This window comes from Megasphaera hutchinsoni (assembly GCF_001553405.1).
GTDB classification, from domain to species: domain Bacteria; phylum Bacillota; class Negativicutes; order Veillonellales; family Megasphaeraceae; genus Megasphaera; species Megasphaera hutchinsoni.
In genome coordinates this window covers 211,636-269,306 of sequence record NZ_KQ960952.1, presented here as the reverse complement: position 1 = coordinate 269,306, position 57,671 = coordinate 211,636, and the positions used below count along the sequence as shown (strand labels likewise).

Annotated in this window: 56 protein-coding genes (2 of these 56 only partly in view); 34 read left to right on the top strand and 22 right to left on the bottom strand. The window is 35.0% G+C overall.

The genetic code is table 11. The features are described 5' to 3' along the window. The 27 genes from HMPREF3182_RS05270 to HMPREF3182_RS05140 all read left to right on the top strand — a co-directional run. Positions 1-533, top strand: partial view of a DUF819 family protein gene (locus tag HMPREF3182_RS05270; RefSeq protein WP_007392792.1) — the final stretch only. 679 nt of this gene lie to the left of the window's left edge; 533 of the gene's 1,212 nt are visible here — the last part of the coding sequence; its start codon lies off the left edge, out of view; its stop codon occupies positions 531-533. A gap of 156 nt (positions 534-689) precedes the next feature. After that, on the top strand, positions 690-1,571 hold the full coding sequence (gene hslO, locus HMPREF3182_RS05265; protein WP_062485927.1) for an Hsp33 family molecular chaperone HslO: 882 nt from the start codon (positions 690-692) through the stop codon (positions 1,569-1,571). Positions 1,572-1,573: 2 nt separating this feature from the next. Beyond that, the gene (mtnP, locus tag HMPREF3182_RS05260) at positions 1,574-2,368 is read left to right on the top strand and encodes an S-methyl-5'-thioadenosine phosphorylase (protein WP_007392802.1); all 795 of its coding nucleotides are present in this window, start codon (positions 1,574-1,576) and stop codon (positions 2,366-2,368) included. Positions 2,369-2,370: 2 nt separating this feature from the next. Next, positions 2,371-3,441, top strand: coding sequence for an S-methyl-5-thioribose-1-phosphate isomerase (gene mtnA, locus HMPREF3182_RS05255; RefSeq protein ID WP_062486090.1), 1,071 nt, complete (start codon positions 2,371-2,373; stop codon positions 3,439-3,441). A gap of 6 nt (positions 3,442-3,447) precedes the next feature. Next, positions 3,448-4,689, top strand: coding sequence for an adenosylhomocysteinase (locus HMPREF3182_RS05250; protein WP_007392725.1), 1,242 nt, complete (start codon positions 3,448-3,450; stop codon positions 4,687-4,689). Positions 4,690-4,701: 12 nt separating this feature from the next. Further along, positions 4,702-5,982 carry an amidohydrolase gene (locus tag HMPREF3182_RS05245; RefSeq protein ID WP_062485925.1) on the top strand — a complete coding sequence of 427 codons (1,281 nt, stop codon included), beginning with the start codon at positions 4,702-4,704 and terminating at the stop codon, positions 5,980-5,982. 179 nt (positions 5,983-6,161) lie between these two features. Continuing rightward, on the top strand, positions 6,162-6,668 hold the full coding sequence (locus tag HMPREF3182_RS05240; protein ID WP_062485923.1) for an ECF transporter S component: 507 nt from the start codon (positions 6,162-6,164) through the stop codon (positions 6,666-6,668). After that, the gene (locus HMPREF3182_RS05235) at positions 6,665-7,483 is read left to right on the top strand and encodes a pyridoxamine kinase (RefSeq protein ID WP_062485921.1); all 819 of its coding nucleotides are present in this window, start codon (positions 6,665-6,667) and stop codon (positions 7,481-7,483) included. Before HMPREF3182_RS05240 ends, HMPREF3182_RS05235 begins: the two co-directional genes overlap by 4 nt. A 16-nt stretch (positions 7,484-7,499) precedes the next feature. Further along, entirely contained in the window at positions 7,500-8,159 is a 660-nt protein-coding gene (locus HMPREF3182_RS05230; RefSeq protein ID WP_007392754.1) for a TatD family nuclease-associated radical SAM protein, read from the top strand. 143 nt (positions 8,160-8,302) lie between these two features. After that, the gene (gene mfd / locus HMPREF3182_RS05225) at positions 8,303-11,590 is read left to right on the top strand and encodes a transcription-repair coupling factor (RefSeq protein WP_062485918.1); all 3,288 of its coding nucleotides are present in this window, start codon (positions 8,303-8,305) and stop codon (positions 11,588-11,590) included. Then, positions 11,587-13,161: a putative polysaccharide biosynthesis protein gene (locus tag HMPREF3182_RS05220; protein ID WP_072270828.1), complete on the top strand. Its 1,575-nt coding sequence runs from the start codon at positions 11,587-11,589 to the stop codon at positions 13,159-13,161. The genes mfd and HMPREF3182_RS05220 overlap by 4 nt, the downstream gene beginning before the upstream one ends. Next, the gene (mazG, locus tag HMPREF3182_RS05215; protein ID WP_007392722.1) at positions 13,158-14,180 is read left to right on the top strand and encodes a nucleoside triphosphate pyrophosphohydrolase; all 1,023 of its coding nucleotides are present in this window, start codon (positions 13,158-13,160) and stop codon (positions 14,178-14,180) included. Before HMPREF3182_RS05220 ends, mazG begins: the two co-directional genes overlap by 4 nt. Before the next feature lie 47 nt (positions 14,181-14,227). Beyond that, complete coding sequence (locus HMPREF3182_RS05210; protein ID WP_007392768.1) at positions 14,228-14,506, top strand: HU family DNA-binding protein; 279 nt, start codon at positions 14,228-14,230, stop codon at positions 14,504-14,506. 152 nt (positions 14,507-14,658) lie between these two features. Further along, a complete protein-coding gene (locus HMPREF3182_RS05205; protein WP_007392778.1) occupies positions 14,659-15,765 on the top strand; it encodes an MGDG synthase family glycosyltransferase in 1,107 nt (368 codons plus the stop codon). 112 nt (positions 15,766-15,877) lie between these two features. Then, entirely contained in the window at positions 15,878-16,660 is a 783-nt protein-coding gene (locus HMPREF3182_RS05200; protein ID WP_062485916.1) for a sulfite exporter TauE/SafE family protein, read from the top strand. 9 nt (positions 16,661-16,669) lie between these two features. Then, the gene (locus HMPREF3182_RS05195) at positions 16,670-17,419 is read left to right on the top strand and encodes an SDR family NAD(P)-dependent oxidoreductase (RefSeq protein ID WP_062485913.1); all 750 of its coding nucleotides are present in this window, start codon (positions 16,670-16,672) and stop codon (positions 17,417-17,419) included. Positions 17,420-17,483: 64 nt separating this feature from the next. Continuing rightward, entirely contained in the window at positions 17,484-18,392 is a 909-nt protein-coding gene (locus tag HMPREF3182_RS05190; protein WP_062485911.1) for a hypothetical protein, read from the top strand. 11 nt (positions 18,393-18,403) lie between these two features. Then, positions 18,404-18,742, top strand: coding sequence for a YkvA family protein (locus tag HMPREF3182_RS05185; RefSeq protein WP_062485909.1), 339 nt, complete (start codon positions 18,404-18,406; stop codon positions 18,740-18,742). A 125-nt stretch (positions 18,743-18,867) separates the two neighbouring features. Then, positions 18,868-19,281 (top strand): acyl-CoA thioesterase, encoded by a 414-nt coding sequence (locus tag HMPREF3182_RS05180; protein WP_036257637.1) that lies wholly within the window; start codon positions 18,868-18,870, stop codon positions 19,279-19,281. Between the two features lie 19 nt (positions 19,282-19,300). Continuing rightward, positions 19,301-20,095 carry a glutamate racemase gene (gene murI, locus HMPREF3182_RS05175; protein WP_156208634.1) on the top strand — a complete coding sequence of 265 codons (795 nt, stop codon included), beginning with the start codon at positions 19,301-19,303 and terminating at the stop codon, positions 20,093-20,095. A 23-nt stretch (positions 20,096-20,118) separates the two neighbouring features. After that, on the top strand, positions 20,119-20,661 hold the full coding sequence (locus tag HMPREF3182_RS05170) for a hypothetical protein (RefSeq protein WP_007392751.1): 543 nt from the start codon (positions 20,119-20,121) through the stop codon (positions 20,659-20,661). A 17-nt stretch (positions 20,662-20,678) separates the two neighbouring features. Beyond that, entirely contained in the window at positions 20,679-21,329 is a 651-nt protein-coding gene (locus HMPREF3182_RS05165; protein WP_007392737.1) for a coenzyme F420-0:L-glutamate ligase, read from the top strand. A gap of 13 nt (positions 21,330-21,342) precedes the next feature. Continuing rightward, positions 21,343-21,942, top strand: a complete 600-nt coding sequence (gene rdgB / locus HMPREF3182_RS05160) for an RdgB/HAM1 family non-canonical purine NTP pyrophosphatase (RefSeq protein WP_062485906.1) — start codon at positions 21,343-21,345, stop codon at positions 21,940-21,942. Positions 21,943-22,022: 80 nt separating this feature from the next. Further along, the gene (speD, locus tag HMPREF3182_RS05155; protein ID WP_007392744.1) at positions 22,023-22,799 is read left to right on the top strand and encodes an adenosylmethionine decarboxylase; all 777 of its coding nucleotides are present in this window, start codon (positions 22,023-22,025) and stop codon (positions 22,797-22,799) included. 27 nt (positions 22,800-22,826) lie between these two features. Next, on the top strand, positions 22,827-23,456 hold the full coding sequence (locus HMPREF3182_RS05150; protein WP_007392738.1) for a class II aldolase/adducin family protein: 630 nt from the start codon (positions 22,827-22,829) through the stop codon (positions 23,454-23,456). Positions 23,457-23,487: 31 nt separating this feature from the next. Next, a complete protein-coding gene (locus HMPREF3182_RS05145; RefSeq protein WP_007392784.1) occupies positions 23,488-23,766 on the top strand; it encodes a GNAT family N-acetyltransferase in 279 nt (92 codons plus the stop codon). Between the two features lie 305 nt (positions 23,767-24,071). Continuing rightward, on the top strand, positions 24,072-24,464 hold the full coding sequence (locus HMPREF3182_RS05140) for a helix-turn-helix domain-containing protein (RefSeq protein WP_007392787.1): 393 nt from the start codon (positions 24,072-24,074) through the stop codon (positions 24,462-24,464). A gap of 17 nt (positions 24,465-24,481) precedes the next feature. Here the strand turns inward: HMPREF3182_RS05140 and HMPREF3182_RS05135 are convergent, their stop codons facing one another. Continuing rightward, a complete protein-coding gene (locus HMPREF3182_RS05135) occupies positions 24,482-26,206 on the bottom strand; it encodes an Rqc2 family fibronectin-binding protein (protein WP_062485905.1) in 1,725 nt (574 codons plus the stop codon). 377 nt (positions 26,207-26,583) lie between these two features. Between HMPREF3182_RS05135 and HMPREF3182_RS05130 the strand changes: the two genes are divergently transcribed. From HMPREF3182_RS05130 to HMPREF3182_RS05115, 4 genes are all read left to right on the top strand, one after another. Beyond that, positions 26,584-27,819, top strand: a complete 1,236-nt coding sequence (locus HMPREF3182_RS05130) for an S-layer homology domain-containing protein (RefSeq protein ID WP_062485903.1) — start codon at positions 26,584-26,586, stop codon at positions 27,817-27,819. Positions 27,820-27,979: 160 nt separating this feature from the next. After that, positions 27,980-30,250 (top strand): type I DNA topoisomerase, encoded by a 2,271-nt coding sequence (topA, locus tag HMPREF3182_RS05125; RefSeq protein ID WP_062485902.1) that lies wholly within the window; start codon positions 27,980-27,982, stop codon positions 30,248-30,250. Continuing rightward, positions 30,240-31,553, top strand: coding sequence for a methylenetetrahydrofolate--tRNA-(uracil(54)-C(5))-methyltransferase (FADH(2)-oxidizing) TrmFO (trmFO, locus tag HMPREF3182_RS05120; protein ID WP_062485900.1), 1,314 nt, complete (start codon positions 30,240-30,242; stop codon positions 31,551-31,553). The genes topA and trmFO overlap by 11 nt, the downstream gene beginning before the upstream one ends. A gap of 191 nt (positions 31,554-31,744) precedes the next feature. Next, a complete protein-coding gene (locus HMPREF3182_RS05115) occupies positions 31,745-32,965 on the top strand; it encodes a class I SAM-dependent rRNA methyltransferase (RefSeq protein ID WP_062485898.1) in 1,221 nt (406 codons plus the stop codon). 53 nt (positions 32,966-33,018) lie between these two features. On the opposite strand, the gene HMPREF3182_RS05110 is transcribed toward HMPREF3182_RS05115, so the two are convergent. Together HMPREF3182_RS05110 and HMPREF3182_RS05105 are read right to left on the bottom strand one after the other, a co-directional pair. After that, complete coding sequence (locus tag HMPREF3182_RS05110; protein WP_062485895.1) at positions 33,019-34,263, bottom strand: NAD(P)-dependent malic enzyme; 1,245 nt, start codon at positions 34,261-34,263, stop codon at positions 33,019-33,021. A 130-nt stretch (positions 34,264-34,393) separates the two neighbouring features. Further along, positions 34,394-35,281: a DMT family transporter gene (locus tag HMPREF3182_RS05105; RefSeq protein WP_062485892.1), complete on the bottom strand. Its 888-nt coding sequence runs from the start codon at positions 35,279-35,281 to the stop codon at positions 34,394-34,396. A 268-nt stretch (positions 35,282-35,549) separates the two neighbouring features. Here HMPREF3182_RS05105 and HMPREF3182_RS05100 point away from each other — a divergent pair, with 268 nt between their 5' ends. Beyond that, positions 35,550-37,007 carry a nicotinate phosphoribosyltransferase gene (locus HMPREF3182_RS05100; protein ID WP_062485890.1) on the top strand — a complete coding sequence of 486 codons (1,458 nt, stop codon included), beginning with the start codon at positions 35,550-35,552 and terminating at the stop codon, positions 37,005-37,007. A gap of 306 nt (positions 37,008-37,313) precedes the next feature. Further along, positions 37,314-38,291 (top strand): helix-turn-helix transcriptional regulator, encoded by a 978-nt coding sequence (locus HMPREF3182_RS05095; protein ID WP_102888945.1) that lies wholly within the window; start codon positions 37,314-37,316, stop codon positions 38,289-38,291. Between the two features lie 161 nt (positions 38,292-38,452). On the opposite strand, the gene recO is transcribed toward HMPREF3182_RS05095, so the two are convergent. The 6 genes from recO to HMPREF3182_RS05065 form a co-directional block, all read right to left on the bottom strand. Next, entirely contained in the window at positions 38,453-39,187 is a 735-nt protein-coding gene (recO, locus tag HMPREF3182_RS05090; protein WP_206445554.1) for a DNA repair protein RecO, read from the bottom strand. Between the two features lie 7 nt (positions 39,188-39,194). Continuing rightward, on the bottom strand, positions 39,195-40,505 hold the full coding sequence (locus HMPREF3182_RS05085; RefSeq protein WP_062485870.1) for a hemolysin family protein: 1,311 nt from the start codon (positions 40,503-40,505) through the stop codon (positions 39,195-39,197). A 10-nt stretch (positions 40,506-40,515) separates the two neighbouring features. Next, complete coding sequence (era, locus tag HMPREF3182_RS05080; RefSeq protein ID WP_062485868.1) at positions 40,516-41,415, bottom strand: GTPase Era; 900 nt, start codon at positions 41,413-41,415, stop codon at positions 40,516-40,518. Positions 41,416-41,482: 67 nt separating this feature from the next. Then, the gene (ybeY, locus tag HMPREF3182_RS05075) at positions 41,483-41,956 is read right to left on the bottom strand and encodes an rRNA maturation RNase YbeY (RefSeq protein ID WP_007392780.1); all 474 of its coding nucleotides are present in this window, start codon (positions 41,954-41,956) and stop codon (positions 41,483-41,485) included. Positions 41,957-41,970: 14 nt separating this feature from the next. Continuing rightward, complete coding sequence (locus HMPREF3182_RS05070; protein ID WP_062485865.1) at positions 41,971-42,930, bottom strand: PhoH family protein; 960 nt, start codon at positions 42,928-42,930, stop codon at positions 41,971-41,973. A 7-nt stretch (positions 42,931-42,937) separates the two neighbouring features. Further along, entirely contained in the window at positions 42,938-43,900 is a 963-nt protein-coding gene (locus HMPREF3182_RS05065) for a tRNA modification radical SAM protein MnmL/YtqA (RefSeq protein ID WP_062485862.1), read from the bottom strand. Positions 43,901-44,212: 312 nt separating this feature from the next. Between HMPREF3182_RS05065 and nadE the strand changes: the two genes are divergently transcribed. Beyond that, complete coding sequence (gene nadE / locus HMPREF3182_RS05060) at positions 44,213-46,123, top strand: NAD(+) synthase (protein WP_062485859.1); 1,911 nt, start codon at positions 44,213-44,215, stop codon at positions 46,121-46,123. A 272-nt stretch (positions 46,124-46,395) separates the two neighbouring features. On the opposite strand, the gene HMPREF3182_RS05055 is transcribed toward nadE, so the two are convergent. The 13 genes from HMPREF3182_RS05055 to radC all read right to left on the bottom strand — a co-directional run. Beyond that, the gene (locus HMPREF3182_RS05055; RefSeq protein WP_062485856.1) at positions 46,396-46,938 is read right to left on the bottom strand and encodes a hypothetical protein; all 543 of its coding nucleotides are present in this window, start codon (positions 46,936-46,938) and stop codon (positions 46,396-46,398) included. 95 nt (positions 46,939-47,033) lie between these two features. Further along, positions 47,034-47,561 carry a dCTP deaminase gene (gene dcd, locus HMPREF3182_RS05050; RefSeq protein ID WP_007392806.1) on the bottom strand — a complete coding sequence of 176 codons (528 nt, stop codon included), beginning with the start codon at positions 47,559-47,561 and terminating at the stop codon, positions 47,034-47,036. 42 nt (positions 47,562-47,603) lie between these two features. Further along, positions 47,604-48,866 carry a hypothetical protein gene (locus tag HMPREF3182_RS05045; protein ID WP_062485853.1) on the bottom strand — a complete coding sequence of 421 codons (1,263 nt, stop codon included), beginning with the start codon at positions 48,864-48,866 and terminating at the stop codon, positions 47,604-47,606. A 58-nt stretch (positions 48,867-48,924) separates the two neighbouring features. Then, positions 48,925-50,880 (bottom strand): DNA topoisomerase 3, encoded by a 1,956-nt coding sequence (locus HMPREF3182_RS05040; protein WP_062485851.1) that lies wholly within the window; start codon positions 50,878-50,880, stop codon positions 48,925-48,927. Between the two features lie 97 nt (positions 50,881-50,977). Further along, a complete protein-coding gene (locus tag HMPREF3182_RS05035) occupies positions 50,978-51,211 on the bottom strand; it encodes a DUF4911 domain-containing protein (protein WP_007392731.1) in 234 nt (77 codons plus the stop codon). Continuing rightward, on the bottom strand, positions 51,204-52,430 hold the full coding sequence (locus HMPREF3182_RS05030; protein WP_036257630.1) for a peptidase U32 family protein: 1,227 nt from the start codon (positions 52,428-52,430) through the stop codon (positions 51,204-51,206). The genes HMPREF3182_RS05035 and HMPREF3182_RS05030 overlap by 8 nt, the downstream gene beginning before the upstream one ends. Before the next feature lie 54 nt (positions 52,431-52,484). Continuing rightward, positions 52,485-53,087, bottom strand: coding sequence for an O-methyltransferase (locus HMPREF3182_RS05025; RefSeq protein ID WP_007392804.1), 603 nt, complete (start codon positions 53,085-53,087; stop codon positions 52,485-52,487). Further along, on the bottom strand, positions 53,084-54,121 hold the full coding sequence (gene mltG, locus HMPREF3182_RS05020; RefSeq protein ID WP_206445553.1) for an endolytic transglycosylase MltG: 1,038 nt from the start codon (positions 54,119-54,121) through the stop codon (positions 53,084-53,086). The genes HMPREF3182_RS05025 and mltG overlap by 4 nt, the downstream gene beginning before the upstream one ends. Positions 54,122-54,242: 121 nt before the next feature. Beyond that, positions 54,243-54,962: an amino acid ABC transporter ATP-binding protein gene (locus HMPREF3182_RS05015; protein ID WP_062485848.1), complete on the bottom strand. Its 720-nt coding sequence runs from the start codon at positions 54,960-54,962 to the stop codon at positions 54,243-54,245. Continuing rightward, positions 54,949-55,617 (bottom strand): amino acid ABC transporter permease, encoded by a 669-nt coding sequence (locus HMPREF3182_RS05010; protein ID WP_007392782.1) that lies wholly within the window; start codon positions 55,615-55,617, stop codon positions 54,949-54,951. The genes HMPREF3182_RS05015 and HMPREF3182_RS05010 overlap by 14 nt, the downstream gene beginning before the upstream one ends. Before the next feature lie 149 nt (positions 55,618-55,766). Then, the gene (gene pfkA, locus HMPREF3182_RS05005; protein ID WP_007392761.1) at positions 55,767-56,729 is read right to left on the bottom strand and encodes a 6-phosphofructokinase; all 963 of its coding nucleotides are present in this window, start codon (positions 56,727-56,729) and stop codon (positions 55,767-55,769) included. Then, positions 56,692-57,279 carry a shikimate kinase gene (locus tag HMPREF3182_RS05000; protein WP_007392801.1) on the bottom strand — a complete coding sequence of 196 codons (588 nt, stop codon included), beginning with the start codon at positions 57,277-57,279 and terminating at the stop codon, positions 56,692-56,694. Before HMPREF3182_RS05000 ends, pfkA begins: the two co-directional genes overlap by 38 nt. A gap of 123 nt (positions 57,280-57,402) precedes the next feature. Further along, a protein-coding gene (gene radC / locus HMPREF3182_RS04995) for a RadC family protein (protein WP_062485846.1) crosses the window boundary here: on the bottom strand, positions 57,403-57,671 show its 3' portion. It continues 415 nt past the right edge of the window; the window shows 269 of its 684 coding nt (coding positions 416-684); its start codon lies beyond the right edge, outside the window; the stop codon is at positions 57,403-57,405.

The following is a 57,671-nucleotide window of genomic DNA, read 5'->3' as shown; positions in this document are numbered from 1 at the left end:
TATATGCTGTTGCCGTTGTTACTATATCAAAAGTAATTAGTGGGGGTGTATCATATCTTATTTCAGATACAACGCCATTTCTCTCTTTTTTACATACTTTTTTTTCTAGCGAATATGTATGGATTACTATTTTATCAATGCTTTTTGCTACATATGGAGAAAAACAAGTAGCGGCCTTACGAGGAGCCCAAGAAATAGGTACTTATTTTATTTATTTATTTTTCTTTGTCATTGGCGTGCCTGCATCTATTAATGCTATTTTCCAAAATGCACCCTTTTTATTTGTTTTTTGCTTTCTCATTGTTGTTGTCAATATGTTGGTATGTTTTGTTTTAGGAAAAATTTTTCATTTTACGTTAGAAGAAATTATATTAGCCTCTAATGCGAATATTGGTGGACCGACAACGGCAGCTGGCATGGCTATAGCACAAGGATGGATTCATTTAATTGGACCTTCTTTATTGGTAGGTACTTTGGGTTATGTGATAGGAACCTATTTAGGTATTTTTGTTGGTACTGTGTTAGGCGCTTAATAGAGTATCTATATGGATAAAAAAGAATGGGTTATATACCCATTCTTTTTTATCCGTTTATTAGGCTATATTATGTTACATTTTATCATTACTGCCACAGATGAGCTTTAATGTGGTATAATAAATTTACATTTCGTTGCAGAAAGGAATGAATATATGGTAACTGATCAGATTATTCATTATACATCCGATGCGTCTATTCGTGTGTCTATTGCGATTACACGCGAACTTACAGAAAAAGCCCGGCAATGTCATCAATTATCTCCAGTGGCTAGTGCTGCCCTTGGTCGTACGATGACAGGTGCACTTTTATTGGCGGGGGACTATAAAAACAAAGAAGGCGTTTCTATTTTATTTAGAGGTGATGGTCCATTAGGAACTATTCATGTAGATTCATTTGATACGGATAAAGTACGTGGATTTGTAGATCATCCGCATGTTCAACTTCCTTTAAAAGCAAATGGTAAACTTGATGTCGGAACAGCTGTTGGAAAGGGAACTCTCGCGGTCACTCGATTTACTCCTAAGCAAGATACATATAGTAGCCAGTCACAAATTGTTTCAGGTGAAATTGCAGAAGATTTAGCTTATTATTTATATACGTCCGAACAAATTTCATCAACGATTAGTTTAGGCATATTAGTTGATAGAGATTATACGATTGCGACAGCTGGGGGTTTTTTAGTACAAGCCTTGCCAGGGGCAACGGATGAGGCATTAGCAGGAGTAGAAAATAATATACAGAAAATTGGTCCAATTACAACGTACTTGCAACATGATGTACATGGTGAAGCATTAATTTCTAACATTTTAAAGGGATTTTCATATAAAGAACTTTATCGATATCCCGTATATTGGCAATGTACTTGTTCACAACAACGAATGGAAAGAGCATTATTAGCATTACGAGCCGAAGATAAATTATTATTATTGCAAGATCCACAAGTAGAAATGGTTTGCCATTATTGTGGACAACATTACGTATTACAACAAAAAGAATTAGCTGCATTATATAATAAAACGAATATGGAGGTATAACGGTGAGTGCAATTGCAATTATTGGTGGTACTGGCGTATGTGATGTACGTATGTTAGAACAAGTACAAGAAGGTTCGTTAGATACATTTTATGGAGTAATTCATTATTTACGCGGAACTTATAAGGGGAAAAATGTTGTTTTTTTACCCCGTCACGGAAAAAATCATTCAATTCCGCCGCACCTAATCAATTATCGTGCGAATATTTTAGGATTGAAACGGTTAGGCGTTTCCACTATTTTTTCTACTACCGCCGTAGGCTCGTTAAATCCAGAGATAAAACCCAATACACTGGTTATACCAGATCAATTTTTAGATTTTACGAAATCACGACACGCTTCTTTTTTTGATGGTGGTGAAAATGGGGTAGTTCATGTAGACATGACTGAACCTTATTGCCAACAATTACGTCAAGTCATTTTAGAGGCTGCGAGGAGTATTCAGGAAGAAAAAATATCGCCAAAAGGAACTTATGTATGTACGGAAGGACCTCGTTTTGAAACGCCGGCAGAAATTAACATGTTTGCAAAATGGGGTGGTGATTTAGTTGGGATGACTAATGTTCCAGAAGTATGTCTAGCAAGAGAAGCCGAAATTTGTTATATTACTATTTCTATGGTCACTAATTTTGCTGCTGGAATTTCGCCGCACCAGTTAACGCATGAAGAAGTGCTTGCATGCATGGATGAAAATGCCAAACGCATTCGTTCGTTAATTATGAAAGCCGTAGAATTATATGAAGATAAAGATTGTTCCTGTCGTCATGCTTTATCATATTATGGAGGGTTTATGGTGTAATGATGAAAACAATGGAATGGAAAGAGCAAACATTATATTTACTTGATCAGACGAAATTACCTGAACAAGTAACATATATCGCTTGTAAAACATGGCAAGAGGTTTACGATGCCATTGCTTGTTTAGTTGTACGAGGAGCTCCTGCTATTGGTATTGCCGCAGCGTATGGGGTAGTTTTAGGAGCATATACTACTTATCAAGAGCAGCAGAGTAATGAGTCAGCTGTATTTATTCAAGCCGTTTGTGATATCGGCAAGACCTTAGACCGAGCTAGACCGACAGCCGTAAATTTGCATTGGGCAATTATGCGTATGCTTGATTGTGCGGTGCATCAACAAGATCATACCGTTGATGAGATCATTAAGGAATTAGAAAAATTAGCCATACAAATACATCAAGAAGATGTATTATTAAATAAGCAATTATCGATGGTAGGTACACAAGAATTAAGCAAAATAGGTAAACCACTTACCATTTTAACACATTGTAATGCTGGTGCATTGGCTACAGCTGCTATTGGTACAGCCTTAGGGGTAATTCGCGGTTTACATCAGAAAGGGTTTATTCATATGGTATATGCCGATGAAACGCGACCTTTATTACAAGGAGCAAGACTTACCGTAACGGAATTAATGGAAGATCATATTCCAGTTACACTGATTACGGATAATATGGCTGCTTGGACTATGGCACAAAAAAAAGTAGATGCTGTTATTGTAGGAGCTGATCGGATTGCTGCTAATGGTGATACGGCAAATAAAGTTGGTACGTATGGGCTTTCACTGTTAGCACATTATCATCATATTCCTTTTTATGTAGCCGCACCGATATCCACCTTTGATCGAACGATTGCTACAGGAAAGGAAATTCCTATTGAAGAGCGAGCAGAGGATGAAGTTCGTTGTTTTAACGGAAATTATTGCACGCCCAAACAAGCGTTGGTCTTCAATCCCGCCTTTGATGTCACCCCGCATGAACATATTACAGGAATTTTTACGGAATATGGATTTATTTCTAAACCTGATATGATAACTGTTTCTAGTTTTTTCATAGAAAATAATATAAAGGAGTGAGTGTATATGGAATCAATGATTAGAAATATCGCTTTAGCAGAAAGTGGTCACAAAAAAATTCAATGGGTAGAACGCTATATGCCCGCATTAAATGCGATTGGAGAGAAATTACGTAAAGACCAAACGTTTAAAGATAAAGTGGTGTGCGTAAGTGTACATCTAGAAGCAAAAACAGCTTATTTAGCAAAAGTATTACATGAAGCAGGTGCCCGTGTGATTGTTACAGGAAGTAATCCTCTATCTACGCAAGATGATATTGCGGCAGCATTAGTAGAAGACGGGCTTACTGTATATGCTTGGTATGGGGCAACGGATGAAGAATATTTTCAGTTTTTAAATAAGTCTTTAGATCATCATCCTCATATTATTATTGATGATGGAGGAGATCAGGTGAATTTGCTGCATACGACCCGGCAAGATGCCATGGAAAATTTGTTAGGTGGCACGGAAGAAACAACAACTGGTGTAGTTCGTTTGCGTGGATTAGATAAAGACGGCCTCTTAAAATTTCCTATGGTTGCAGCTAATGATTCTTATTGCAAGTATTTATTTGATAATCGTTATGGAACAGGACAATCTACATGGGATGGCATTATGCGTACAACAAATTTAACGGTTGTTGGCAAAAAAGTTGTTATCGCTGGTTATGGTTGGTGCGGTCGTGGATGCGCTATGCGTGCTAAAGGCTTAGGGGCTCATGTCATCGTAACCGAAGTGGATCCTATTAAGGCTATTGAAGCTGTATTCGATGGTTTTGAAGTAATGCCAATGGCGGAAGCTGCTAAAATTGGAGATATTTTTGTTACCTTAACAGGTGATAAAGACATTATTCGCGGCGAACATATAAAAAACATGAAAGATGGGGTATTACTAGCCAACGCAGGCCATTTTGATGTCGAAATAAATAAGCCTGAATTAGAAGCTTTAGCTGTACGTTCTTTTGAAGCAAGGCATAATATTCAAGGATATGAATTAGCAAATGGACATATTATTAATTTATTAGCCGAAGGCCGCTTAGTTAATTTAGCCGCTGGCGATGGGCATCCAGCCGAAATTATGGACTTATCTTTTGCTATTCAAGCCTTAGCAGCAAAATATATATTGGAACATCACCAAGAATTAGAAAATCATGTTCATGTATTACCACATGAAGTTGATATAGAGGTAGCTAAGATTAAGTTACAATCAATGGGATATGCTATTGATACTTTGACGGCAGAACAAAAGGCATATTTACATTTAGATTAAGGAGTTTTAGCGATGCGAAAATTAATAACGAATATAGCCCTATATCAAAATCATAAGGTAACCGAAGCAAAGAATATTGATATTCAAGACGATCGAATTATCGGTTTTCCCGATACGTATCAACGTACGGATTATGATGAGATTATAGACGGTCAGCATATGTTAGCGTTGCCGGGCTTTGTTAATACGCATAATCATATCGCCATGACGGTGTTTCGTAGTTATGCCGATGATATGCAGTTGATGGATTGGTTAACACAAAAAATTTGGCCCGCTGAAGATAAATTAGATAGTGACATTGTGTATGCCCAAACTACACTGGGCATTGCCGAAATGATTCGTTGCGGAACGACGTCATTTGCAGATATGTATTTTTTCATGTCCGATGTAGCTAGGGCTGTAGCGGATACAGGAATTAGGGCTGCCTTAAGCAGAGGTATGACGGGTATTACTCCTAATGCTCAAGACGCGTTAAAAGAAAGTCGAACTTTTTTCTATGATTGGAATGGAAAAGCAGATGGTCGAATTACAGTTATGCTTGGTCCACATGCTCCCTATACATGCCCCCCTGCATATTTACAACAAGTCGTTGACTTAGCACATGAATTAGGCGCAGAAATTCATATGCATTTAAGTGAAACAAAGGGTGAAGTAGAAGATATCCAAAAACAATATGGTAAAACGCCTATAGCCTTAGCTGATGAATTGGGTATTTTAGATTGCGGTTGTTTAGCTGCTCATTGTGTTTGGGTGACTGATGACGATTTGACAATTATGAAGAATAAACATGTTCGAGTTGCACATAATCCCGGTAGTAATTTTAAATTGGCCAGTGGAATTGCACCACTTACTAAAATGTTACAAAAGGGTATTACGGTGGGGTTAGGAACAGATGGGGCTTCCAGTAATAATAACTTAGATATTGTGGAAGAAATGCATTTAGCATCTTTAGTACACAAAGCAAATACATTAAATCCCCTGGTTATTTCAGCTGATACGGCAGTTCAATTATTGACTATAGGTGGGGCAAAGTGTTTAGGCTACAAGGATATCGGTACATTAGATGTTAATGCTAAAGCGGACATTACATTAATTGATAGAGAAGGATTACATTGGTATCCAAAAAACGATCCGTTATCATTATTTGTATATGCGTCAAATAGTATGGATGTGGATACCGTTTTAGTCGATGGGAAAGTTTTATTACGGCATAAAGAATTCACTACGATTGATATTGAAAAAGTAAAATTTGAAGCGGAACGAACAAAAGAAAAACTATTTTCATCGTTATAATGAACTATATTATGTAAAATAGCAGATTCTGTATATGAATCTGCTATTTTTTATGTTCTCGTCTATATAGGACAGAAAAAACATAAACTGTATTATTTACGTCCGAAAAATATTCATATAAAATAATATACAGATTAATCAATTTGAGAATGGACATTCTCTCATAGGACGTGTGAAATATGACAACTAAAACACTATGCTATACAGCTATTATGATTGCTTTAGTATTTTTATTAACATTTATTCCTAAAATACCAATTCCTTTTGGCTATGCTCATTTAGGTGATTCTTTGATTTTTGCCTTACCGTTTTGTCTTTATAGTCGATCATCTGCTGTAGCCGCCGGAGTAGGTTCGGCTTTAGCGGATTTATTTGGCGGTTTTCCTATATGGATTATACCTACTATTATCATAAAAGTTATTATGGTATATGTTATCGTCTATGTTTTAAGAGAACAACGGTATTCTTTATCTATCCTTTCGTGGAAAGTATTTTTCGCTATTTTACTATCTTCTATTTGGATGGTTATAGGCTATTCTGTTTCTGGAGGATTACTTTATGGTGTACCAGCGGGTATTGCTATGATACCAGGACTTATCGGTGAAGGCATTGTAAATCTTATTATTGCATATGGAATTATCACTGCTGTACGCTCACTCTTAGCGAGTCAAAGAGGTACTATATGACGCAATTACGAATGGCATTACTTACTGATTTTACGGGGATTGGTCGCTGTTCCGCAACCGTTGATATTCCGATTTTAGCGTCTTTAAAGATTGAATCATGTTTAGCGCCTACGGCTATTTTATCGGCACATACTGGCTTTTCTACATATTATATGCAAGATTTTAGTCCTTATTTTTCAAGTTATGTAAAAGCATGGCAAGAGAACCATGAAACTTTTTCAGGTATTATGACTGGATTTATGGGTTCAGCCACACAGATTGATCTGGCTTATGATTTTATACAAGCGTTTCCTACTTCTTTTGTGATGGTGGATCCAGTTATGGGAGATAATGGCAAATTATATGACACATATAATCCGGTTATGTGTAAAAAAATGCGTTCTCTTGTATCATTATCTACTATTATTACACCTAATGTGACCGAAGCGTGTGTATTAGCTGCGTATCCGTATGATCCTTTTATCGCTTCTAATAAGGAAAAAATGAATGAGTTAATTACATGTTTAGCTAAGTTAGGTCCTAATAATATTGTAATTACGGGTATTGAAAAAGGAAATGCCATCGGTAATTGTATTTATCAAAAAGGAAACCCTTTGCAATGGGTTTGGAGAACGAAAGAAAATCCTTCTCGTAGTGGTACAGGTGATGTATTTTCAGCTGTATTAGGTGGTATGTTGTTACGAGGTACGACCATAGAAAAAGCAGTTGGTAAAGCAGCTGATTTTGTAGCAACCGCATTATGTGCAACCGATAAATTAGGCATCCATTCAAATTATGGTTTAGCGATAGAAGAAGTATTAGAAACATTATGGTAGAGGGAAGGTATATAAAATGATTATATATACAGTGGAAAAAGGGCGATATTATACCGTGTCAGATAGTATTAAGCGACATCCTAACGGTAAACGCTCATGTTATATTAACATAACTAATCGTTGTACCTGCGACTGTACATTCTGTTTGCGTACGAAAAAAAAGATGGCAAAAACATCTTCGTTATGGCTAAAACGGGAACCTTCATGGGAAGAAATAAAACATGAATTAGATCATCTTCCGTGGCCATTGGTATCAGAAATTGTGTGCTGTGGGTTTGGAGAACCGACAATGCGTTTAGATATCGTTATTTCTATTTTTCAGTATGTAAAAAGTAATCATCCGAATATACATACACGTTTAAATACCAATGGTCTATCAGATTTATATTATCAACGTTCTACTGCCGAGGATTTTTATGGTAATATTTTAGATACTATTTCCATTAGTCTAAATGCATCTAATGCCGATAAATATGTCGAGCTTACGCGGAGTCGTTTTGGAATTCAATCATATGATCATATGTTAGCTTTTGCCAAATCATGTAAAACGGTAGTAAAAGAGGTAGTTATGACTATTGTTGACGCTACTTTAGATGAGGAAGAAGTAGCAAAATGTCATCAAGTCTGTTCTTGTCATGGTCTTTTTTTGCGAATACGACCATATGAGGAAAATTAGAGAAAACAGCGTATATAAATAAGTATATACGCTGTTTTTCTTTGGGAAGCATGTAACCATATTAAATATGAAGTAAGTGTGCTATAATGACAACGTATTACATAATATAATGAAATGCGTTGATAGATGAGAGAAGAGGAACAATGAAGCAATTATTTAAATGGTTGGATCAAGAAGAAAACCTCCGGCAGATAAAAAACTTTTTTATCAATGGAGGATGTAATCATATTCATGGCGTTGGAGGCTCGGCAAAACACATTCTTGTTGCACAGGGAATCGATACGGCTCTGGGTGCAACGCTATTGATTACATCCTCGTCTGAAGAAATGGAGAAGTGGAAGTCGGATTTACAATTTTTAGTACCGACTATTCCTATTTTCACATTTCCTTTTGTTGTACAAGAATTGTTTTCAACTGCTGCCAAAAGTATGGAACGAGTCGCTCGTCAAATGGAAGTATTAGCTCAGCTACGAGAAGATAAAAAATGTATTATTCTAACTACAGTTGAAGAAGCTAGTCAATATATTATTGCACCATCACAATTAGATAATCGAGTAATTTCCTTCGAGGTGAACCAAGAATATGAACGTGCAGCATTACTAGAAAAATTAATTCAAAATGGCTATGAACGAGTCGAATTAGTGGAACGTTGTGGGCATTTTTCGATACGTGGTGATATTTTAGATATATACGCGGTAAATCAAACGAAACCAATACGCTTAGAATTTTTTGGTGATACCATAGAAAAAATTCGTTTATTTGATGTATTGTCGCAAACTTCCATTCAAACGGTAGAGCAAGTACAGGTTCTTCCTTTTTCCTTATCTTGGGACGAACATCAACCGTATGTCGCTACTATTTTGGATTATTTGCATAAAGGACAGATTATTTGGGATGAACCTAATAGGTTACGTGATAATTTAAAAAAAGCATTAACTGAGTCGGATGATTATGTATCACATCTTTGTCCATGGCGAACATGGGTTACTCGGACATATCCCTGTTCACAAGTGCTTATATCCCTTTTATCTCCAACCTTTTATGATATGAAAGTAGAATCGTCTATTCATCTTATTACTAAACGCATGTCGAGTTTTCAAAAACAATTTTCTTTATTAAAAGAAGAATTACGCCACTGGCATGATGAAGGTAAAACGGTTGTACTGGTTATTGATAATCTTAATCGCAAGGCTTCATTACAGGCATGGATGCAACAAGAAGGTTTTTCCATAGAAACCCATATTCCTGATACATTGCAAAAAGGTGTTTGTTACTTAGTAACGGGAAATTTACAAAATGGGTTTGAATTTCCGCATGCCCATTTAGTCGTTTTGTGTGAGCGGGATATTTATGGGATGCAAAAACGCCGTCTGTTTCTAAAACATACCCAAAGTCAGAAAATAAATACATTTACCGACTTAAAAAAAGGCGATTATGTAGTTCATCATTCCCATGGTATTGGTCGGTATATGGGACTAAAAACCATGGAAATTGATGATGTCCATAGAGATTATTTAGAAATTCATTATGCTGGTAATGATATTTTGTATGTTCCTATTGAACAAATGGCATTAGTTCAACGCTACATAGGGAACGAAGGCGATATTCCCAAATTGCACCGCATGGGTGGGAAAGATTGGCAAAAAGCACGTGCCAAAGCACAAAAATCAGTTGATAATTTGGCAGAGAAATTACTGTCTTTATATGCGAAAAGAGAAGTCGTATCTGGTTTTGCTTATCCACCAGATACACCTTTTCAAAGAGAATTTGAAGAGGCGTTTCCTTATGAAGAAACAGAAGATCAATTACGTGCTGTTGCAGAGATTAAAAAATATATGGAAAGACCTTTTCCTATGGATTGTTTGGTTTGTGGTGATGTAGGATTTGGTAAAACGGAAGTAGCCATGAGGGCTATTTTTAAAGCAGTAATGAGTCATAAACAGGTAGCCGTATTAGTACCGACTACGGTCTTGGCACAACAACATTTCCTTACGTTTACGGAACGGCTAGCTTCTTTTGGAGTCCAATGTGAAGTATTAAATCGTTTTCGGTCAGTAAAAGAACGAAAAGATATCTTAGCTAGAACGAAATTAGGACAAGTAGATGTACTTATTGGTACACACAGTATCTTGAATAAACAGGTTCAATTTAAACAATTGGGCTTATTAGTTGTTGATGAAGAACAACGATTTGGGGTAGCACAAAAAGAAAAATGGAAATCTTTAGCAGCACATGTTGACGTACTATCATTAAGTGCTACGCCTATTCCCCGCACATTACATATGTCGTTAGTAAAATTAAGAGAAATGTGTATTATGGAAACGCCTCCTATAGATCGCTTTCCCGTTCAAACCTATGTAACGGAGTATGATCCTACGGTTATTCGTGAAGCGATTACGCGCGAAAAACGTCGCGGGGGACAAGTCTTTTTTATTTATAACCAAGTAGAATCAATGGGTTACATGAAAAATGAATTAGAACGATTAGTTCCAGAGTTTTCTATTGCCATGGCACATGGTCAAATGTCAGGGGCCATGTTAGAAGCAGTTATGTTTGATTTTTATGAAGGCAAATATGATATATTATTATGTTCTAGTTTAGTTGAAAATGGCTTAGACGTAGCAAATGCAAATACGATTATCGTATATGATGCGGATCATTTTGGATTATCGCAGCTATATCAGATGCGTGGGCGAGTAGGGCGGAGTCATAATTTGGCCTATGCTTATTTATGTTATCGGAAAAATAAAGTGTTATCAGAAATTGCGGAAAAACGGTTATCGGCAATTAAAGAATTTACTGAATTAGGTTCAGGGTTTAAAATTGCGATGCGCGATTTAGAAATTCGCGGTGCTGGAAATTTATTAGGACGTGAACAGCATGGCAATATTGCAGGTGTTGGTTTTTCTATGTATTGTCAAATGTTAGAAGGCGCCATTAAACGGTTGCAAAATGGTATAAGCGATGAAACGGAACGTATCGAAACGGTATTAGATATACAAGTAAATGCCTATATTGATAATGAGTATATAACGAATAATGGTCAAAAAATAGACATATATCAGCGCCTTGCTATAGCAGATACATCAGATGAAATAAACGCATTAGAAAAAGAATTGACCGATCGCTATGGCACTATGACAGATCCTGTCATAGCATTGCTACAAGTGGCTATTATACGCGTGGCTGCACGTAAATTAGGGATTACCTTGATTTCACAAAAAAAGGATTATGTCGAAATAAAATGGCAACAGGTGGCACAAATGCCACATCTATCTGCCTTAGATCCAGCGTTACAAAAACGGGTTCGCTATATACGAGGATTACCAACGGTATGGCGTATTGATTGGATGCAGGAAATGGATATTATTTCCTTTATCAATTATTTGATAAAGGTATTTTGCTTACAACGAAAGGGGACTAAAAAGTGAAGGGGACCACTTTTTTAAAAGGGGCGTTAATACTCACGTTAGCGGGTATTATGGTAAAAGTATTAGGCGCAGCCAATCGTATTTTATTGTCCCGGATGTTGGGCGGTGAAGGTATTGGTTTATATCAAATGTCATATCCTATATATATCCTCTTTCTGAGCATCATCGGAGCGGGTATTCCTATTGCTGTTTCAATTATGATTGCTGATGAAGCGGCCAAAGGAACGCAGGGACATGTACAAGGTGTATTTCGTGTTATTTTAACTTTTGTAGTAGGTATAGCAATTCTTTGTGGGATTCTCTTTGCACTGAGTGCACACGTATTCATTGCTTTTTCTTTTGTACGAGATGATCGGGCATTACCTAGTTTGTTAATACTAGCACCAGCGTTAACGCTTTCTATTATTGCCTGTTCTTTTCGAGGTTATTTTCAAGGGTTACAACAAATGATTCCAACGGCAATATCCCAAATTGCGGATCAAGGAATACGCGTATTGACCATGCTTGTATTCGCAGCCATTGGTTTATCTCATGGCCTTATGTGGGGAGCCGTGGGAGCGGCAGCCGGTGCTATTCCTGGTGCGATAGCAGGTACAGTAGTGATCATAGGATGGTATTATTATCAACATCGACCTAAAGTAGAAGCGGCCGTAGCCGTATCGGTTTCTTCCGGTATGGTGATTAAACGATTAATTACGTTAGCTATTCCCGTAGCTGCAGCCAATATGTTACTTCCACTTATTGCTAGTATTGATTTATTTATCGTTCCCAAACAATTAGAAGTAGCCGGTTATACTGTACATGAAGCTACGGCGTTATTTGGATATCTCAGTGGTATGGCGAATGGGGTCATCCAAGTTCCTGCCATTTTAACGATTGCCTTAGCAACTAATTTAGTGCCCGCCGTTTCTTCCGCTTATACCCAGGGAAATATTGAGGTTATTACGTCAAGAATGAACACTTCTATACGTTTGGCCCATGTGATTACAATTCCGGCATTTTGTGGCTTAAGCGTTCTTGCTGTGCCTATTTCTATACTGTTATATAATACGCCTCTAGCAGGACCAGCGATACGGGTATTATCTATATCTATCGTATTGCTGGGCATGCAGCAATTAACTAGTGGACTACTACAAGGTATGGGACGTACAGCAATTCCTTTATGGAATATGATTATTGGAGCTATAGTAAAAGTATTTTTAAGTTGGCATTTAACGGCTATGCCCACGTTAGGTGAAGTTGGGGCAGCATGGGCAACCAATGCAGATTTAGCGATAGCAGCTGGATTGAATTTATATTTTGCTCGGAAGCTAGTTCATTATCAAGTACCATGGAAATACTTAGGTCGTGTATGTATAGCCGCGATAATTATGACTGTTGTTGTAGGGGGAATATATGTTATTTGCAACCCCTATATGGGGAATGCTATGGCTACGATTTTGGCAATTATCCTAGGCGTAATTTGTTATGGAATTAGCTTATTTGCTGTGAAAGCGGTTCGCAGAGAAGACGTGGGGCACCTTCCATGTATTCATCATCATGTAATGCCGTCAAAAAAGGAGACTGAATGAAAAATATTGAAATTATTTATTTAGGTACTAGCGAAACGGATAAAACATATCGTCCATGGGAAGATGAGGGCTTTATTGCATCATATAAACCGATTATTTCGTATTTATTAGATACAGCCCTCGTGTGCGATATTGTTCATACCGTACCAGGTGGTCCAGAAATGGCAGAAAAGATACGAATAATGCTTGTAAATGAAAGCTCGAAAAGGGACAAGACCCGTAATCATATGCCTTTTGACATTACTCCATGCATTCACGTTATTGAAACGTTACGTGGACCTAGTGGTTGTAGTTGGGATAAAGCACAAACATATCGTACCTTGCGTAGATATTTACTTGAAGAAGTGTATGAAATGTTAGATGCTGTTGATCAGGGTGATATGGATGGAATTTATGAGGAATTAGGCGATATCCTTTATCATGTTGTTTTACACGCACAAATCGCTTCAGAAGAGGGCTATTTTACACCTCAAATGGTCGTTTCTCATGTCACAAAAAAAATGATTACACGTCATCCTTATGTTTTTAGCATAAAAAGACTTGAAAATACTGCCGCTGATATGGTAAACTGGGATAGATTAAAGCAGAGAGAACGGCGACAGCAACATATTCGCTTGTTAGATGGTGTTGTAAATGGTATGCCTTCCTTATTAACCGCTTATAAGTTGCAAGAGAAGTCTGCTCAAGTGGGATTTGAATGGAAATCAATTGCATCTGTATGGGATAAAGTGAAGGAGGAATTACAAGAATTCTGTGAAGCTATACAAGAGGGTGATCCTGTTCATGCTGAAGAAGAAGCCGGTGATGTGCTGTTCATCTTTGCTAATGTATGCCGACGCTATCATATAGAGCCGGAATGCGCGTTACATCGCACTAACAGAAAATTTTATCGTCGTTTTGCACACGTAGAAGAGCGTGTACAGCAAGCCGGAAAAACTTGGCAAGATTTTTCGTTAGAAGAATTAGAATCATTTTGGCAAGAAGCAAAAATTCTGGAAAGAAAAAATGAAGATAAATGATTTGCTAGTAAAAATGACAGATGTAACTATTAAAAGGAGGATTTTTAATGAATAAGACAGAATTGATTGCTAATGTAGCAACAAAATCCGATTTAACGAAAAAAGATGCCGAAAAAGCGGTAAAAGCTGTTTTCGAATCGATCAGTGAAAGTCTTACTAAAGGCGATAAAGTACAAATTATTGGCTTTGGTACTTTTGAAGTTCGGCAACGTAAGGCACGTGAAGGCCGTAATCCACGGAACAACGAACCGATTAAAATTGCAGCATCTAAAACTCCGGCTTTTAAGGCAGGCAAACAGTTAAAAGATCTTGTAAATAATAAATAAGGTTAAATGATAGAGGAGGGCCGCGGTATATACGGCTCTTTTCTTTATCTTTTGATAAGAAAAATGATAAGAAAAAACATTTGTTTTCCGACATTTTATTTTGAAGTGGTGAGCAGTGTAGACGTGTATTTTTTCATAAAGAAGGAATCGGTATGATGAAAAAGAAGATACTTATCTTTTCCGCTTCCATAGGAACTGGACATACGCAAGCAGCCCGAGCAATAGAAGAATATATTCAACAAAAATCGGATGAATATGAAATTGAGCATATCGATTTTTTATCGAATGATGCCTTATCGATTGATAATATTGTAAAAGAAACCTATATTAAAATATTAGATTTTTTTCCGATGTTATATGATTTAATGTATTATTCTTCACAGGGATATAAAAAAGGAAGATTTATTAAAACGTTGATTGCACGTGGCTTAAAACGACGTATGTTAAGCGTGTTAACCAATAGAAAACCGGATATTTTGATATTTACACACCCTTTTCCTGCAGGAGCAGCTGCGTTATTGAAACGACAACATCGTATTTCTATGCCCCTGATGGGAGTGATTACAGATTTTGCGATCCATCAATTATGGGTGTATCCACAATTAGATCAATATTGCGTAGCGACCGATTCACTCAAGCAGTTGTTACAGCAACAAGGAATTCAAGCAGATAAAATTGCTGTTACAGGTATTCCTGTACGCTCCGTGTTTAGAAATCAAGTATGGCAATGGGGACAAGAAACCAATCATAAAAATCATATTCTTATCATGGGTGGAGGATTAGGTATGGGGTCTATTCGGCAATCTCTTGTTGCACTTGATCAAGTACCATTAATCGATTCTTTTTCTGTGGTTACTGGGCATAATACTGATTTATATGATGAAATTTGTGAATTACGGTCTACGCTGCAACATCCCGTCGAAGTGTTAGGCTATACACAAGAAATTCCCTCTTTAATGGCTCGCTCTGCCTTATTAGTCACTAAGCCTGGTGCCTTGACTTGTACGGAAGCAACGACAATACAAATTCCACTTGTTTTATATAGCCCTATACCAGGCCAAGAAGAAGCGAATGCAACTTATATGTGTAAAACAGGATGTGCTCATTGGGTAAAAAATGAAAAAGAATTGAGCAATATGGTAACTACTTTGTTAGCCAATCCAGCAGAATTAGAAAAAATGTCTAAAGCAAGTGCGTTGTGTCAAACCGATGGTATGCAAATTATGGAAGACAAAATTAAATTATTATTACAAGAATAATAAAGGGATTTTTTGTTTACTATACGGCTATTCTAAAATAGTATGTAAAAACAGTCGCAGGTGAGCTAGAAAGCGACTGTTTTTTTATATGTATGAAAAGGACGAGAACTACATGGATATATTTGGTCATATTGGCAATATACATTATGTTATATATGTTATTATCGGCGGTTTTTTTGCAGGCTTTGTAGATGCTATTGCTGGTGGTGGCGGACTTATCTCGTTACCCGTCATTTTAGCGACAGGTATGAGTCCCCACCTCGCCATTGGAACTAACAAATTTTCTGCGACTTTTGGTGCGTTAATGAGTGCGGGGCAATTTATACGTGCACGCAAAGCGGATTTACATTTACTGCCATATTTAATTCCGTTTACTCTAGTCGGTGCTATTATTGGTTGTGTTTTCATGTTACATCTATCTAGCAAATGGCTTAATCCGATTATTATTCTTACTCTTTTAGGAACAGCGGCCTTTGTTTTTTTTAAACCTCAATTAGGAGTACAAGTGACTGCTCGTGAAATAAAAGGAAGATCACTTTATAAAGCCATGGGGATTTCTTTCTTATTAGGGTTATACGATGGGTTTATCGGACCGGGGACGGGTACTTTTTTAATTGTATTTTTTGCTCTTTTAGGATATGAGTTCATTTTTGCAGCCGGCAATGCAAAGGTACTAAATTTAGTTAGTAACCTTACGTCATTTATCATTTTTATTGCGTTAGGGAATGTATATTATATTTATGGCATTAGTATGGCTATTAGTTTGTTCTTAGGTGCTTTTTTAGGTGCACGTTTAGCTATACATAAGGGAAATAATTTTATTCGATATGTTATGCTTATAGTTACATGTATCTTAATATGCAAATTAATTTTACAGTATCTTCATTTTATTTAAGGAGTTTATATGGAAAATAAAAAAACAATTGTAATTAGTGGCGGTACTTCAGGGATTGGATTAGCAACGGCAAAACTACTCATAGCGGAGGGGTATCAAGTGGTACTCATTGGACGTAATAAAGAAAAGGGAGAAGCTGTGCTTGCACAATTAGAAGTGAATTCAACTCAAGCTTACTTTATTGCTGCGGATGTAAGTAAAGATGAACAATGTTATTCTGCTATTGAAAAGGGCTTTTTGCATTTTGGACGTATTGATGGTCTGGTTACAGCAGCGGGGCAATACCGTGAACAACTTTTACAACATGAAACACCTGAACAAATTCAGCAATTATTCGCCGTTAATGTTTGGGGAACCATTTCGCTATGTCAATATGCCTTACCTTATTTACGTCGTTCGGGCGGAGCGATTGTTACGTTAGGCAGTGATGCGGGGTTACAAGGAAATGTAGCTTGTTCTATATACGGAGCAACAAAGGGTGCTATCGTATCTTTTTCTAAATCCTACGCATTAGAAGTGGCCCCCTATGGAATTCGCGTAAATTGTGTTTGTCCAGGAGATGTAGAAACCCCCTTACTAACGAAACAATTAAAAGACAATGTTCATATTACTATGGCCTCCTTGCGAGAACATTATCCTTTATATAGAATTGCAAAAGCCGAAGAAATAGGACACACCATTATTTTTCTTTTAAGTGAAAAGGCTTCTTTTATAACAGGAGCAGCAATACCCGTAGATGGTGGTTTGACAAGTTGGTAAAAACATGCGAAAATGATAATAGTATATGAAATTTGAAGATTCCTTTTTTTATGAGGTGATACAAATGAACGAAGAAAAAAAAGAGAATATTAATGATTTAACGCTAGAAAAATTAAAGGCGGAATTAGCTGCGTTGAAATCAGAAGTGCAACAATTACAACATAATCAAGAACAAGAAAATGAGAATTCTCAAGCGGAACGACTAGAAACCACAGAAGTGTTAGAAGCTATTGATGAGTCTACAGAAGAACTCGAAATTAAAGCCGAATTAATATGCCGATGGGGTGCAGCACGAGCAGGTGCTATTGTTATTGCACCTGTCGTAGGTACAGTAGCATTAATGGCCAATGAAATATATATGGTCAACCAAATTGCTAAATTATATCAAGTAAAATTAACAGAACGTGCTATTTTTAGCTTTGTTGGGGCTATTAGTAGCCGTGTGATTGGGCATATTTTAGCAACCTTAATTCCTTTTTCCGTTATTCAAGTTCCTGTTGCTATAGGTATCACGTATAGTTTAGGTCGAGTTACGCAATTATGGTTACGTGATGGTATGCCTGAAGATTTAAATCCTTATATTGATATGATGGATGATTGGAAGGAAAAAGCACGAGAACAAGCAGAAAAATTAAAAGAATATCCTTTAAAAAATATACCTCTCGGTGATGAAACGATTGATTTTATGAAACGGTGGGGGCATCTTGCTCAAGAAAAATTAAATGATGTAAAAAAACGGGGTAAAAATGTGTATAATTCCGTTCGTTATGCTGATGATTTAGTTAATGAAATCGTCAAAGAAGCAGAAAAAAGCAAGCAACAAAATAATAGTAATAAAGCAACAGAAGATGTACTGAACCCGGATACAATGGATTCAGATAAAGAGGATAAAAAAAAGGAAGAAGTGGAACCATTGACGGAAACCAAAGTTACTCAAGCCATAGAAGATGCTAAATTGTCCTTAGATGAATAGGGGATGTATATATGCAAGTATTCTTTTGGTTAGCACGATTTTATTCTGTAAAAAAATGGTTGCGCTTTATTAAGCAAGGAAAGAAAAAATTAGCACTTTTACCTAAAGGGATGGCAATATTTTATTGCATTTGTGATAAGGATACACCTGCATCGATTCGCTGGATTTTAATGGGTGCTTTAGGATATGTGTTATTACCATTTGATATTATTCCCGACTTTCTTGGTACATTGGGTTGGGTAGATGATCTTGTTGTGGTAACCATGGTCTTTCGTTATGCTGAACATTATATTAAACCCGAACACATAAAAAAAGCGAAACGTTGGTTTCCCTTTAGTTCTCTTTCATAAAGAACAATTTGGCAAGTAGTTGTGCCAAATTGTTCTTTTTTAGAAAAACTTTCTTTTTCTTTGACATCCGCATGTTCCTATCGTAAAATGATAAGAGTGCTTTATAGAATAGAGGTGTTTAAATGATTGTTATTGTTAAAGAAAAAGTACGCTATTACGAAACAGATATGATGGGAATTGCTCATCATTCGAATCACATTCGATGGTTTGAATGTGGGCGTTCTGAATACTTGCAAAGAGCAGGGGTAGATTTGAATGAATTAATGAAAAGGGGTATTATTTATCCAATCAAACATGTATCGTGTGAATATTTACATCCTATTTATTTTGGGGATATACTACGTATTGAAACAACCGTGAAAAGATTAACGCGTGCACAAATGGTATGTACATATCGCTTGGTTCGGGATATAGATGATACGTTGCTTGCGATAGGTGAAACACAAAATGTCTTTGCCCTTCAAAAAACAGGGGCGCCTACACGCTTAGATTTAGAAAATTACAATAAACTAAAAGCATTACAGAACTCAGATACGTGAGGGGGAAATAAGAGTGGATATGAGTAAACAGCCTATTGGTATTTTTGATTCCGGTATTGGCGGACTTACGGTAGTCAATAAATTACGAATGCTGTTACCCCACGAACACATCATTTATGTTGGCGATACGAAACGCAATCCTTATGGTTCACGTACACCTGAAGAAATTTTGTCTTATACACGTGATATTTTACGTTTTATGACACAACAACAGGTGAAATTAGTTGCCATTGGTTGTAATACTGTAACAGCTACTGCCTATCCCATTGTCAGAAGAGAAGTACCTTATCCACTTATTGGCATGAGTCGCGGTATGTATACTGCACAAAAAATTAGTACGACCAAAACGGTAGTTGTATTTGCCACAGAACTTACTATTGCGAATCATAGTCATCGCAAAGAAGCACTGCGAATAGATCCCCAATTGACGGTCATTGAACAATCGTGTCCGCTATTAGCAGGATTAATTGAACGTGGTCATCTACAGGATCAAGCGATTATTAATCCCATAAGAGAATATGTAAAGCCTATACTAAATACCATGGCGGATACGGCGATTTTTGGCTGTACTCATTTTCCATTTGTTCAAGAATTATTTGAAGCATTTAGTTATGACAGATTAGCATTTATTGATCCAGCTCACGAAATGGCTTTAGAAACGTTGAATGTATTAAAACAAAAAAAGTTAGTCAATACAGATGACAAACAAGGGTCATTGAGACTGTACTTTACAGCAGAAGCACAACGTGGAGGTCGCTTGGCATCGCATTTAATTCCTGCCAATGAATTTACTATCTGTCAATTATCATTATAAAAAAATGGTAGGGGAGAATAAACGTGTTTATTTATATGATTATCAATGCGGTTATGTTAATTATTGGATGCATAGCGGTAGGATATTTATTTTTTCATATATTTAGTTGGTATCAAGGAGATGCTATATTTTACATTGAAGCAAAAAAACGCACCCCTTTCCAAATAAAGCAGTCCAATCGTCAGTCTATCACAGTAGAAGCGGTTGTGCCTTTTAAAAATATAGGTAAACAACCAGGTACTATCATGGATTTTTATCCACGTATTTTATTACCGCAAGAACAATTTAATCGTTGTTACGTATATGCCAGATTAACTAATGTAGCAAAACCAAGAGAAGATTCATATTGGGAATCCACTATTTTTTACCCCAAGCAAAAAAATAAAATTAAGGTCATTATTACATTAAGTAGTAAAACAGGCTCTATTCAAGAAGACATTCAACAATTTCCAGATATGCCAATTGATTTAGTTTATCAAGCTGTGGGTAGAAATGAATGGTATATTCATAAGGCTAGAATTACGTTGCGTTCGGCTGAACTTTGTAGTAGAAAAACAGTGATATAGGGAGTATCCGAAAAAGAATGTCTAAAGTAGAAGTAATACCGGTTAAAACCGCAGTTTTAACAGAGCAAGATAATATTATTGATGTAATAAAAAAATATACGGCAAACCTTGTGACCAAAGAAGATATTATTTGCATTGCCGAAAGCGTTGTTGCGATTACACAACATCGTTTTACAAGACCAGAAGAATTACATATTTCTTGGCAAGCTCGATTATTACGGCGTTTTGTACCTCCTGAAGGAAGCATGTCTAGTTTATATGGTATGCAAGCTGCGATGAATATCGAAGGAAAGTGGAAAGTATTATTTTCATTTCTAATAGGAGGTATCGCAAAAGTTTGTGGAAAAAGAGGTGTTTGGTATAGTTTATGTCCACAAGCTGCTTTAATTGATGATGTAACAGGAACAATGCCTCCATTTGATAAATGCATTGTATTTGGTCCGAAAAATCCGACTCAAGTAGCGAATCAGATTGCCCAGCAAATAGATTGTAAGGGCGTTTGTATTGCTGATGTAAATGATTTAAAGCGAGCTTGTATCGTAGGGTATTCACAAGGAATTGACCCAACGCATATGGTCGCATTATTACGAAATAATCCGTTTGGTAATGATTCTCAAACAACACCGATTGTTATTATAAAAAATGATATCAGTAAAACACAGATATAGGAGTGATAAATGGATGAATGAAGTATTATTGCTAGCTACAAAAAATAAAGGAAAAATACAAGAACTACAGCAATTACTTACGCCATTAGGATATAATGTAGAATCAATCCATTTATTATATCCTCATATTCGTGAACCCGAAGAAAATGGTACTACATTTTTAGAAAACGCACGACTAAAGGCACAATATTATATGAAATATACTCATAGACCTTGTATTGCGGATGACTCAGGCTTATGCGTTGAAGGACTAGGTGGACAACCAGGGATATATTCTGCACGCTATGCAGGAAAACATGGCGATGATGCAGCAAACAATCGGAAATTAGTGCGTGAAATTAAATCATTGTCTATTCAACAAAGACGAGCGGAATATATTTGTGAGCTTGTCTTACTATATCCAGATGGCAGAGAAATTTTGGCCAGAGGGCAATGCGCAGGAATTATACAGGAAACGCCAGCTGGTACAAATGGCTTTGGATATGATCCTTATTTTTATGTACCATTGTTACAAAAAACGATGGCCGAGTTATCGCCAGTCCAAAAAAATGCTATTAGCCATCGTGGTCAGGCATTACGTCATTTAATTGACCAGTTAATTTTAGATAAATGACAGCGATGTAGTATACACGTATATATTATTTTAAATAAATAGACAGGTATCTGTTAATTTCACGGTAAAGGTATGAAGACATGACACTAAAACCAAGCAAATTAAAATTATATGGATTTAATAATTTAACCAAAACCTTAAGTTTTAATATGTATGATATTTGTTATGCTGTTAGTCCTGAAGCACAACGGCAATACATTGAATATATTGATGAACAATATAATGCTGAAAAATTGACAAATATTTTACAACAAGTTTCATCTATTATTGGAGCTCATATTTTAAATATTGCCAGTCAAGATTATGATCCACAGGGAGCTAGCGTGACGATTCTAATTTCAGAGGAACAAATGGAACCTTCTGATGCTGATGTAGTTTGTCATTTGGATAAAAGTCATTTGACAGTACATACCTATCCTGAAAGTCATCCGCAAAAGGGAATTATGACTTTTCGTGCGGATATTGAAGTATCTACTTGTGGTCGCATTTCTCCATTAAATGCATTAAACTATTTATTAGATAATTTTGAATCAGATATTGTTACATTAGATTATCATGTTCGTGGATTTACGCGTGATGTATCGGGGAAAAAATTGTTTATTGATCATCGTATCAATTCCATTCAAAATTATATTTCGCGTGATACAAAAACACAATACGATATGATCGATGTAAATGTATATCAAGAAAATATTTTTCATACTAAAATGATTTTAAAAGATTTTGATTTAGATAATTATTTATTTAATATCAATGTAGATGATCTTACGAAAAGGCAACAGCATCATATTCGTCGTTTAGTACGACAAGAAATGTTAGAAATTTTTAATGGTAGGAATATGCCAACGATGCGATAAAATGGTAAGATAATAGCGAGGAATCGAATGGATACAAAAAAAGAAATTTGTTATATTGGAAAAAAAATAACTAAAGCAGGTCTTGTTACGGCCTGCGATGGAAATATCAGTGTGCGTTGTGCCGATGGTTCTATCCTTATTACACCTTCCCAAAAACCTAAGGGAGAAGTTCGTAAAAAAGATATACTTCGGGTGAGCTTAACTGGCCACGTATTAGAGGGAAATGGAAAGCCTTCATCGGAAACGTCAATGCATATCCAAATATATTCTAAACGTCCCGATGTAAAAGCGATTGTACATGCTCATCCAATCACGGCAACAGCTTTATCCGTTGCGGCAATTCCTTTTCCTTCTGATTTGGTTACAGAAGGGGAATTGGTATTAGGACATGTGCCCACTATTCCTTATGCTTTACCTGGATCGATGGAATTAGCAACTGCTGCTGCCGTGAGTATGTTACAAGCAAATGTTGGTTTATTAGAACGACATGGTGCTATTGCACTGGGAGAATCTTTAACGGAAGCCTTGTATCGAATGGAAACATTAGAAACGGTGGCTAAAATGTATCGAGATGCACTATTATTTGCATCACTGCGAGAAGATGAAGCGCCTCACTCTGAGGAAAAGGAAATATGGTCATCCCCTATTCTTTTTTAATACCGGAACCATTGTTATAAAGGAGGTTATAATGAAATTTTATTATGATACACAATCTATTTCGCTAAAAGATGAGCACGAAAATGTACTTGCTTATATTCAATTTCCACAAGGAGATGATGGCATTATTGTAATTACCCATACCTTTGTTGACGAGCGTTTACGAGGTCAGCATGTAGCAGCACAATTAATGGAAAAAGCCGTTGACTATTTAAAAGCACATGGTAAGACATTTCGGGTTTCTTGTTCGTATGCAGAAATGTGGGTAAAGCAACATCCTCATGAATGTGAGGGATTAGTAATAAAATAGAAGAAAAGATTTTATAGATGAGTCTTGTCTATAAAATCTTTTTTTAGTTTATATTTTAAACTATATACTAAATTATAATACATTAAAAGAGTTCATATAAAAGCAGATGTATTTTTATCAAATTTTTATAAGCAACAATTATACGATAAATGCAAGTATGAACTAATATTATTCACTAAAAAGGCTTTTTATTTTAGAACAAATATGATAATATATATGTTATACAAGATACACACAAAATATAAAAAATAATTTGTTTATTTCCAATAGACAATTCTTTTTTCTATAAAGAGAGGGCACCTATTATGAAAATAAGTACAACATCAAATCGATTAAAAGAATTATTAGAAGTAAAACAAATTAGTCAGGCTATTTTAAGTAAAACTATGGGCATTTCGCGATCTGCCATGTGTCAATATATTTCTGGTAGAATTACGCCAAAGCAAGATAAATTATATGTTATTAGTATCACCTATGGTGTTTCTTTGGCATGGCTTATGGGATACGATGTACCGATGGATGCATCCTTACCAGTTGTTACATATACGGATGAAGAACAGGACTTAATTTTTAAATATCGGTTACTTATGCCAGTGGGCAGGGAAGCCATACAAGCTGTATTGAATGTGCATTATAACGCATATATAAATAATCGTAGAAAATTACATAAACCACGCGTACCAAAAAACAACCCATAATAATATGGGTTGTTTCATTATTTATGTAGCGAAATATCCTTAGGTTCTACTAAATATGTTTTTTGATGAGAAAAAGTTACTAGTCCCGGCACTGCATGGGGCATTTTTTTTACATATTTTATTAATGTACAATCAACTTCTACCTTTGATGATTTTTTCCCTTGACTGCAAAATGCAGCCATTTGTGCTGCTTTTTCTATTTGCTCCACCGTTGGTTGTACATCATGGCAAGCTAATATAACATGTGAGCCAGGGATATTTTTAGCATGAAACCATAAATCATAAGGATGTGCTTTTTTCCCTGTTAAATAATCATTTTGCCTATTATTATGTCCAATATATAGCGGAATATTATCTATCATGATAGTAAAAATAGGGGAGACCGTCTTCTTTTTTGTTTTTATTCTTGAGGTATGCTCTAATAAATTGCTTTGTTTCATTTCGTCTTTTATGTCATCAATTTCCGCTTTTGTATGTACCGTTTCTAATGCATAGTCGAGAGAATAGAGATATGTTAAAAACATCTCATTCTCTTCTTGTAAATGGGCAGTACTTCTTTTTCTATGCCGTAATTTTGTATATTTTTTATAATATTTATTTGCATTTTCTGTTAAAGAACATGCTGGATTAATGGGAATTTTTATTGAATTTACGGGTTCATGTAAAATATTATCAACGGTTATATACGATTGATGTTGCCAGGGCATGGAAGCATATATCATTAATAAGTCTCCATATTCTCTATATACATCCATTTTGTTCGTTTCTTCCATTTCTATTTGCATACGATGTATTTTTTTCTTTTGTTTTTCTATACGTTTTTGAACTATTTTTTGTAATATCCGTTGTTCTCCGTTTAAGCTTTTACAATTCTCTTGAAATTTATTTAAATAGGTTTGAACATAAGGAACGTGAACAGGAGAAGAAGTAGATAAGCATTGTAAAAGCAAAGGGAATATGAGTTCTTTCGTTTTTTCATTTTCTTTATATACATAAACTCCATTTACTTGTTTTAATTCTATTCCCATTTGTTCTATTGCACGACACCACGTAAATCGATCACTTAACGATATTTCTGCTAATGTCTTGTTATGGTCAATTCCCGTCCGATAGGTCAATTCATTTAAAAGAATTGTACTCATGCCATTAAAATGACGCAACAACCATTTTCCTAACGTTTCTTCTACACTATTAGGAATCATGTCAGCCAATTCTTCTGAGGTAAATGAAAACGGATTCATCCTCATTGCATTAGGTGGAAAACCATAAGGTTCTTTTGGTGCAATTGTACGGAGTGCAGTAGTATTGCGTTTAGTTTTAATCAATGCTTCTAAAATAATATTATTTTCTGTAAAAATGACATTACTATACTTGCCCATTAATTCTATTTGAATTGTGCGTGTTATTAATTTTCCTGCTGCATTTAAAATATCAATATCAATAGATAATAAGCGATCTAAATACAATTGTTCAATAGAAGCAATTCTACCGTTTTCATAATACTTTCGTAAAAACATACAAAGTGCCGATGGCATATCAGGCATAGGTGGAATAACAGAAGAAAGATATATTCGTGGAGTAATATCTAATGTGATAATAAGATGATATGTTTTAGGCGTATTAAAAATACGAAAATATAAGGTACGTATATCAGGTTGATAAATTTTTGAAATTTGGCCACCGATTAATGCTTCTCGTAATTCATTGGTAATAACTTGTAAGGTAATACTATCTATATTCATATAAATCTCCTATTTTTTTATTTATTATATCATAATGAAAAGAACGACTAAATACATGAATTATGTTTCATTGTATGAAATAATTGCATTAAAAGAATATAATATTAGTTATCATTATTTATTTTATATAATGATACAATATATCAAAATAAAAGATAAATAATAAACAATTTCAAAAATAAATAAAATAAAAAACTTGATTGTATAAAATTAAAATGGTATAATTCAACAAAACGTTATCTTTTTTATACGTGAGGATAATGTTAATAAAATTATGATTTATAAAGAATAGAGGAAACAAGGGTACTCATTTTTTGTATTTCATATTGAAATAAGCAAGTAATCACGTATAAATATAAAAAAGAGGAGATTTTACTATGAAAAAAAGTAAAAAATTATTGTCCGCTTTAGTGGCTACCATGGCTGTTGGCACGGCATGTGCTTTTGCTGCTAATCCATTCGTTGATGTACCAGCTAATAGTTGGGCATACCAATCCGTTGTAAGTATTGCCAATGCAGGTATCATTCAAGGTGTAGATGGTACGCATTTCGAAGGAAACCGCACGATCACTCGTTATGAAGCAGCTGAAATTACAGCAAAAGCAATGGCTAATTCACATAAAGCTAACGCACAACAACGTGCAGTTATCAATAAATTAGCTCAAGAGTTTGCAAATGAATTAAATGTATTAGGTGTTCGCGTATCTGAATTAGAAAATAAAGTAGGAAATGTAAAATTAGAAGGTAATGCACGTGTTCGCTACATTCATATCAAAGGACAGGTTGAAAAAGATGCTTCCTATGATTTAAAAACAGTACTTAAGGCTACTGCGAAAGTAAACGATAATGTTACTGCACAATATGGCGTTGAATACGTACAAGCTTTCAAAAGCACTGATAATGCTTCAGCAGCACACGCTGTAACTAAGGTCGCTAATTTGCAGGCTCAAGTCTGTCAAAAAGTAGGATTAACATTAGGTCGTCAGGATTTTACATTAGGTCAAGGATACTTATATGACAGCACCTTAGATGGTGTAAAACTTACCTATAATCGTGATAATTTTGTTGCTACCGTGGGATATGGTAAATTAAAAGACGGCGATACTTTTGCTTTATTAAATCGTAAAGTGTCATTCCAACAAGTAGAAGGAACCGTACGGAATAATACTTCCATTGGTGTATACCATGCAACGATTTTACCTAATCAAAATGGAATCGGACACAACACATTAGGTGCATATGCTCAAGTAAAAGCAGATAAGATCACCGTATCTGGAAATTACGAACAGACAAAACGTGATATCAAAGGTGATAAAGCAACCAAAGTATGGTTAGGCAAAGTACAATATGGTACTGCTGATGTTCTCACCCCGAAATCTTGGGATGTATGGGTAGAATATATTAATGCTGACAACTATGCGCTTGCTCCTAATAGCGGTTTATGGCGAGCTGCCGCATTAACAGCAAATGTTAAATCATGGGGCGCTGGCGTAGATTATGTCGTTGCCAAAAATATCAAATTCCAAGCGATGAGATCTTTTGCTTCTAAGAAAAAATCAAATAACGTAGGCTTAGCAGAAGAAACACGTGCACAAGTAGTATTCGCATTTTAATGATAAAAGATATAGCAGATCGCCTTTGACGGTCTGCTATATTTTTATGCAAAAAATTGCTTTTTGATATTGCTATAAGTTGATAGAATAAGTGATATAGTGTATCATTAGAAATTAGATTAATATATGTTGTAGTTTTTTGATAGATAGGATGAAATAGATGCTAGAATTTCCAATAAAACGAACTATTGTAATTGATGATACCAAAGCGAATAAGAAAAGCAAAAAAAGCAGCCCAACTAAGGAAAAACTTATCATTCAAGGTACGGTAAAGAAAAGACCCGTAGAAAAATTAAAAAAACCTAAAGTGCCGTCTAAGAATGCAAAAAATTTAGTTATTGTCGAATCTCCAGCTAAGGCCAAAACAATTGAACGATTTTTGGGAAAAGATTATAAAGTTTTGGCGAGTTGTGGACATTTATGTGACTTACCACGAAATCAATTAGGTATTGATCTGGAAAATGGATTTTTGCCTACGTATATAAATATGTGGGATAAACGCAAAATTATTGCTGAATTGCAAGCTGAATACGTAAAATCAAAGAATGTATTTCTAGCTACTGACCCGGATAGAGAGGGTGAAGCAATTTCTTGGCATTTAGCTCATTTGTTAGAGATTGATCCAACTGCACCGTGCCGTATTATGTTTCATGAAATTACAGAAAAAGCAATTACGGCTAGTATTGCCAGTCCGGCACCACTTAATTTGCCTAAAGTAGATGCCCAGCAAGCAAGACGTGTATTGGATCGAATTGTAGGGTATTCATTAAGCCCCTTATTATGGAAAAAAGTGTGCAAGGGGTTAAGTGCTGGCCGTGTGCAATCTGTTGCAGTACGGCTTATTTGTGAACGGGAAGAAGAAATAAATGCATTTGTACCTGAAGAATATTGGAAAATTAGTGGTATTTATAAAACGGATGATAATATTTCTTTATCATGCGAATTGGTAAAGATCGATGGGAAAAAAGCGATTATTCCAAATAAAGAACAAGCTGATCAGATTACGCAAGCCTTATTATGGCAACAACATGGAGTTACTCATGACACCCCTGATCGTATTGTAAAGATGGAAAAACGTCGTCGTCGCCGTCAACCACAGCCACCATTTGTCACGTCAACATTACAGCAAGAATGTATTGGAAAATTAAATTTTGGGGCAAAAAAAACGATGATGTTAGCTCAGCAGTTATATGAAGGATTAGAAATGGGGGAAGCTGGTCACGTTGGACTTATTACTTATATGCGAACGGATTCCACTCGTATTAATGAAGATATGATTCAAGCTGCTCGCACGTATATTCAGCAAACTTATGGCGACAATTACGTGCCGGCTAAACCTCGTAATTTTAAAACAAAACAGGGAAGTCAAGACGCACATGAAGCCATTCGTCCAACCTCATTAGAATATACGCCTACGATGGTAAGTGCTTTTTTATCACGTGATCAATTACGTCTGTATACACTTATTTGGAATCGTTTTTTAGCTAGTCAAATGGAAGCAGTAGAAACAGAAAATATGACGCTTTCTATTCAAAGTGATATATATGAATTACGTGCTTCAGGTTATAAAGTTATTTTCAAAGGATTTACAGAATTATATGCAGATCAGAAAAAAGAAAAAGACGAAGAGTTGCCCGAATTAAAAAAAAAAACAATCGTGCAAGCCGTATCAATTACGCCGAGTCAACATTTCACGCAACCACCTGCAAGATATACGGAAGCGAGTTTAATTAAAACAATGGAAGAAAAAGGGATTGGTCGTCCTAGTACATATGCACCTATCATGGATACCATTCAACGGCGTAATTATGTTGAAAAAAAGGAAAAACAATTTATTCCAACGGAATTAGGTATAGTGACAATATCGTTATTAAAAAAATTTTTTGAACAAATCATTAATGTTGATTTTACAGCACATATGGAAAAAGAACTTGATGAAATTGAACAGGGGAATGTTTCATATGCACAAGTAATAGGCGATTTTTATAGTATTTTTAAACCTGAATTAAACATAGCTGAAAAAGAGATGGAAAAAGTGAAAGTTGCAGGCCAAGATTCAGGGCAACGTTGTGAAAAATGTGGGGCTCCCCTTGTGTATAAATTCGGTCGATTCGGAAAATTTTTGGCATGCTCTAATTTTCCTACTTGTCGCAATACAAAGGCCATTATAGATGATCTCGGTATTCCTTGTCCGAATTGTGGAAAAGGCACATTGATACGGCGTAAGTCAAAGCGAGGGCGTCTGTTTTATGGGTGCAGTGAATATCCCAATTGTGAATTTGTCCTTTGGAACGAACCTACGAATAAAAAATGTTCACTCTGTGGGTCTATGATGACTATTAAGCATTATAAGCGAGGGGCCGATAAGCTATTTTGTAGTAATGAAACTTGTGAAAATCATAAAAAAGGTGAAGTTATAAATGAAGAATAGTGTACTGGTTATAGGTGCCGGTTTGGCTGGTGTAGAAGCGGCATATCAATTGAGCAAACGTAATATTCCCGTAGAATTAGCAGAAATGCGTCCTTTACGTTCATCACCTGCACATCATACTGATTTATTTGCGGAATTAGTATGCAGTAATTCTTTTCGAGCTGCTAATGTCGAAAATGCTGTCGGTTTATTAAAAGAAGAAATGCGTCGGTTAGATTCATTAATTATGCAAGGTGCGGATAAACATCGTGTACCAGCAGGTGGGGCATTAGCTGTAGATCGCACGTCCTTTAGTCAATGGATTACAGATAAAATGACTAATAATCCATTTATCACCATTGTGCATGAAGAAGTAACGACGATTCCCACGGATCGTCTTTGTATTATTGCAACGGGCCCTTTAACAGACGGAGCAATGGCAGAGCAAATTCAACAATTAACTGGAGAAGCGTATTTTCACTTTCATGATGCGGCCGCTCCGATTGTAACATTTGATTCATTAGATATGACTAAAATCTATCGAGCTGCTCGATATAATAAAGGTGGAGCCGATTATCTAAATTGTCCGTTTACTAAAGATGAATATGAAATTTTTTGGAAAAATTTGATAACTGCAGAATGTGCAGAATTACATGAATTTGAAAAAGATGATACCGTTTTTGAAGGATGTATGCCTATTGAAGTAATGGCAGGACGAGGGATGGAAACAATGCGTTTTGGCCCACTTAAACCAGTTGGTCTACCTTTACCAGAAACTCAAGAAATTCCTTATGCGGTAGTTCAATTACGTCAAGATAATAGCAAGGGCACATTATACAATATAGTCGGTTTTCAAACCCATTTAAAATTCCCTGAACAAAAACGAGTCTTTTCACTTATTCCAGGATTAGAAAAGGCAGAATTTGTTCGGTATGGTGTTATGCATCGTAATTCATATATTAATTCACCAGCTGTATTATTACCAACATTACAATATAAAGAAAATCCATATTTATTTTTTGCAGGGCAGTTAACAGGAGTAGAAGGATATTTGGAATCTGCCGCAATGGGCTTATTAGCAGGAATTAATGCGGCACAGTTATATATGAACAAAGACTGTATTCGTTTTTCTTCTCAAACAGCAATTGGTGGATTAAGTCATTATATTTCGCATCATCCTAATACTAATTTTCAACCCATGAATATTAATTTTGGTATTATAGAGCCATTAGGTGTGAAAAAGAAAATGAAGAAAAAAGAAAAAAACATGTTTTTAGCACAACGTGCATTACAAGAAATTGATACAATAAAGGGGAAGATATAAATAGTCCAATTGAGATGTTTCATTTCATGTATTACGATAATTTCCCTATAACATAATAGAGAAATAGTCATCATTATCTGATTGTCAAAGCCAGTGAAGGTTTTAAAGATAAAAAACTAAAAAACATTGGATATAAATATGGATAGCGTTTATGAAAAAGTCATTGAAATCGTAGAATACAAAGGAGATATATGAGAAATTTTACAAGATTACAAGTAAATCGAAAAGGTGAATTAGCGGCAAAACAAGGACATCCTTGGGTTTATGGGGCAGAAATAGTTAAGGTAGACGGTTCCTATCAAACGGGAGATTTAGTTCATGTATATTCTGAAAAAGGTAAATATATAGGAACGGGCTTTGTTAATGATATTTCTAAAATTCGTGTACGTTTAATCTCAAGTAATACGAATGATATCTTTGACGAAGCCTTTTGGAAGCGCCGAGTAACCTATGCAATTGCTTATCGTGAAACTGTTATGGGGGAAGATTTTTCTTCTTGTCGCTTGATTTTTGGTGATGCCGATCAAATGCCTGGCTTGACAGTTGATTTATATACGGATATATTGGTTTGTCAATCCTTATGTTATGGTATGGATAAAATAAAGGATATTATTTTTAAAGCTATAATAGAAGTATTGCAAACAAAGGGCATTCACATCCGTGGAATTTATGAAAGAAATGATGTTAAAGTACGGGAATTAGATGGACTACCTATGTATAAAGGATGGTATAAAGCAGATTATATAGATACTCCTGATAGTGCATTTATTTCCATTAAAGAAAATGACATTTTATATGAAGTAGATATTGAAAATGGTCAAAAAACTGGATTTTTTTTAGATCAAAAATATAATCGTCGCTGTGTTGCAAAATTAGCAAAAGGAAAACATGTATTAGACTGTTTCACCCATACCGGGGCCTTTGCTTTAAATATGGGGAAGGGTGGAGCAGCACGTGTTGACGCTATTGATGCTTCTGCGGAAGCTATTGCGATGACCATTAAAAACATTCAACAAAATCAGCTATCACACATCGTTTTTCCAAAACAAGCAAATGTATTTGAATTGTTATCTGAATTAGTAGAAACAAAAAATCATGATTATGATTTTATTATTTTAGATCCACCAGCATTTACTAAGTCAGGAAAAACCGTTGCTCATGCAATTCGTGGTTATAAAGAAATTAACATGAAAGCCATGCGGTTACTACCACGTGGAGGATACTTGGCTACTTGTTCTTGTTCACATTTCATGAAAGAAGAATTGTTTTGTCGCATGTTAAAAGATGCAGCTAAAGATGCACATGTGCATTTACGCCAAATAGAAGCACGTCAACAATCTCCAGACCACCCTATTTTATGGAGTGTACCAGAAACGAACTATTTGAAATTTTATGTTTTTCAAGTGGTATAAATAAAAAAAAGACAACGTTTTCCCCTAACGTTGTCTTTTTTTATAATTTTATCTTAAAGAATAAATCGTTGACGTAAATTGGCTATTTCTTGAGCTGCTTCTTGATAAATATCATGAGGATCTTTAGTTTGACGAGCTACATTAGTTTCAATAGCCTTTTGGGCTACTGCAGCTGCAACGGCAGGTGCTACACGCAGATCAAAAGAGTCTGGAATAATATAATCACTACGTAATGTATTATCTGAAATTAATGATGCAATAGCATGTGCCGCAGCAAGTTTCATTTCTTCATTAATTTGCGTAGCACGCACAGCTAAAGCACCTCTGAAAATACCTGGAAAAGCCATTAGGTTATTAATTTGATTTGGTGCATCTGAACGCCCCGTACCTACAATCGTCGCACCTGCTTTTTTACCTTCTGCATAAGTAATTTCCGGGATGGGATTGGCTAAGGCAAAGACAATTGCATGATGATTCATTAAATGTATTCGTTTTGGAGTAAAAATACCTGGAGCAGAAGCCCCAATCAAAATATCTGCACCTACAAGAGCGTCTTCTAACGAACCGTGACGATTTATGGGATTTGTCTTTTGGGATAATACTTTTTGCATAGCATGTAATCCAGGCATATTTTCATATAAAATACCATCTTTATCTACTAAGGTAATATTGGTTGCTCCTTCTAATAACAATAATTTCGTAATAGAGGCACCGGCAGCCCCAGCTCCATTTACTACAATATGAGCTTCTTGAATCGTTCGCTTTGTATAACGACAAGCACCCAACACACCTGCTAAAGCAACAATGGCTGTACCATGTTGATCATCATGAAAAACGGGAATAGTCATTTCTGCTTTCAATCGGTTTTCAATTTCATAGCATTTTGGAGAAGATATATCTTCTAAATTAATCCCTGCAAAAGAAGGTTCTAATAGTTTTACAGTTCTAATAAATTCTTCTGGATCTTTAGTATTTAAACAAAGGGGAACCGCATTAATTCCACCAAATAGTTTAAATAATAAAGCCTTTCCTTCCATAACAGGCATAGCTGCTTCTGCACCAATATCTCCAAGTCCTAAAACACGTGTACCATCAGAAATAACGGCAATCGTTGAACCGCGTCCCGTAAGCTCAAACGAAGCATCGGGATTAACCGCAATTTTTCTGCATGGTTCAGCTACACCTGGAGTATATAATACGCTTAAATCATCATGATTGTGTATATTCACACGAGGAACGATTTCCAAAATTCCTTTATTTTTAGTGCGAATTTGCATAGCTTTTTCATAAAACGTCATTATTTTCACCTCAATATTAGTTGAACAAACATAAAACATACAAAGATATCATATACCTGAATTGTTATTTCGTCTATTTATTTTATAAAAGAAACGCAACATATCCAATACGATATGTTGCGTTTTTATTTTATTTCCATTGGATTATCGAACGGCTAGGAATTTGAGCAGAAAAAATTCCTATTGTCATAAGGATACATCCGAACCATTCTAGGAGACTCATCCATTCACCGAGATATAATACTCCACCCATAGCACCAAAGATCATTTCAAGACTACAAATAAGCGAAGCTTCCGTAGGAGATACTCCTTTTTGTCCTAACATTTGTAAAGTAAAGCCAACGCCACTTGCTAATACACCAGAATAAAAAAGGGCGGGAGCAGCTGCGATTAAGGTGGGCAGGGTTATTATTTCTCCATGAAACCAAATTGCTACCATATTAATTAAACTACAACATAAAAATTGTCCTATTGCTAAATGAAGACCTGAAAAATAGCGAACAAAATATCCTACTAACAAAATATGGATTGACCAAAAAAATACACCTATTAATTGTAGCAGATCACCATAATTAATTGATGTAGAACTGCCACCATGAAAAGCTAATAAATATAGACCTATAACGGCAATGGGACAGCCTATAAGATGAGAAATGCGTAAAGGATGTTTTACACATAATCCTAAAATCGGCACAGTAATAATATATAAAGAAGTAATAAATCCAGCTTTACCGGCGGACGTATAAGAAAGACCAATTTGTTGTAATGCCGCACCACAAAACAAAATTATACTTAAGATGATAGATGCTTTATATAGGGAAAGCTTTTGTGGTAGTTTATCGATCTGTTTCTTATTTTGGTTTGTCCATAAGATAAAGGGAAGTAATACGCAAGTTCCGATAAGAAAACGAAATGCATTAAAGGTAAAAGGACCAATGCTTTCTGCTCCTAATCGTTGGGCTACAAAGCCACCACCCCAAACAATGGCTGTAATAAATAACATAAGTCGATATTTCATATATGAGTCCTTTCTTTGTATAATCACATATATTATAACATATATTTTTTTGTATTTATAAATAATTTTTGTTACAACATTATACTTAATGAGAAAATTTTATCATAACTATATACGTACAAATAATGGCCGGTAAATAGTGTTTAGAGATTATTAAATTGGCAAATATGAATTATATATCATTATCAATATATAGCATAATAAAAGAACACTATCTATATTAAAATATGGTATAATTAAATTAAACATTTATTTGGAGGCGAGCATCTTGTATACAAACGCATTAGTCACCGATTTATACCAACTAACCATGATGCAAGGATTATTTTTAGAAGGCAAGCATGAACAAATATGTATTTTTGATCGATTTTATCGAAAAAATCCTTTTCACAATGGATATACTGTTATCGCTGGACTTAACCATGTAATTGACTTTGTAAAAAAATTACATTTTAATGAAGATGATATTTCATATTTACGTAGTACGGGTTTATTTCAAGAATCATTTTTGACGTATTTAAAACAGTTTACTTTTACTGGTGACATCTATTCTATGCCAGAAGGTACTATCGCTTTTCCTCAAGAAGTACTACTTCGTATTCATGCAAAAAAAAGTGAAGCTATGTTATTAGAAACCTGCATTTCAATGATTTTAAATCACGAAAGCCTAATTGCTACAAAGGCACGACGTATACGCAGTGTTGCGGGAAAAGATACATTAATGGAATTTGGTCTACGCCGTGCTCAGGGAAAATCAGCGGGCGTACATGGAGCAAGAGCAGCTATGATTGGCGGTTTTAACGGTACGAGTAATGTTTTGGCAGGTGCTATGTTTCATATTCCTATTTTGGGCACTATGGCACATAGTTGGGTTATGAGTTTTCCTTCTGAACTAGAAGCGTTTCGGGCTTATGCACGGCAATATCCTAATAATTTAATTTTATTAGTAGATACATATAATACATTGCGTCAAGGTGTTCCACATGCAATTGAAATTTTTCAGGAAATGCGTGCAGCAAATCGACTACCTAAAACATATGGCATTCGTTTGGACAGTGGTGATTTAGCATATCTTTCTAAAGAAGCACATAAACGATTAGCAGATGCAGGATTTGCAGATGCTATTATTGCAGCTTCAAATGATTTAGATGAAAATCTTATTTCAGAATTAAAAATTCAAGGCAGCGTTATTAATTCATGGGGGATTGGAACTCATTTAATTACAGCTAAGGATGGTCCTTCATTAGGAGGCGTATTTAAACTAGTCGGACAATACGAAGGAGAAACATTTGTTCCTAAAATCAAAATGAGTGATAACGTAGAAAAAATATCGAATCCAGGAATTAAAAATGTTTATCGAATTTATGATAAAAAAAGCAGTAAAATGAAGGCAGATATTATTTCTTTAGAAGAGGAAATTATTGACCCTATGCAAGATTATGAATTAATACGTGATCGTGCCCCTTGGCGATTCCGCATGATTCATGGAGGAACATACGAAGTAAGGAAAATGCTCATACCTATTTTTCAACAGGGAAAATTAGTATATGAAACACCTAGTTTAGAAGAAGTTATTCATTATGCTGAAAAAGAAATCCATACCTTATGGCCAGAATATTTACGATTAGTTAATCCTGAAGAAATGTGGGTGCAACGTAGTAAAAAATTAAATACAATAAGAGAACAGTTACTAGCAGAAGAATCGGCAAAATTTTTAAATATATGATGAAAAATAAATTGCTACTTTCTTGATTATAATAACATTTTCAAAAATAAATTAAGCAGGTCAAATTGTGACTATGTAGATTAAATAATCTTTTTTTTGTAAAAAAATAAATATTTAGTTAATGCTATTTTTGTATTTACAGAAATAGCATGCATAAAAATACATTATAGCGTTACCTAGAATAATAAAATAGAACACTTTTTTTTGCAAAAATGTATTTTTTTATCTATCCGTTGTTGCCTTAAAAGATAAATATGCGTATTCTTTAGATAATAAGAATGTAATATGTTAAAGGTGGTGTATAGATTGACGGAGATTGATAAAGATAGTAAAAAAGAACGTTTATTAGATTTATATACTCGTTTATTACGCGGGGAAGCATTACAAAAAGAAAAAGAAGCTAGCCATTATGGAGTAACCGAACGCAGTATTCAACGCGATTTACATGATATTATTGAATTTTGTAAGCACCAAAAAGAACATGGGCACTATATGGGACTGCGTTATAACCGCAAAAAATGCTCATTTCAATTAGAAGCTGAATCAGAATCTTGTTTCACATCAGAAGAAATTTTGGCACTATGTAAAGTACTTTTAGGAAGCAAAGCATTTATTAAAGAAGAAATATCCAATTTATTGAATAAGCTCCTTAATGGTTGTGTTAATGCAGATGATAAAAAAATGATAAATCATTTAATTAAGAATGAATTATATCATTATATTGAACCTAAGCATAAAAAAAATATATTATCTATGTTATGGCGAATAGGCAAAGCAATACAATGTAATCGCTACATTACTATTGTTTATGATAATAAATATCGACAAAGTGTGGTTACACGCAATTTAAAACCACTCGCCATTTTATTTTCAGAATATTATTTTTATTTAATTGCAATTGTTCAAGATGACGAACATAATTTAAAAAGAAACACCAATTGGAAATATTCATCACCTGTCGTTTATCGGATTGATCGTATTCAATCATTAAACATTAACTCTAAACGATTTGTAATTTCTTATAGTCAACGCTTTGAAGAAGGCATTTTTCGGCGGAGAAGTCCTTTTATGTATGGGGGCAAACTACAATGTATTGTATTTACTTATGCTGGATATGATATTGATGCGATATTAGATAGATTGCCAACAGCAGAAGTAATATCTTATCAAAATGGCGTTTATACCGTACAAGCAACTGTATACGGAAATGGCATTGATATTTGGTTGCAAGGACAAGGTAAACTTGTACAGATAGTAAAAAAAGAGGAAATCGATGACAAATAAAAAGTAAAAAAAGAAACTGTTCGCATTCTTGTTAATATATTAACAAGAATGTGAACAGCTAAGCCCAAAATATAGGAAATAAGCACCTCTACATACTTCCATTTTTATAACTTCCTATAATTTAACGTTATCGGAAATAATTACATATAAATACTTCCATTTTACTCACCTAGCTCATACCGAGCATTAATGCTTTTTAATTCCTTTTCACTACATTGTTCAATATAACTATATAAAAGATTTTCTAATATCACTATATCGGTTTTATTTATTTGTAATACTGCTGTCGTATTCCAATTATATTGTAAAAGTGTTTTCCATAAGGTACGAACAGATGGCATGAGTTTGTGCGGTAAAACGTTAATTGGTAAATTATCGCCTAAATAATATAAAATGCGATTTTTTTTCTTTCCTAGAATGCCTATTTGCATATAATTTACATCTGGATAATATCCGGCATATCCTATTAATTGCCAACCTGCAATAATCGTGACAATTCGTGGGTCTTTTTTTAAGAGGGTTTGCGTATAAGTACATAATAACTGATAAATTTGATGATCTGTTACACCTGGTGGGATTAATGATAATATCATTTCTATAAAGATTTGAGAATAGATAAAATAATCCAACGAAAGGTTTAATGTTGCTTTTGTATTAGTACATTCAAATTCGCTTAAAAAAAGTATTTGCTCTTCTTTTAGTATATTAAAAATAAGCCAACCTAATGGTAAAATGGTATGATTTCCTAATATTTTTTTCCCTCGCCTATGTACTATATGTAATAAACCTTCTTCTTTTGTATATACAGTAATATGCTGATATAAATCACTTTTTTTAATTTTTAATACAACACCATGATAAGTACGATTTATAGGTGTTTTATATCGTTTCATCATGTTCATTTTATTCTTTGTCTTTCGTATCTTTATACGGCTCTACATATAATCGGGCAATACGGAAACGCCGCAATTCTTTTACAGTAAATTTATAGGTCCCAATGATGACACTATCTTCTAATGCTGGTGTATGACCTAACATATAAAAAACATATCCGCCAATAGTATCTGCATCAACTTCTTCTAACATGGATAGGTGTAATAACTCTTCCACATCTTTTACTAATACCGTGCCGGCTAATTCATATGTTCCATTAGCAAAGGATTGTATTTCTTCTTTTTCTATACTATGTTCATTTTGAATAGTCCCTACAAGTTCTTCTAAAATATCTTCTAAACCAATTAATCCTACCGTGCTTCCGTATTCATCCACTACCATAGCTAAATATGTACGTTTAGAACGCATTAATTGCAACAACGAGGATACGGACATAATTTCAGGAATTATTAAAATCGGATGTTTTATAGTTCGCAAATTACGCTTTTTTTGTATGTATACTTCCATAAAATCTTTAATATGAACTAATCCTAACACATGATCTTTATCCCCTTCACATAAAGGATAGCGTGTATGACGAAAAGAACGAATTGTATCCAGATAATCTGCCATTGTATCCTGAGTATATAGGCAAACAATATCTTGACGAGGTACCATAATTTCTTTTGCCATGCGATCAACAAAATCAAATACATTATCAATCAATTCACTTTCTACCGTATCAATTTTTCCTTCTTTATGACTGGCAGTGACAAGCATACGTAATTCATCTTCGGTATGTGAGATATCAAATTCATTGGTTAACGTTTGATGAAATAAGTGTACTATACGTTTACTTATATATATGCCTATTGCTAATAAAGGAGTACATATACGTTGCCAAATAAAAATCATTGTTCCAATTTTTAATAATACGGTAAAAGAATTATGCAAAGCGATAGATTTAGGAATAAACGCACCCAAGATCCATGTTACGATTGTAATAAAGATACTGAATATAGTAATCAGTAAAATAACTAATTCCTTGGAGAGTATATAATCAAAAAATAATCCATAGCTATTTTTTAACACATAAAAAATAGCTATTCCACAAAAGGAAAGACTGATGATCACGCCTAATTGAGCGGCACCTAAAAAATATTCAGGAGCTTGATAAAAAGGTAATAATTTACGGGCGTGTACCTGCCCTTCTTCAATACGTTCATTAATATATTCAGAGCGTAATTGAACAAAGGAAAATTTTCCCGCCACACAAATAGCACTTCCCACCAAGAAAAGAAGATAAATAATCCAGCCCTGTATAATCCCTTGAATTTCCATGTTAATACCTCTATTCTTTGGTATATCCTAATTCTCGTAATGCCGCGACCTTATTGCGCCAATCAGCTTTTATTTTCACCCAAATATCCAAGTATACGGAAGAACCTAAAAGCGTTTCAATATCCTGTCTCGCTAATGCACCAACTTCTTTTAAAATTGAACCATTTTTACCAATTACAATTCGTTTTTGGGAATTTCGTTCTACATATATGTTTGTTCGAATATATACTTTATTTTTTGATCTTGTTTTCATTTCTTCTACGTATACTGCAATAGCATGAGGAATTTCTTCATTCATAACTAATAGTAATTTTTCACGAACAATTTCGGCAACTAAAAGTCGTTCTGGTTGATCTGTAATCATATCATCGGGAAAATATTTTGGTCCTTCCGGTAAGATTTGTTTTAGTTCATCTAAAACAACATCTACATTTTCGCCTCGTTTAGCAGAAATTGGAATAATTTGAGCAAAAGGATATAATTCACGATATGACATAATAGCTTGTAATACTTGTTCTTTCGTTAACAAATCAATTTTATTAATTAATAAAAAAACAGGCACAGTACAATTTTTTAATTTTTCGGAAATAAACATATCGCCTGGACCTTTTTTGTCAGTACCTGCAACTAAAAATAATACAGCTTCTATATCTTTTAAGGATTGATACGCTGCATCATCCATAAATTCTCCTAATTTATGTTTAGGTTTATGAATGCCTGGTGTATCTAAAAAAATCATCTGACTATTTTCATCTGTATGAATACATAAAATTCTATTACGTGTAGTTTGGGCTTTGTCTGAAACAATGGTCACCTTTTCTTTAATAATATGATTAATTAAAGTTGACTTTCCTACGTTTGGACGACCAATGACAGCAATAAATCCAGATAGAAATTTCTTCGTTTCCATAAACTCTCCTTTATAGCAATGAGAAATAATATATCATCGTGTTGATGATTATATATTATTTCTACATTTATAACGTTTCTCCTTCACGGACATATCCTAATCGGCAAAGAATAAATTCTTCTTCTTTTCTCATTTCTTCTTTATCTTTTGGTTCCATGTGATCATATCCTAAAATATGTAACATACCATGAATTGTTAAATATGCTAATTCTCGTTCAAAAGAATGACCAAATTCAGTAGCCTGTTCTCGTACTTTATCCAATGAAATTATAATATCACCTAATAACGCTGTGTCAGGACCATCATACCCGTCATCTTCCCCTTCGTTTAAAGCAAAAGATAAGACGTCTGTAGGTCTATCTATATTTCTATATTGTTTATTTAACGTGTGTATATATTCATTTTGACAAAGCAAAATGCTAATTTCTGCTTGTGGACCTAAACCATATACTAACGCCGCTTCTTGACATACACGCTCAATAATTTCGTCATAAGCATTATTTTGTAAATTTGTTTTTTCATATGTAATAGTAATTTGCATAAAAATTATTCCTCCTATTTGGGTTCATGATATGCTTCATATGCTCGTATAATACGTGATACCATAGTATGTCGAACGACATCAGCAGCAGTAAGATGAACTATGCCTATCCCTTTGACAGAGGATAGTATCTTTACTGCTTCTACTAATCCTGATTGACGATGATCGGGTAAATCAATTTGCGAAACATCACCATTGACAACCATACGAGAATGATTTCCTAATCGGGTTAAAAACATTTTCATTTGTTCTTTCGTTGTATTTTGTGCTTCATCTAAAATAATAAATGAATGTTCTAATGTTCGCCCACGCATATAGGCCAATGGGGCTACTTCAATAATATTTTTAGCCGCTAATTTTTGGAATTTATCCCCACCAAACATATCCGCTAAGGCATCGTATAACGGACGCAAATACGGATCAATTTTATCTTGTAAATCACCAGGTAAAAAACCTAATTTTTCCCCTGCTTCGACAGCAGGTCGAGTTAGTATAATACGTTCTACTTCTTGATTTCTTAGATAATATGCGGCCAATGCTACCGCCATATAGGTTTTTCCTGTACCGGCAGGACCAATTCCAAATGTGACAATATGCTTACGAATGGAATCAATATATGCTTTTTGCCCAAACGTTTTTGCCTTTATCAACCGTCCACGAGCAGAAGTATTGATTGTATCTTCATATAATTCTTTTAATTTTTGACCATTTCCTGCATGCAATTGTTGTACAATATAGCGAACATGCTGTTCTGTTATATATACTCGTTCTTGCTGTAAAAAACGTAATAACGTACTCGTTTGAATGACAATATCGGTTTCCTTTACATCTCCTTGTACGCAAAGATTTGTACCTCTAATAGAAAAATGACAAGAAGGAAATTCTTTTTGTAAAAAATGCAAATAGACATCACCATGACCTAAAAGAGTGCGTAATTCTTCGATATTTTGACAATGTATAGTGATTTCGTGCATGCCTTTTTTACTCTCCTTTATGCTGTGTGAATTTGTGTACCCCTTTACCATTTAAATACGTACATAATTTGCCTTGCCATGTATCCTTTTTTTTTAGCTCTGCCTCAATCATATCTCTGATTTTCCACCAGCCCATACCCCAATTTGCCATTTCCGTTGCTTCTTTTGGTGCTCTTCCTATTAAGCGTTGAAAAACTATATCTGGTCTCGTATATTCTAAAAAAGAAACGACTCTTTGGACATATTCTTCACAAGGCCATAATTTTATACGACCTTCTTTATACCATCTTGTCATTAACGTTCCCTTGATTAAGTATAACGCATGTAATTTTATTTCATGATTCGGTAATGCCGAAATAATTTTTGCGGTTTCAATTGTATCTTCCATGGTATCCCAAGGTAAATCTAATATTACATGAGTACAAACACGAAACCCATAATCACGAACCATACACAAAGCATCAATATATTCAGCCAACGTATGTCCACGATTAATTTTAACCAACGTTTTATAATTAGCGGTTTGTAAACCGAATTCGAGTAAAATATCAACTTGATAGGTTTGTTGAATTTTTTTTAAAACATCTAAGTATTCACGAGTAATGCAATCAGGACGTGTAGCAATGGCTAATCCCACAATATTAGGAAGACACGCTTCTACTAAAAATGAATGAAATGCCGTAATAGGTAAATAAGTATTAGTAAAATTTTGAAAATAAGCAATAAATTTATGTGCTTTATATTTAGGGGCAATATGAGCAATATTAGCTTTAATTTGTTCTGCTACGGAAAAAGAGGCCGGTAAATTTTCATAACCAGCGCCAATAGATCCACAAAACACACAACCATTTCTGCCTAAAGTCCCGTCGCGATTTGGACATGTATCTGGAATACTGATAGGTAATTTATATACTTTTTCGCCGTATGTTTCTTTTAGATACGTCGAATAAACACGATATCGTTCGTTCATATAACTCCTCATATTAAGTGGCATATCTTACTACCATCATGAGTGAATAAACCTAGTATCACTCTGAAAAATATAATGTATATATATCAGTATAACACATTTTGATATTATAAAATATGAAAATCTTTTCTTTTTCGTTTTTTCATGGAAGTCTTTTAGATAAAAATATGGAATTTATCCTGTTACGATATCATTTGGTTAATGACATTATTTTATTTATTCTTAAACTAGCTATTCTATCTTCATCTACTGTTATTCCCTATTATTTTATGTTAGGATATACATAAATACGTTTTACAGGGAGGTTTATGTATGTTAACAATTGGTTTGGCCCAACTTCATATTCACGCTGGCAATCCTCGCTATAATTTAACTATAATGCAACAATATATCCAACATGCAAAAGAGGAAAATTGTGATATAATTATTTTCCCCGAGTTAGCAATTCCAGGATATTTTATAGGTGATTTATGGGAACAAACGGATTTTATTAATGAATCGATAGCTTGTGGTGAAGAAATTCGCAAAGCTGCAAATGGAATTATTATTATTTTTGGTAATGTTGCTATAGATAAAAACAAAAAACAACATGATAATCGCTTACGCAAATATAATGCTATGTTTATTGCACATAATCAATCGTTCATAGGCCCCTCCCGCTCGCCTTATCCTTTCTATATTAAAACATTATTACCAGATTATCGTGAATTTTCGGATCCACGGCATTTTACTTCGCTCATTCAAGTGGCCCAAGAGGAAAACTGTACAATTTACGACTTATTATCTCCAATTAAGTTAAATACGTCCTCGCCTCATCCATTACGGGTTGGTCCGCTTATTTGTGAAGATAGTTGGGATGATGCTTATCAGGTAAAACCAATGCTGAATCTACAACAAGAAGCCCCCATAGATTTATTTGTTAATATTTCCAATTCTCCTTTTACCATTGGCAAAACAAAAAAAAGGCATGAACTCTTTCATGAAAAGTTGAATATGCTTCATGCTCCTGCCGTATATGTAAATGTTACGGGAATCCAAAATAATGGTAAAAATGTTTATACCTTTGATGGCTCTTCTAGTGCTTATAATCAAGATGGAACACCGGTTTATACTTGTAAGACGTTTTCAGATGAACTAGCTATTTTACAATATGATGAAGTGAATCATCAATTTATTCCTCCCTCGGGATATATACAAAAAAACAACACAAGCGAAATTACTTCTATCTATGAAGCATTACACTACGGTATTCATACTTTCTTAACTACCATGGGAATAGAAAAAGTAGTTATCGGTATATCTGGTGGTATTGATTCAGCTGTAAATGCAGCTTTATATGCTCGTGTTTTGAAACCAGAAAATATATTGCTCGTAAATATGCCAAGTCAATATAATTCAGATTTAACCAAAAACCTTTCCCAACAATTAGCTGACAATTTACAATGCCCTTATGCGATAGTGCCTATTCAAGATAGTGTAGAATTAACATGTAGGCAAATTCAGGATATTCAAAATAATCAACCACGAGCAGCTGCGGCAAAGTTGCAACTAACCGATGCGGTATTAGAAAATATCCAAGCACGTGATCGATCATCCCGTGTATTAGCTGGAATAGCGGCAGCTTTTGGCGGAGTTTTTACTTGCAATGCCAATAAGGCCGAATGCACCGTTGGTTATGCAACTTTATACGGTGATAGTGCGGGCTTTTTAGCTGCCACAGCAGATTTATGGAAACATCAAGTATATGATTTAGCACATTATCTCAATGATAAGGTGTATAAGAAAGAAGTCATTCCCCAAGAGATTATTGATCTTGTACCTAGTGCAGAATTATCGGCACAACAAGATATTACTAAAGGGCAAGGGGACCCTTTATGTTATCCTTACCATGATTATTTATTTGCAGCTTTTATCGAAAAATGGAATCGTGCTACCCCAGAAACTATTTTAAATCACTACGCAAAGGGAACATTAGAGGAGTATTTAGGTTGTCCCATTAGTATTCATTCTATATTTCCTAATGCAGCTGCTTTTATTACGGATTTAGAGTATTGGTGGAAGCGATTTTCGGGGTTAGGTGTGGCAAAGCGTATTCAAAGTCCACCTATTTTATCTGTTAGTCGGCGATCTTTCGGCTTTGACTTGCGAGAATCTCAATTGACTCCATATTATTCGCAAGCATATTTGCACTTAAAAGAAAAACTTCTTACACCTCAAAAATAATACCAAAGGCAACGCTTTATTAAGCATTCTACACAACGAATACCCCAATACTAGTGTTTGTTTATACACTTAATTTAGTATTGGGGTACTCTCCTTCTTATCTTAGAGATACACTTTATTTATGCTGTATTTTCAATGCTATTATAACTTTTATTTTAATTTTTATACTATATTGGGTATTAAAAACTGCCTCAGAAACTTATTTTTTAGTTATAACTTTTTGGGGCAGTTTTTAATATATTGTGTTTTTTCCTAAAAAAACAATAAAACCATTACACTTCTTCCGGATCCAGCCAATAGTGACGCTGTAAAAGATATTCTGCCACATCGGATTTAAAAATATCCTTAATAACATCCGCCAATAAAACTTCTTTTTTTTCATCTACCTTAATAAATATATGTGGCTTTTTTAACTCCGTATCTTCCAATTCGTCTTTTAATTCACGACTTTCTTTTTCCCAAATATTTTCAAATAATTGCCGTTGTGGATCATAAATAAATTCACATCGCGTTTGTGTATACAATTGTAATCCATCATTCATTTTTATTTTACTTTCGCCTAAACGAGCTCCACGCTGAATATGAATAGAAATCACCTGATAAGATAAATCTGGTAAGACCATATCTGCTAGCGATACAATTTGTTTTAGCAAAGTCTTAACCGGTTTAATTTCATCTTGTGTTAATACTCTTCCATCTACATAATAGCTATCATTTTCATACGTTAAAGCAAATGTACCCAAACTTGCATCGATAATATAATTTTTTTTTACGGTAACTTTAAAATATTCCTGCAATAAAGGTGTTAAATTCATATGCCATCCCTCTCATCATTTTAATATTAATTATCAAATCCTTACATAGTATATCATATTCATAGCGTTTACGCACTGTATCATGTATATTCATATTATTTTTTATGCTGAAAATCTTTCCATAGCATGCTAGGTTGAATTCCTTCGTTATGTTGATATTTTCCACTCGTATATCCATCATATTCACCATCAATATCATGATAATAAATTTGACAAATTTCTACATTCGGGTAAATGCGAATAGGTTGAACACAAAAAATTTCTAATGTCCAAAAACCGGCAAAGCCAACATCGCCAAAACCAGCGGTAACATGAATAAATACCCCTAACCGTCCTACAGAAGATCGACCTTCTAACATCGGAATATATCCATCTGTCTTCGTGTATTCATTTGTTCTACCTAGATATAGTATATTCGGTTGTAATACATATCCTTCTTCGGGAATAATTATTTTTCGTGTACTATTCGGGGTTGCCATATCTAATTGTCGATTTTCATATACCAATAATTCATTAAATAATGATAAATTATAACTATTCGGATTTATCCGTTCTGGTAAAAATGGTTCAATGTGAATCTCTTTTCCCAAATGTTTTATAATTTCCCTTCCAGATAATATCATATATAACACACCTTTCTTCATATATACAGCATATCTATATCATTAGCTTTGTCGAATATCAATTGCACGTAGTGGAGTTTGATTATTCGTAAAAGAAACAAGATAAAAACGAACAGGCAAACCTAAAGACAAAGATGTATGCAAAAATTCTTCTTTGCCAAAGAAAAATTCTTGTCCATCATATAATCGTACAAATCCACCTATTTTCCCTGGTAGTATGCGTGAAATACTACCTTCATAAACCGTTTCTCCTAAATGTGCCGCCTGCAACCAAAATGCATCTAATAGAGGCCACACTTGTTCTAGTGTTAATGCAGGAAAAGAGGAAAGTTCTACGCGTTGTTGTAACTCTATGGGAATATGCCAATGATATTGTTTCTGTAAACGTAATGCCGCTGTTTCATGCCAATATGCCGCTTTTAAATCCATCACATGCTGTCGTAATATATCTGCTATTTCTATCAATACGTGAATTTTTTGTGCTCTTTCACCGGGCATAAGCATAGCCCGGCTACCTTCTGTAATAGCCTGATTCCATTGCTGTTTTTTTATATTAACAAGCATAAGTCCTCGATATAAAATCCAATGTCGATGATATACACTAAGTCCTTTCAAAATAGCGGCTGCTCGTTGTGTGTTATGATTATGCATTTCACACATAGACATACGATAGGAAAACCAAATTTCATTATCGTTATGACAAGGAGATATGCGCCGCAGTGCTTCTTGACAAAACTGAATGCATGTATCATATTGTTTTAATTTTAATAAATATTTCGTCTTTTGTACATACCACCATTCGCGGGGAGATTCATAAAACGTGACCGTTCCATCGGCATGTACTTTTTTTTCTTCCGCTGCTAGTTTATCTGGATCTAACAAGGATAAATAATAATCTCGTTGCTTATATGAAAAAGAAGAATCGCCTTGAAATGCTTGTAAAATTTTACGTACCGTTCGTTCATACGGGGTATATATATTTTGTTTACAATACGAAAAAATAGATGCAGCAGCTCGCAAAAATACCGTTTTATCCTGTTGCTGTGATTGAAACGGAAAGATATAGGTATAATATAAACACCAGCAATAGACATTATATAAAATATGATATTGGGGATACCGAATAATGCCTGCCCTTGAGATAATATGTCCTTTATGATATTGTTTTACTTTACGTAAACTATATGCATAAAAATAATAATCTTGAGGAGTCCATGTAGTTTGCTCGGATTCTTTTTCATAAAAACCTATAATATCATGATATTTTTGAGCTTTATATAGAACACGTATCTCGTTTATTTTCATAAATACACCTATTTTTTAAGATACACACCATACTGTATAATCTATATCATTATATCTACTATTTAGAGGCCAACTTTTCTGTATACGTACAAGTAGGATACCCACTACAACCATAAAAATTACCATAAGGGCCTTTACGTAACCGTAAGGGGCGAGAACACCGAGGACAATTATGCGGCGGATTAGAAGTAATTCCTACATGCAATAATAATTGTTGCAAAAATTCAATTTGATCGACAAGAAAAGACTGCAAATTTTCTTTACCTTGACTCATATTTTGCAAGCGATTCTCCCAAATAGCCGTTGCATCAGGATAGCGCAATGCATCAGGCAATGCTTCTATTAATTCATAGGCAATATCAGTAGGAATTAAATATTTTTTACGACCTTCTTCCTTAAGAAACTTACGATCAATCAATTCTTTTATAATGATAGCACGTGTTGCTTCCGTCCCTATACCTTGTACTTCTTTTAAAATTTTTTTTAAGCTTTCATCTTTTACATATTTATATATTTCTTTCATAGCACCTACCAACGAAGCCGCCGTAAAACGAGATGGCGGTTTCGTCATTTTTTTCTCGACTGTTCCCGATTCATAGGTCACCTTATCGCCAACGCATGTAGAAGGCAAAAGATGTACTTTTTCATCCGAATTAGTATTAGCATACTGTTGATATAACGCTTTCCATCCCCATTCACGAACCGCCTTACCATGAGCAATAAAAATTTCTGCCGCCATGGTTAATTGCAATTGGGTGCTATCATACTCATAAGGTTTATAAAATTGAGCTATATATGCTTGTGCGATTAAATAATATATATGCTGTTGTATAGAAGTAAGGGTAGAAAAAGAGCAGGGCATTTTAGTTGGAATAATAGCATGATGTGCCGTAATTTTTTTATCATTCCATGCTAAACTACGTACCGTTAAATCAGCATTCTGACTCCATATAGACAATTCTCCTGCCGAAATACGTTGTAAGTTCTGTAAAATAACCGTGCGATCTTTCCATTGATTTAAAGGTAAATAATTACAATCAGAACGAGGATAGGTAGTTACTTTCTTTTCATATAACGCCTGGGCCGCTTCTAACACTTGTTGAGGCTCATACCCATATCGCTTACCTGCTAATATCTGTAAATCTGATAATGATAAGGGAAATGGAGGCATTTCCTTCTTTTTTTTTGTTGAATACGAAAGAATCGTGCCAATAGGGTTTTCTTGTATCTTTTTTAAAACAACTGTAACTTCATCTTTCTTTAAACAACGACCTTGTTCATCTAGACCTGATTGCAATTCATTCGGTTTCCAAACAGCATGAATCATTCCATTTTGATGTATAACAGCTATTTTAATACCATAATATGCTAGTGGTATAAAATGATCTAACTCTTGTTGCCTCCTTACCACTAATGCCAATGTTGGCGTTTTAACTCTACCAATAGGAAATACCACTCGCTTATGCTTTTTTTCTTGTGCTGCCAACGTATAGGCCCTAGATAAATTCATGCCAATAAGCCAATCAGCACGACTTCGTGCTAAAGCAGAATCACGCAAAGGTGTAAAATTAGCATTATCTTGCACATGTGCTAATGCATACTGAATGCTATCTTTATCCAACGCATTCAATAAAATTCGTTGTACTGGTTTTTTATTCTCTACAAATTCTAATATTTCATCAATTAGCAACTGCCCTTCCCGATCAGGGTCACCCGCGTGGACAATACTATCTGCTTGGTGTATCAATTGTTTAATTATCGCAAATTGTTTTTTCGCTGTCGGTGAAATTAATAGTTTCCATGTTTGTGGAATAATAGGAAGATCTTCTCGTCGCCAATATTTATATCTAGCTTGATATGCATGGGGTTCTGCCTGCTGTAAAATATGTCCATATGCCCAGGTAACCACATCTTTACCGCAATAAATATACCCATTATGTGATTTTATTGGGCCTGATAAATTTTTAGCTAATTCTCGTCCCACGCTTGGCTTTTCTGCAATAAATAATTTCATTGAATTCACTTTCCCTGGAACAATATTATCATGAAGATTTTTGTAAAAGGAGATGCGACAATACACTGCCAAGCATCATTAATTGATGTATCTTTTTTTATACAAATGCCTGCATTTCTTCAAACGAAAGTAATGTAACCGAAAAAGGAAAATCGCTCAAAAAGCGACACACTATGGATTTGGTATCAGCAGTTGTACGAACATAACCAATCCCCTGTTTTCCATCTAGTGTTGTCACTACACCCACATGATCTAAACCCTCGAGTAAGCGAATAAACATGGTCATTTGAGATGGCTCAATTTGAAAATATACCCACTGTGAGTCAAGCATTTGTTTTCCCTACTTTACGGCGTAATAAAGAGTGCGGTTCTATACGTATAGGACTTGGTATCCCTACGCATTCTTTTGGATGACGTGCTGCATCAATAGGTAGCCCCTCTTCATTAACAAGTGTTTTGATCTCTATGCGTACAATATTTTCATGAGGTTGTAAAAATTCAACTTCTTGCCCTACTTTGAAGTGATTACGTTGCTCTATCCAAATAATTTGCTGCACTTCATCATATGACTTTACCACGCCTATAAATTCATGTGTTTGTGTATTCGAGGAATGGCTATATACCTGATCGGCTTCGGTTGGACGTGAAACGGCAAAACCTCTTGTATATGGCCGATGTGATATCTTTTCTAATTCTTCTACCCATTCAGGTTTTATCGTAAAATGTGATGGATCTTTTTCATAAGCATCCATCGCTTCTCGGTACACTTTTACTACTGTAGCCACATAATGTACACTTTTCATGCGTCCTTCAATTTTTAAACTTGTAAGTCCTGCTTCATACATATCAGGGATGTACGGTAACATACATAGATCTTTAGAATTAAAAATATAGGTTCCTCGTTCATCTTCCACGACAGGGAAATACTCACCGGGTCTCGTTTCTTCAACAATATTGTATTTGAATCGACAGCATTGAACACATTGCCCTCTATTAGAATCCCTATTTTGTGTAAAGTAATTACTTAATAAGCACCTACCTGAATACGAAATACACATAGCCCCATGTACAAATCCTTCAAGTTCAACGGGCACACGATCATGGATTTCATGAATATCATGTAAACTCACTTCTCGCGCCATTACGACGCGTGAAGCCCCTTGATCATGCCAAAACTTAACAGCCGCCCAATTAGTTGTATTCGCTTGTGTGGAAATATGTACAGGTAAATTAGGAACAACTTCTCTAACTATACCAAAAATTCCTGGATCAGCCACCAAAACTGCATCTGCGTGAAATTCATATAGTTGTTTTAAATATGAGGGCAATGCAGGTAAATCCTCATGTTTAGGGAAAATATTAACGGTTACGTACACTTTTTTCCCAAGTTTATGGGCATAAAAAATTGCCTCTTTCATTTCCTCAGGAGAAAAATTATCACTAAATGCACGTAACCCAAATGATTTTCCCCCTAAATAGACGGCATCAGCACCATATAAAAATGCTGCCTTTAACTTATCCATATTTCCTGCTGGTGCTAATAATTCCATGTGTTGCATTATTTTATTCTAATCCTTTCTCTATAACAAAGAATACCTTCTCGTTCATTCATAGTGATATCCCTTATATCGGGATACGGTCATGCCATCACCATTTTCAAAAAAAACTGTTGAAAATAATGTTTCATTTTCTATATAAGATAAAAATGTACGTATCCGTTGTACGGCCGTTCGATGTTTATGTGGTATTGTTCCGTCAATATATAACATATCGTGATACCGCACATTATCTGCTACGATAAGTGCTTGCTTTTGTAGATATGGCAAAATAAGTTGTAATTGCCGAATATATTGCCCCTTAGGACCATCTAAAAAGACAAAGTCCCATCTTTCATGTAATGTTTTCAATACGGAACAAGCATCACCTGTATGAAATCGAATTTGCTTTTCATAGGGGGTACGAGAAATAAAAAAATGAGCTTTTTCCATACGCTCGGTATTAATTTCTATTGTATCAATAATAGCACCTGGTGCCGCATATAGTAGCATTAGTAATGTTGAATACCCAATCCCTGTACCTATTTCTAGTATATGTTTCGGTTTATACTGCTTTACGATATGACATAACAAGGAAATTTCTGATTGACGAATCAATGGCACTTCCTGTTGTCTACCATACCGCTCCATCTCTAATAATAATCCCTTCATCGAAGATACTCCTGTATATTACGTAAATGTTCTTCATACGTAGTTGCAAAATGGTTATGTCCCTCGCGATCGGCTACAAAATATACATATGGCGTTTCTTTTTCTGATAACGCTGCTTCTAAACAAGGTAACCCTGGATTACAAATAGCCCCGGGCGGCAACCCTTCATACTTATACGTATTATAAGGTGAATCATATTGTAATTCAGATAGAGAATATCCCAATTTATGAGTTCCCATAGCATACGAAATACTTGCATCAGATTGCAATTTCATATGTATTTTTAATCGTTGATGAAATGTTTCGGCAATAGGTTTTCTATCTTCTCCATATCGAGCTTCTCGTTCTACTAAAGAAGCAAGTGCTACCCACTCAGATACAGTTAAATGCTGTTTTTTAGCTTTACTTCGCCATGTACTCGGTACTTTACGATCAAAATTTTTTAACATAACTTGCACAACATCCTTTGCCTTCGCATGATAAGGAATATCATACGTATCAGGAAATAAAAAACCCTCTGCCTTAAATACCACTGGACGTGTGCTTTTCATATATGGATAAAGCAAAGAATCCTGATTCGCTGCTTGCAAAAAATCTTTTTCAGATATACGACCTTTTGAGGCAATCACCTTAGCAATTTGCCTTACCGTATATCCTTCCGGAATAACAATACGATAAGCCTCTGAATGTCCGCTAGTAAGTTTATGAATCATTGCATAAAAACTCATATGAGAGGTAATAAAATATTCCCCTGCTCTCAATGTATGGGCATTACCTGTTATACGCACAATAAAAATAAAAAGCCGTGGATGACTAATATATCCTTGTTGATATAACTGCTGTGCTACTTGTACTGCTGTTTGATTATCTTGCACTTGAAAATAACCTTTGTTTTTATGCCAAGACCACGGCATAAAATATATGGCAAAAGCAATGCATATAACCGTAATTATCCCCAGTACTACGAGACCAATACTATATATTTTTTTATTTTCTTTAAACCAGATTCTCATATCCATGAGCTTATTATACATTATCTGTATAGTCCTTGCCAACTTTTCACTAAAAGAGATGGCATTTGCCATATTTTAATCTAATATTCAAAATCAAAAGAAGTCTTGCACATAGACAAGACTTCTTTCACCCAATTATTACCTATAATATTTTAGATAAAAATTCCTTGGTTCTTTCTTCTACGGGATGCGAAAAAATTTGTTGCGGTGTCCCTTCTTCACAAATAATCCCTTCATCAATAAATAACACTCTGTCGGCAACTTCTTTAGCAAATCCCATTTCATGTGTAACAATGGCCATAGACATGCCTTCATGAGCTAATTCTTTAATAACATCCAATACTTCCCGTACCATTTCTGGATCTAATGCCGATGTTGGTTCATCAAAAAGCATAAATTTGGGTTTCATTGCTAATGCTCGAGCAATCGCTACTCGCTGTTGTTGTCCCCCTGATAAGGTATCAGGATAAGCATTTTTTTTATCTTCTAATCCAACCTTTTTAAGTAATTGCAACGCATGCACTTCTGCTTCTGATTTTGATTCGTGACGTATTTTAATCGGCGCTAAGGTAATATTTTCAAGTACTGTCATATGCGGAAATAAATTAAATCGTTGAAAGACCATTCCTACTTCTTTACGAACCGCATTAATGCTGTCTGCATCATCTATACCTACGCCATCTACGGTGATATGACCTGCCGTAGGTTCTTCTAAACGATTGATACACCGTAATATCGTACTTTTTCCCGAACCAGAAGGCCCAATAATGACCACTACTTCTTTATCTTGAATAGTTAAATCAATGCCCTTTAATACAGCATGATTACCAAACTTTTTTTCTAATCCCTCAATTTTTATCATCCGTCGCCAGCCTCCGTTCTAAATAACTAACTAATTGGGCAATACTCAAAGTCATAATTAAATAAATAGCAGCTACGGTTAACCAAATTTCAAAGGACCCATATGTTTTAGCAATAATTAATTGCCCTTTACGTGTTAATTCTTCAAAGCCAATAACAGAAACTAACGACGTTTCCTTGGTCATCGAAATAAATTCATTCCCTAATGGAGGAATAACTTTACGAAAAGCTTGTGGTAAAATAATATACCACATAGTTTGCATCCAAGATAAGCCCAATGACCGCCCTGCTTCCATTTGTCCTTTATCAACAGCTTGAATGCCCGCACGAAATATTTCCGAAACATAAGCGCCACTATTAATGGAGCAAGCTGCAACGGCAGCAACAAAAGGATTGATACGTTGACCGATAATCATAGGAAGTGCAAAGTAAATTAAAAAAATCTGTACTAATAATGGTGTGCCTCGCAAAATATTAACATAACAAATGGCAATACCTTTTATTATTTTCAGTTGCGAAAGGCGACAAATACTGACAATTAATCCCAAAATAAAGCCAATACCTACGGAAATCGCTGTAATTTCAATTGTAACTCCAGCTCCCGTAATAAGCAGAGGTAGCGAGTTCCAAATTAACTCAAAATCAAAAGACGACATAATAATTCTCCTTCATACTAATTTATGAATATTTATAACTATTTACGTTATATATTATAGTTGTATTTTTATGCGTTGTCAAATTATAAAATAAAAAATAGAGAAAAAAATTACGCTAATTCTCGACTTATTTCAAATTTAGTTACATATTATTGCCCTAATACATGTACTAACTCATATTTCTTTTTATCTAAGGTATTCTTTATTGATGCTGCTTTAGCATAAGGAGTTGCCATAATAACATTATCTCGTAGACCAATAATACAATTAGTATTGCCTTGTAGCCATGTGTCAATCGCACATTGTGCTAATTTCCCAGCCATTACAGCATCATAAGAAGAAGGAGAACCGCCTCGTTGAATATAACCTAACACCGTTAAATTCGTTTCAACTTGCGTGTGCTGTTGAATATAAGCAACGACATCGCTACCTTTGGCCGCACCTTCAGCGACAATAATAATGCTGCTCATTTTTTTTCTTTCATGCGAAGCGGTTAATTGTTGACAAATCCCCGCCAAATCAACAGGGTACTCTGGAATTAATACCATTTCAGCACCTACCGCTAACCCCGCCTCAAGTGCAATAAATCCAGAATTCCGTCCCATCACTTCAATTACGGCAACGCGTTCATGTGAAAATGCCGTATCACGAATTTTATTCACAGCAGTTAATACGGTATTAACGGCCGTATCAAAACCCAGCGTATATTGTGTTCCAGGCATATCATTATCAATAGTTCCAGGAATAACCATCGTATCAATACCTTGTCTACTTAGTGCTGCAGCACCACGCATGGAACCATCTCCGCCAATCACAAAAAGCATATCTATTTGTGATTGCTGTAAATAGTCCGCGGCTTGCTTTTGAGCTGATTCATGTAAAAAAGAAGGACAACGAGCAGTACGTAACATCGTCCCCCCCCGGTGAATAATTTCACCGACACTTCTCCTCGTGAGGGGAATAATTTCTTGGTTTAAAAGACCTTCATAACCACGCATAATACCATATACATCAATACCTTTGGATAAAGCATACCGAGTCAATCCGCGAATAGCAGCATTCATTCCTGGTGCATCACCGCCGCTTGTTAGAATTGCTATTTTCCGTTTCATTATTTCGCCTCCGTTTTTCCCGTTTTACAAAATTAACTTTTTTATCTCGAAGTGTCTTCGTAATCATTTGTACGATTTGTCCCGAACCGCCTCGAGTCGTATCAATAACAGCATCACAGTAGGGATAAATAGTTTCCCATTCTTTCAACATTTTTCGTACAAAAACGGATAAATTGTCGTAATCAACAGTAGGTCGTTTGCCAATATGGCGCTTAACTCGTTCTTCCACGCGAAAAGGTTCTGTTAATAAAGCAATAATAAATCCATGCTTATGTAATATACGATATGATTCAATCGTCATAGGAAAATTTCCGCCAAAGGAAATAACGGCTTCATGATAGCGGCTTACTTGTTGCAATATATTTATTTCACGCTCTCGAAATGCGGCTTCACCAGAAGAGGAATAAAATTCAGCAATGGTTTTATCTTCCGCCTGTTCGATTCTTCTATCTGTATCGACAAATTGCCAATTCAAATGATGTGCTAATTTTCTACCAATATGACTTTTACCACTGCCCATCATACCAACCAAAACAATATTCCTTTTCATTACCGTACCTCCCTTCTCTATTTACAAACATTGCATTTTATTATAGCAAAAAAAAATAATATACACAAAAAAAGAAAGAATTTTATAACAACTACAAAATTCTTTCCTTACATACGTTATTCATTATAGATAACCACGCCTACATAAACTTACAAAATCACCATCACCGATAATGATATGATCTAAAACCGGAATTCCCATGATATTCCCTGCTTCAGCAATGCGTTTAGTAATCGCAATATCATCAGGACTCGGTTCTGGATCCCCGCTAGGATGATTATGTGCTAAAATAACCGCTGCAGCGTTATATTGTAAGGCCATCCGAAAGACATCCCTGGCTTTAGCTACACTCATATTCAAAGAACCTATCGAAATGGTCTGTATGCAAATTA

Excerpts from the sequence above, each read along its gene's own strand:
- HMPREF3182_RS05240 (WP_062485923.1), top strand. The coding sequence starts at position 6,162 with ATGACAACTAAAACACTATGCTATACAGCTATTATGATTGCTTTAGTA.
- HMPREF3182_RS05130 (WP_062485903.1), top strand. The coding sequence starts at position 26,584 with ATGAAAAAAAGTAAAAAATTATTGTCCGCTTTAGTGGCTACCATGGCT.
- trmFO (WP_062485900.1), top strand. The coding sequence starts at position 30,240 with ATGAAGAATAGTGTACTGGTTATAGGTGCCGGTTTGGCTGGTGTAGAA.
- ybeY (WP_007392780.1), bottom strand. The coding sequence starts at position 41,956 with ATGCAAATTACTATTACATATGAAAAAACAAATTTACAAAATAATGCT.
- rdgB (WP_062485906.1), top strand. The coding sequence starts at position 21,343 with ATGAATGAAGTATTATTGCTAGCTACAAAAAATAAAGGAAAAATACAA.
- mfd (WP_062485918.1), top strand. The coding sequence starts at position 8,303 with ATGAAGCAATTATTTAAATGGTTGGATCAAGAAGAAAACCTCCGGCAG.
- murI (WP_156208634.1), top strand. The coding sequence starts at position 19,301 with ATGAGTAAACAGCCTATTGGTATTTTTGATTCCGGTATTGGCGGACTT.
- HMPREF3182_RS05150 (WP_007392738.1), top strand. The coding sequence starts at position 22,827 with ATGGATACAAAAAAAGAAATTTGTTATATTGGAAAAAAAATAACTAAA.
- speD (WP_007392744.1), top strand. The coding sequence starts at position 22,023 with ATGACACTAAAACCAAGCAAATTAAAATTATATGGATTTAATAATTTA.
- HMPREF3182_RS05230 (WP_007392754.1), top strand. The coding sequence starts at position 7,500 with ATGATTATATATACAGTGGAAAAAGGGCGATATTATACCGTGTCAGAT.
- HMPREF3182_RS05065 (WP_062485862.1), bottom strand. The coding sequence starts at position 43,900 with ATGAACGAACGATATCGTGTTTATTCGACGTATCTAAAAGAAACATAC.
- HMPREF3182_RS05035 (WP_007392731.1), bottom strand. The coding sequence starts at position 51,211 with ATGCTTGACTCACAGTGGGTATATTTTCAAATTGAGCCATCTCAAATG.
- HMPREF3182_RS05165 (WP_007392737.1), top strand. The coding sequence starts at position 20,679 with ATGTCTAAAGTAGAAGTAATACCGGTTAAAACCGCAGTTTTAACAGAG.
- mltG (WP_206445553.1), bottom strand. The coding sequence starts at position 54,121 with ATGTATAATAAGCTCATGGATATGAGAATCTGGTTTAAAGAAAATAAA.
- HMPREF3182_RS05110 (WP_062485895.1), bottom strand. The coding sequence starts at position 34,263 with ATGACGTTTTATGAAAAAGCTATGCAAATTCGCACTAAAAATAAAGGA.
- mazG (WP_007392722.1), top strand. The coding sequence starts at position 13,158 with ATGAAAAATATTGAAATTATTTATTTAGGTACTAGCGAAACGGATAAA.
- HMPREF3182_RS05200 (WP_062485916.1), top strand. The coding sequence starts at position 15,878 with ATGGATATATTTGGTCATATTGGCAATATACATTATGTTATATATGTT.
- HMPREF3182_RS05210 (WP_007392768.1), top strand. The coding sequence starts at position 14,228 with ATGAATAAGACAGAATTGATTGCTAATGTAGCAACAAAATCCGATTTA.
- mtnA (WP_062486090.1), top strand. The coding sequence starts at position 2,371 with ATGAAAACAATGGAATGGAAAGAGCAAACATTATATTTACTTGATCAG.
- HMPREF3182_RS05145 (WP_007392784.1), top strand. The coding sequence starts at position 23,488 with ATGAAATTTTATTATGATACACAATCTATTTCGCTAAAAGATGAGCAC.
- HMPREF3182_RS05030 (WP_036257630.1), bottom strand. The coding sequence starts at position 52,430 with ATGGAATTATTAGCACCAGCAGGAAATATGGATAAGTTAAAGGCAGCA.
- HMPREF3182_RS05010 (WP_007392782.1), bottom strand. The coding sequence starts at position 55,617 with ATGTCGTCTTTTGATTTTGAGTTAATTTGGAACTCGCTACCTCTGCTT.
- HMPREF3182_RS05190 (WP_062485911.1), top strand. The coding sequence starts at position 17,484 with ATGAACGAAGAAAAAAAAGAGAATATTAATGATTTAACGCTAGAAAAA.
- HMPREF3182_RS05115 (WP_062485898.1), top strand. The coding sequence starts at position 31,745 with ATGAGAAATTTTACAAGATTACAAGTAAATCGAAAAGGTGAATTAGCG.
- HMPREF3182_RS05250 (WP_007392725.1), top strand. The coding sequence starts at position 3,448 with ATGGAATCAATGATTAGAAATATCGCTTTAGCAGAAAGTGGTCACAAA.
- HMPREF3182_RS05070 (WP_062485865.1), bottom strand. The coding sequence starts at position 42,930 with ATGCACGAAATCACTATACATTGTCAAAATATCGAAGAATTACGCACT.
- pfkA (WP_007392761.1), bottom strand. The coding sequence starts at position 56,729 with ATGAAACGGAAAATAGCAATTCTAACAAGCGGCGGTGATGCACCAGGA.
- HMPREF3182_RS05235 (WP_062485921.1), top strand. The coding sequence starts at position 6,665 with ATGACGCAATTACGAATGGCATTACTTACTGATTTTACGGGGATTGGT.
- HMPREF3182_RS05205 (WP_007392778.1), top strand. The coding sequence starts at position 14,659 with ATGATGAAAAAGAAGATACTTATCTTTTCCGCTTCCATAGGAACTGGA.
- dcd (WP_007392806.1), bottom strand. The coding sequence starts at position 47,561 with ATGATATTATCTGGAAGGGAAATTATAAAACATTTGGGAAAAGAGATT.
- HMPREF3182_RS05045 (WP_062485853.1), bottom strand. The coding sequence starts at position 48,866 with ATGAAAATAAACGAGATACGTGTTCTATATAAAGCTCAAAAATATCAT.
- HMPREF3182_RS05015 (WP_062485848.1), bottom strand. The coding sequence starts at position 54,962 with ATGATAAAAATTGAGGGATTAGAAAAAAAGTTTGGTAATCATGCTGTA.
- recO (WP_206445554.1), bottom strand. The coding sequence starts at position 39,187 with ATGATGAAACGATATAAAACACCTATAAATCGTACTTATCATGGTGTT.
- nadE (WP_062485859.1), top strand. The coding sequence starts at position 44,213 with ATGTTAACAATTGGTTTGGCCCAACTTCATATTCACGCTGGCAATCCT.
- HMPREF3182_RS05105 (WP_062485892.1), bottom strand. The coding sequence starts at position 35,281 with ATGAAATATCGACTTATGTTATTTATTACAGCCATTGTTTGGGGTGGT.
- HMPREF3182_RS05140 (WP_007392787.1), top strand. The coding sequence starts at position 24,072 with ATGAAAATAAGTACAACATCAAATCGATTAAAAGAATTATTAGAAGTA.
- HMPREF3182_RS05085 (WP_062485870.1), bottom strand. The coding sequence starts at position 40,505 with ATGGAAATTCAAGGGATTATACAGGGCTGGATTATTTATCTTCTTTTC.
- hslO (WP_062485927.1), top strand. The coding sequence starts at position 690 with ATGGTAACTGATCAGATTATTCATTATACATCCGATGCGTCTATTCGT.
- topA (WP_062485902.1), top strand. The coding sequence starts at position 27,980 with ATGCTAGAATTTCCAATAAAACGAACTATTGTAATTGATGATACCAAA.
- HMPREF3182_RS05135 (WP_062485905.1), bottom strand. The coding sequence starts at position 26,206 with ATGAATATAGATAGTATTACCTTACAAGTTATTACCAATGAATTACGA.
- HMPREF3182_RS05185 (WP_062485909.1), top strand. The coding sequence starts at position 18,404 with ATGCAAGTATTCTTTTGGTTAGCACGATTTTATTCTGTAAAAAAATGG.
- HMPREF3182_RS05025 (WP_007392804.1), bottom strand. The coding sequence starts at position 53,087 with ATGAAGGGATTATTATTAGAGATGGAGCGGTATGGTAGACAACAGGAA.
- HMPREF3182_RS05195 (WP_062485913.1), top strand. The coding sequence starts at position 16,670 with ATGGAAAATAAAAAAACAATTGTAATTAGTGGCGGTACTTCAGGGATT.
- HMPREF3182_RS05245 (WP_062485925.1), top strand. The coding sequence starts at position 4,702 with ATGCGAAAATTAATAACGAATATAGCCCTATATCAAAATCATAAGGTA.
- HMPREF3182_RS05040 (WP_062485851.1), bottom strand. The coding sequence starts at position 50,880 with ATGAAATTATTTATTGCAGAAAAGCCAAGCGTGGGACGAGAATTAGCT.
- HMPREF3182_RS05055 (WP_062485856.1), bottom strand. The coding sequence starts at position 46,938 with ATGAATTTAACACCTTTATTGCAGGAATATTTTAAAGTTACCGTAAAA.
- HMPREF3182_RS05000 (WP_007392801.1), bottom strand. The coding sequence starts at position 57,279 with ATGAAAAGGAATATTGTTTTGGTTGGTATGATGGGCAGTGGTAAAAGT.
- era (WP_062485868.1), bottom strand. The coding sequence starts at position 41,415 with ATGGAAACGAAGAAATTTCTATCTGGATTTATTGCTGTCATTGGTCGT.